The sequence below is a fragment of the Rhizobium sp. No.120 genome, from assembly GCF_054558365.1.
In genome coordinates, this window is the sequence record NZ_BAAJNQ010000011.1 from 1 (window position 1) to 57671 (window position 57671).

At 58.1% G+C, this 57671-nt stretch carries 29 protein-coding genes, 1 tRNA gene and 2 pseudogenes (1 of these 32 running past the window's edge); 10 read left to right on the forward strand and 22 right to left on the reverse strand.

All coding sequences use genetic code 11. The features are described from left to right. From ACYJRZ_RS24290 to ACYJRZ_RS24335, 10 genes and pseudogenes are all read right to left on the reverse strand, one after another. Positions 1 to 240, reverse strand: a pseudogene (locus tag ACYJRZ_RS24290) (hypothetical protein); the annotation flags it as partial. A gap of 22 nt (positions 241 to 262) precedes the next feature. Then, entirely contained in the window at positions 263 to 547 is a 285-nt protein-coding gene (locus ACYJRZ_RS24295; protein ID WP_459463360.1) for a terminase small subunit, read from the reverse strand. Between the two features lie 251 nt (positions 548 to 798). Continuing rightward, positions 799 to 1062 (reverse strand): hypothetical protein, encoded by a 264-nt coding sequence (locus tag ACYJRZ_RS24300; protein ID WP_459463362.1) that lies wholly within the window; start codon positions 1060 to 1062, stop codon positions 799 to 801. A gap of 61 nt (positions 1063 to 1123) precedes the next feature. Next, on the reverse strand, positions 1124 to 1609 hold the full coding sequence (locus tag ACYJRZ_RS24305; RefSeq protein WP_162759665.1) for a hypothetical protein: 486 nt from the start codon (positions 1607 to 1609) through the stop codon (positions 1124 to 1126). Positions 1610 to 2211: 602 nt separating this feature from the next. Beyond that, a pseudogene (locus tag ACYJRZ_RS24310) lies at positions 2212 to 4164 on the reverse strand (hemagglutinin repeat-containing protein); the annotation flags it as partial. Between the two features lie 65 nt (positions 4165 to 4229). Beyond that, positions 4230 to 4763 carry a hypothetical protein gene (locus tag ACYJRZ_RS24315; protein WP_459463364.1) on the reverse strand — a complete coding sequence of 178 codons (534 nt, stop codon included), beginning with the start codon at positions 4761 to 4763 and terminating at the stop codon, positions 4230 to 4232. Next, a complete protein-coding gene (locus ACYJRZ_RS24320; RefSeq protein ID WP_459463366.1) occupies positions 4763 to 17443 on the reverse strand; it encodes a hemagglutinin repeat-containing protein in 12681 nt (4226 codons plus the stop codon). The genes ACYJRZ_RS24315 and ACYJRZ_RS24320 overlap by 1 nt, the downstream gene beginning before the upstream one ends. 120 nt (positions 17444 to 17563) lie before the next feature. Further along, positions 17564 to 18166, reverse strand: coding sequence for a hypothetical protein (locus ACYJRZ_RS24325; RefSeq protein ID WP_459463368.1), 603 nt, complete (start codon positions 18164 to 18166; stop codon positions 17564 to 17566). A 1-nt stretch (position 18167) separates the two neighbouring features. Beyond that, positions 18168 to 19913: a ShlB/FhaC/HecB family hemolysin secretion/activation protein gene (locus ACYJRZ_RS24330; protein WP_459463370.1), complete on the reverse strand. Its 1746-nt coding sequence runs from the start codon at positions 19911 to 19913 to the stop codon at positions 18168 to 18170. A 13-nt stretch (positions 19914 to 19926) separates the two neighbouring features. After that, complete coding sequence (locus ACYJRZ_RS24335) at positions 19927 to 20607, reverse strand: invasion associated locus B family protein (protein WP_459463372.1); 681 nt, start codon at positions 20605 to 20607, stop codon at positions 19927 to 19929. Between the two features lie 844 nt (positions 20608 to 21451). Between ACYJRZ_RS24335 and ACYJRZ_RS24340 the strand changes: the two genes are divergently transcribed. After that, on the forward strand, positions 21452 to 23707 hold the full coding sequence (locus tag ACYJRZ_RS24340) for a bifunctional diguanylate cyclase/phosphodiesterase (protein WP_459463374.1): 2256 nt from the start codon (positions 21452 to 21454) through the stop codon (positions 23705 to 23707). Positions 23708 to 24052: 345 nt separating this feature from the next. On the opposite strand, the gene ACYJRZ_RS24345 is transcribed toward ACYJRZ_RS24340, so the two are convergent. Further along, a complete protein-coding gene (locus ACYJRZ_RS24345; protein WP_459463376.1) occupies positions 24053 to 39928 on the reverse strand; it encodes a T1SS-143 repeat domain-containing protein in 15876 nt (5291 codons plus the stop codon). A gap of 241 nt (positions 39929 to 40169) precedes the next feature. Between ACYJRZ_RS24345 and ACYJRZ_RS24350 the strand changes: the two genes are divergently transcribed. Both ACYJRZ_RS24350 and ACYJRZ_RS24355 read left to right on the forward strand, forming a co-directional pair. Next, entirely contained in the window at positions 40170 to 41381 is a 1212-nt protein-coding gene (locus ACYJRZ_RS24350) for a type 1 periplasmic-binding domain-containing protein (RefSeq protein ID WP_459463378.1), read from the forward strand. 260 nt (positions 41382 to 41641) lie between these two features. Next, the gene (locus ACYJRZ_RS24355) at positions 41642 to 42592 is read left to right on the forward strand and encodes a transglutaminase-like cysteine peptidase (protein WP_459463380.1); all 951 of its coding nucleotides are present in this window, start codon (positions 41642 to 41644) and stop codon (positions 42590 to 42592) included. Positions 42593 to 42649: 57 nt separating this feature from the next. Here the strand turns inward: ACYJRZ_RS24355 and ACYJRZ_RS24360 are convergent, their stop codons facing one another. Genes ACYJRZ_RS24360 through ACYJRZ_RS24375 form a run of 4 tightly spaced genes read right to left on the reverse strand, consistent with a single transcriptional unit; the run spans position 42650 to position 48203 of the window. Further along, positions 42650 to 43270 carry a ribbon-helix-helix domain-containing protein gene (locus ACYJRZ_RS24360; protein ID WP_269245621.1) on the reverse strand — a complete coding sequence of 207 codons (621 nt, stop codon included), beginning with the start codon at positions 43268 to 43270 and terminating at the stop codon, positions 42650 to 42652. A gap of 41 nt (positions 43271 to 43311) precedes the next feature. Beyond that, entirely contained in the window at positions 43312 to 44616 is a 1305-nt protein-coding gene (locus ACYJRZ_RS24365; RefSeq protein WP_113420543.1) for an HlyD family type I secretion periplasmic adaptor subunit, read from the reverse strand. Beyond that, complete coding sequence (locus ACYJRZ_RS24370) at positions 44613 to 46766, reverse strand: type I secretion system permease/ATPase (protein ID WP_459463382.1); 2154 nt, start codon at positions 46764 to 46766, stop codon at positions 44613 to 44615. The genes ACYJRZ_RS24365 and ACYJRZ_RS24370 overlap by 4 nt, the downstream gene beginning before the upstream one ends. A 21-nt stretch (positions 46767 to 46787) precedes the next feature. After that, entirely contained in the window at positions 46788 to 48203 is a 1416-nt protein-coding gene (locus ACYJRZ_RS24375) for a TolC family outer membrane protein (protein ID WP_459463541.1), read from the reverse strand. Positions 48204 to 49225: 1022 nt separating this feature from the next. Between ACYJRZ_RS24375 and ACYJRZ_RS24380 the strand changes: the two genes are divergently transcribed. Continuing rightward, positions 49226 to 49984, forward strand: a complete 759-nt coding sequence (locus ACYJRZ_RS24380; protein WP_459463384.1) for a GGDEF domain-containing protein — start codon at positions 49226 to 49228, stop codon at positions 49982 to 49984. 927 nt (positions 49985 to 50911) lie between these two features. Here the strand turns inward: ACYJRZ_RS24380 and ACYJRZ_RS24385 are convergent. Beyond that, on the reverse strand, positions 50912 to 51574 hold the full coding sequence (locus ACYJRZ_RS24385) for a flavin reductase family protein (protein WP_459463386.1): 663 nt from the start codon (positions 51572 to 51574) through the stop codon (positions 50912 to 50914). 93 nt (positions 51575 to 51667) lie between these two features. Further along, a complete protein-coding gene (locus tag ACYJRZ_RS24390) occupies positions 51668 to 52123 on the reverse strand; it encodes a winged helix-turn-helix transcriptional regulator (RefSeq protein WP_459463388.1) in 456 nt (151 codons plus the stop codon). Between the two features lie 148 nt (positions 52124 to 52271). On the opposite strand from ACYJRZ_RS24390, the gene ACYJRZ_RS24395 reads away from it, so the two are divergent. Both ACYJRZ_RS24395 and ACYJRZ_RS24400 read left to right on the forward strand, forming a co-directional pair. Next, positions 52272 to 53192 carry an alpha/beta fold hydrolase gene (locus ACYJRZ_RS24395; RefSeq protein ID WP_459463390.1) on the forward strand — a complete coding sequence of 307 codons (921 nt, stop codon included), beginning with the start codon at positions 52272 to 52274 and terminating at the stop codon, positions 53190 to 53192. Positions 53193 to 53426: 234 nt separating this feature from the next. Beyond that, positions 53427 to 53822, forward strand: a complete 396-nt coding sequence (locus ACYJRZ_RS24400; RefSeq protein ID WP_459463392.1) for a cupin domain-containing protein — start codon at positions 53427 to 53429, stop codon at positions 53820 to 53822. 102 nt (positions 53823 to 53924) lie between these two features. On the opposite strand, the gene ACYJRZ_RS24405 is transcribed toward ACYJRZ_RS24400, so the two are convergent. Next, positions 53925 to 54293 carry a Fic/DOC family N-terminal domain-containing protein gene (locus ACYJRZ_RS24405; RefSeq protein ID WP_459463394.1) on the reverse strand — a complete coding sequence of 123 codons (369 nt, stop codon included), beginning with the start codon at positions 54291 to 54293 and terminating at the stop codon, positions 53925 to 53927. An 81-nt stretch (positions 54294 to 54374) separates the two neighbouring features. On the opposite strand from ACYJRZ_RS24405, the gene ACYJRZ_RS24410 reads away from it, so the two are divergent. After that, on the forward strand, positions 54375 to 54647 hold the full coding sequence (locus ACYJRZ_RS24410) for a helix-turn-helix transcriptional regulator (protein ID WP_113213403.1): 273 nt from the start codon (positions 54375 to 54377) through the stop codon (positions 54645 to 54647). 325 nt (positions 54648 to 54972) lie between these two features. Here ACYJRZ_RS24410 and ACYJRZ_RS24415 read toward each other — a convergent pair whose 3' ends face one another. After that, on the reverse strand, positions 54973 to 55326 hold the full coding sequence (locus tag ACYJRZ_RS24415) for a hypothetical protein (protein ID WP_459463396.1): 354 nt from the start codon (positions 55324 to 55326) through the stop codon (positions 54973 to 54975). 286 nt (positions 55327 to 55612) lie between these two features. Between ACYJRZ_RS24415 and ACYJRZ_RS24420 the strand changes: the two genes are divergently transcribed. Continuing rightward, complete coding sequence (locus ACYJRZ_RS24420) at positions 55613 to 55903, forward strand: phospholipase D-like domain-containing protein (protein WP_459463542.1); 291 nt, start codon at positions 55613 to 55615, stop codon at positions 55901 to 55903. Positions 55904 to 55957: 54 nt separating this feature from the next. Here the strand turns inward: ACYJRZ_RS24420 and ACYJRZ_RS24425 are convergent, their stop codons facing one another. The 3 genes from ACYJRZ_RS24425 to ACYJRZ_RS24435 all read right to left on the reverse strand — a co-directional run bounded on the left by ACYJRZ_RS24425 (position 55958) and on the right by ACYJRZ_RS24435 (position 56835). After that, a complete protein-coding gene (locus ACYJRZ_RS24425) occupies positions 55958 to 56305 on the reverse strand; it encodes a hypothetical protein (RefSeq protein ID WP_459463398.1) in 348 nt (115 codons plus the stop codon). Further along, entirely contained in the window at positions 56226 to 56546 is a 321-nt protein-coding gene (locus tag ACYJRZ_RS24430; RefSeq protein WP_459463400.1) for a Fic/DOC family N-terminal domain-containing protein, read from the reverse strand. The genes ACYJRZ_RS24425 and ACYJRZ_RS24430 overlap by 80 nt, the downstream gene beginning before the upstream one ends. A 199-nt stretch (positions 56547 to 56745) precedes the next feature. Further along, positions 56746 to 56835, reverse strand: a tRNA-Ser gene (locus ACYJRZ_RS24435). 305 nt (positions 56836 to 57140) lie between these two features. Between ACYJRZ_RS24435 and rplU the strand changes: the two genes are divergently transcribed. Further along, complete coding sequence (rplU, locus tag ACYJRZ_RS24440; RefSeq protein WP_028753733.1) at positions 57141 to 57458, forward strand: 50S ribosomal protein L21; 318 nt, start codon at positions 57141 to 57143, stop codon at positions 57456 to 57458. 32 nt (positions 57459 to 57490) lie between these two features. Then, on the forward strand, positions 57491 to 57671 hold the 5' portion of the coding sequence (gene rpmA / locus ACYJRZ_RS24445; RefSeq protein WP_004127267.1) for a 50S ribosomal protein L27. It continues 89 nt past the right edge of the window; 181 of the gene's 270 nt are visible here — the first part of the coding sequence; it begins with the start codon at positions 57491 to 57493; its stop codon lies beyond the right edge, outside the window.

Below are 57671 nucleotides of genomic sequence, written 5' to 3' on the forward strand. Positions count from 1 at the left end.
GCTGGCAGCGCCGCCATACAACATTTCTGTTGCCACGCTCTGCAGCGCCACCATCTGCCTCGCATGGTGGCTGAAATCGAGCTTGGCGTCAGCTTGACCGCCATTGATCGTTATCTGGGGAACCAGCGTGATCTTGCCATTCAGATCGACGTTCTGCTTGTCACGGAGCCCAAGATCACGAGCGATAATGTTGCTGTTCAGGAGATTGGCAACGAAGCCCTCAAACTTCTGTGCTGACATGATTTCCTCGACACGCCGGCGATTACGAGAAACCTTTCTTCACTCGGTAGTCATCCCACGTGCTCCTGCGGGTATCGAGGAAGATCACGAGGCCGCTGACCGTCATCACACACATCTTCAGGAGCTGCTTGACGGTTGCTTTCCGCCTGTTGCGAAGGCTTTGCTTTCTTAGCGGCTTAGCTTCTGCCCATTGGAAGTATTCGTTGCACGCATTCCAAAGGCCTCGGGAGTCGTGAAGAGTGGGTTCCGGCCATGACTGCTGCAAGCCATGCAGAACTTTCGCCTTTAGGGGGCTGCCATTATTCACCTCGCGGGTCTGAGTGGCCGCTCGGAATTGCGTTGATTGTAATTCAAAGATCGGCCACTCTCATGGCGGGTGTTTTTCAGGATTGGCATTGCTAGCTTTGTGGGAACGACAGACATTCCCTTCGGTGCATCCGTCGAAAAGCTCCGGTGGCGATAGAGGAACTCTAAAAATTGCGAGAGCGGAGATGACGACCGGCAACACATTTAATCATGTTAAGGCGCTAGCGGACGATGGCATTACTGTCCGCATCCTTAGCGTTGGCGACGAGTTACGAGCATCAATCGATTTTCCAACGTTCCAGCATCCAGATGGAAAATTCTACAAAGCCAACCCGAATCATCATTCCCGCCATAGCTTTCGGCCTTCCAGGTCGAATGCGTGTCGATATCGGCAACCGTCAGCGTGCCAGTGGAGAAGGAGTTCTTGTCCGCCGTCGCCTGGCTGGTAATCAGCCCGCCGACAAGCGAGGTCTGGCCGCTGAGATCGATGTTGAGGCCGCCGGTGCTACGCAGCATGAGCGTTCAATGTGAACGACGCATTCAGATGAGACAGCGATGCAACCCCGTCAGAGCCCTTTTATTGAAGTTTCTTGAATGGAAATGCCGCGGGAATGACAATAAAGCTCTTCAGATCTACCGAAAATACACGATTCTGCAAATCCTCAAAGTAGAGAAGGTTCTGGCCTCCAAGCAATCCGGCCGTTATTATTTCATCGTGCTGGTATTGGTTTTTAATGCTTAAATCAGAAATGAGACGCTTGGTTAGGGATGTATCGCTTTCAACAAGGAATTCACTCTCAAACAACCAAACTCGATGAACCTCTTCTTCCTCTTCATACTTAATCATAGTCGCTAAATTAATAAGACATATCGAACTCCCAGCATAAATCGCTACACGACCATTTCTTGAAACCGAGAATTTTGGAAAGAGATGCGACGGTAAATCTATCTCTCCAATTGCAATCAATTCTCTGAAAATATGATAACGTGTATAGTTACGACGCGAATCTAACTCGATCATCGTATAGTTCACGTCATGGGCAATTAAAGAAAAAGCTTTCAAGGTATGTCCTACTGTTTTGGACCAGGAAGTGCGGTAATAAAACTCACAGATCCGTCCGGCTTAGCGATCCAAGCGGCCTTAACGTTGGCTGTGACACCATTTGGCCCAGTTATTGGAGCAGTTATTTCTATTTTGCTTCCCTTGATGACTGCGCTGCCGAAATTATCAATCAGCTGATTTCGCATTGCAACAGAAAGCTCTTCGTTAGAGCGAAACCCGAGAAGACCACTGAAATAGCCACCTTTGCCGATACTGTCCTGATTGCCTGGAACCTTCCCAAGCAGATAATCCATTTTGCCATATGGAGAATTTATCGGTCCAGGGATATTTATTGCATTTATGTCCAGAGTGCTTCCGTCACTGCGTGTTACAAATCTTGCTCCCTCGCCAGTGGTAGCTACGGAGAACCCTACACCTTTTCCACTAGCAGAAACTTCAGCTAATATAGCATCGGCGCGGGACGAACTTAAAACAGCACCCGCAATTGCATAAAGAAGCTGCTTGCTTTGAGTTGGATCTCCCTGCAGCGCCTGCAACTGATCATAGTAACTCGAGAGCATCTGCCCAACGGGATCCGTCGGATCTCCGATGAGTTGTCCGATAGAATGAATGGCCGCGCCAAGAGCTTGCCTTGCCGAAATACACGCATCGGAGCTGATATCTGCATGGCAGTTGTCCACCAGCAGCTGATTCGTATATTTATCGAGGGACTCCAAAGCGTTAGCGATAATACATGCACCGGAAGAGCCGTTCTCGCAACCAACCTTCATGGTGATAAGCGCTAGAAACTGTTTATCGTTCAAATAGTTGAACTGATAATTTGCGGCGCCGTAAGCTGCGCCTTCCCCACCTCCCACGGCGCCGGCTGCAACCGCGGACAAGCTTTGTCCAATCAACGTGGCGAGCATATTCCTGTCGGTGGCCGACAAAGTGCTGTCTTTCAGCATACCGGCCACAAGCTTATCGATCGCCGGAGCGAGCAATGTGGACGTTGCGCCACCAACAGCGCCCCGTAGTGCACCCTCCCAGCCGTTGGCGCCGCCTAATATACCCGAGCCGATTGCGTGCAAGAGCGCGCGGCCAGCGCCACCTTCGTTCCACAGAGCAAGCTCTTCAGGTGTCGTTGCCTGTTGCGCGAACTGGTTCGCGATCGTGGCCACCAACCCGGCCATAGTCTTTTGCGCTTCCTGCAGATCGGCCTGGGTCTTGTACTGCTGACGCAGGATGTTCTGCAGATCCGGCAAGCCGGGCAGCGAGGTATTGGTGTTCTCGGTATCGCGGCGGATCGTGCCGATGTCCTGCACCTGGTGCGCCGGATCGGTGATCGTGATGCCAATATTGCCGCCGATGGCCGAATAGGCCTTGCCGGTTTCCTTCTCGCCGGCCTCGACGGGCGGAGCAATGGTGAGCCCACCTGTGCCGATCCCGCCGCCATATGTTTCGGCCTTCCAGGTCGAATGCGTGTCGATATCCGCAACCGTCAGGGTGCCAGTGGAGAAGGAGCTCTTGTCCGCCGTCGCCTGGCTGGTAATCAGCCCGCCGACAAGCGAGGTCTGGCCGCTGACATCGATGTTGAGGCCAGCGGTACCCGCATGAATGCCTGACTGTTCGGAGACAACAACCGCATCGCCCTTGGCCTTCTGCACGGTGCCGGAGACGCCGGTGTTGCCAAAGCCGATCTGGCCGGAGACATTAAACTGATCGGCCTTGGCCTTCTGCGTATCCAGCTGGCTTTCGATCATCAGCGAGCGGGCGTCGATGCCGACCGAATTGCCGGTAATCGTCGCCCCCTTCAGTGCGAGATCGTTGGTGACGATGGTAACATCGCCGGTGCCGTTCACATGCGTGTTCGTGTGGCTGGCGCCGGAGGTTTCCGAACCGCCCTTGCCATAGGAAGCGTTGACCCCGACACCGGTCTGCGCGCAGCCATTTTTTGTAGTGCAGCCGAAGTTGGCGCCGACGCCGACACTCCAGGAGTTGTTTGAGCTGGTCGAATCCGACGTGCCCGTGGCGGCATTGAGATTAATGTCGCCATTTGCCGCCGACAGGAAGATATCGCCGGTCCGCGGGTCGTCCGATATCGTGGGGATCCCGTTCTTGTTATAGCCGGCGAGGATCTGCGCGCCATCGCTGGTGATGGAGCCCTTCTCGGCTGTCATAGTGATCGAGCGGCCCGCGCGAATATCCGTCACGACCGGGGTTGAGGACGACGAGGACCAGCTGCTTTCCTGATGGCTCACGCCGGCATTGAGGCCGATGCTGAAGGAAAGACCGGTTGCAAGCTTCGGATCCGTGCCGGTCAAGCCCTGATAGACATCCTTCAGGTCCTTATAGGCCTGATAGAAACCGAGGCCGGCGATCGCCGTATTGGTCACCGCATTGACGCCGCCGCTGTCCGACAGGCGCTCGGCCGAGTTCATGATGCTCTGGGCGGCCTTGCCAATCTGGCTCGTCACTGAGATGGTCACACCGGCGAAGGTCTTCTCATGCACCTCCTGGTAATTGGTGACGTCGTTGGCTGACAGCAGATTGATATCGTTCTTGGCTTTCAAGGAGCACTGAAGCCATGACCTATATCGCTGGCAGAGATCGCGGCTTTATGGGTACAATTAGCGTACTGTCACCGTAATTCGGGCTGCCAGAACGTCAAACATACCCCATATTCATCGAGTAGGTCGTCAGCCACCTCAAACTCAAATGCTCTATGAGGAAAGCACTCGAACAGGGCCATCTTCCAATATCGCGCAAGCTGCTGTGCGAAAATATGGCACAGCCTATAGTCTTTTTCTGTCAAGCTAACACTAGAGACCAAATTCTCAGCAGTGTCTTCCCATTTTGAAAAGAATTGGCTAACAGAAAAGTTGTTTTGATAACGTTCGACATCTATGCGCTGAGCGCTTGGTTGTGATTGCCCTGCTTCTGTTATCTTTAATCCTGCAAGACGAAGCCCACGGGAAATATCCGCCGAGGCATTCGCACGCCAAAATACATGGTCTTCATGTTCGATAAAATCAGGAGATAGTATTCCCAAAACCGCTAGCGCTTGCTCCACGGATACTAGATTCCCAACATAGCTAAAGAATTCACCTGAGCCGATGTCTGAAGTAAACAGGCTCAAGATTTCTTTAGGGACTTTCCCTTCACAAACATCCATTATTTCAACCCTAGATCTTCCAAGATGGATTGTGGAACATTTCCTTGAAAAACCTTGGTATCACTTCCTTTTTTTGGAAACCACGTTCCATTCGGCGCTTGGTTCCATTCAACAACCTTAATTCTCTCTCCAGAGACATCATACAAGGCCCTCCCATCGGGGCCATACACTACAGCGTGACCGTTGCCGAGATTAGCATATGAATTTGGCAATTGATCTTCAAGCGGATATCGAACTGAGCCTCTTGAACCTGTGACAGAGACGTTGGTTTGGGTGAGGCCTCTGGAGAGATTCAAGTCGATGGTATTACCCGCGGAGTCTGTCAGAAACCTAGGTGCGCTTTTCGGTGTATTGGCCCCCGTTGTTACGGTGCCGTCGGCGCCATTGTTACCACCCCTAGTAATACCTTCTAGCCCAAGTGATGCTCCGGCAATAACAAGTGCGGCGATGTTATCGTAGCCAATCTGCTTCCAGGCTTCCGCAACAGATGGTCGATATTGTTCAAGCAGCGCTATGATATCTTTTCGCTCATCGTAGATTGCCTGCTTCAGATCACGATTTGCTGTCTCGTCGAAATGCCCGCTGAGAATTTGGTTCTCGATATCGCGGTAGCCGCTGTCCGGCAGGTTCATGAATAGTGTCGAAAGATAGTCCGGAGAAACGTAGTATTCCGCCGCGATCAACGCTTGCGTGACAGCTGAAACACAAGCTGACCCCTTTGGCGCGGCATCGCAGGCTGTCTTAAGTTGGCGATCAGTCTCCTGATCCTCCTGATTGTACTGATCGACCATCGACTGATAGTTCGCGATCTGCGCGGCACTGCAGGTCCTGCTATCCCTGCATTCCTCGAGTTTGGCTTTCGCGACGACGCGCGATCTTGCCTTGTTTTGTGCAAGATAGTTGAACTGATAGTTCGCGGCTCCGTAGGCAGCACCTTCGCCACCACCAACAGCTCCTCCGACGGCGGCGCTGAGGCTGGCTCCCACCAGTGCGGCAAGGGCTTGCCTGTCTTGATCGGACAGGGTGCTATCCTTTAGCATTCCCTTGACGAGATTGCCGATCGCTGGTGCTAGCAATGTTGTCGTCGCACCACCAAGAGCACCCTTCAGAGCGCCCTCCCAACCGTTTACCCCACCAAGCAGGCCTGCGCCAATGGCGTGCAGCAACGCACGACCCGTACCGCCCTCTTCCCAATACGCCGCGTCCTCGGGGTGACCAGCAGCGAGGGCCTGTCCTTCGAACTGGTCTGCAATATCGCCCACCAACCCAGCCATGGTGGCTTGCGCCGCCTGCAGATCGGCCTGGGTCTTATACTGTTGGCGTAGGATATTCTGCAGGTCCGGCAGGCCGGGCAGCGAAGTATTGGTATTGTTGGTATCGCGGCGGATCGTGCCGATGTCCTGCGTCTGATGCGTAGGATCGGTGATCGTGATGCCGATATTGCCGCCGATGGCCGAATAGGCCTTACCGGTCTCGTTCTCGCCGGCCTTGACGGGCGGAGCGATGGTGAGCCCGCCAGTACCGATCCCGCCGCCATAGGTTTCGGCTTTCCAGGTCGAATGCGTGTCGATATCCGCAATCGTCAGGGTGCCGGTGGAGAAGGAGTTCTTGTCCGCCGTCGCCTGGCTGGTAATCAGCCCGCCGACAAGCGAGGTCTCGCCGCTGACATCGATGTTGAGGCCGCCGGTGCCCGCATGAATGCCCGATTGTTCGGACACGAGCACCGCATCGCCCTTGGCCTTCTGCACGGTGCCGGAGACGCCGGTGGTTCCAAAGCCGATCTGGCCGGAGACATTGAACTGATCGGCCTTGGCTTTCTGCGTATCCAGCTGGCTTTCGATCGTCAGCGAGCGCGCGTCGATATCAACCGAATTGCCGGCAACCGTCGCACCCTTCAGCGCGAGATCGTTGGTGACGATGGTGACATCGCCGGTGCCGTTCACATGTGTGTTCGTGTGGTTGGTGCCGGAGGTTTCGGAACCACCCTTGCCATAAGATGCGTTGACCCCGACGCCGGTCTCCTGGCAGCCGCCCTTGCTGGTGCAACCAAAGTTGACGCCGACGCCGGCGCTCCAGGATTTGTTCGAGCTGGTCGAATCCGACGTGCCGGTAGCGGCATTCAGGTTGATGTTGCCGTTCTTCGCCGACAGGAAGATGTCGCCGGTCAGTCGATCTCCTGGAATCGTGCGGATGCCGTTCTTGTCGTAGCCGGCGAGGATCTGCGCACCATCACTGGTGATCGAGCCCTTCTCGGCCTCAACGGTGATGGAGCGCCCCGCGCGAATATCCGTCACGACCGGGGTTGAGGACGACGAGGACCAGCTGTTTTCCTGATGGCTGACGCCGGCATTGATGCCGATGCTGAAGGAAAGACCGGTTGCAACCTTAGGGTCCGTGCTGGTCAGCGCCTCATAGGCGCCCTTCAGCCCCTTGTAACCCTCGTAGAAACCGAGGCCGGCAATGGCCGTATTGGTCACCGCATTGACGCCGCCGCTGTCCGAAAGGCGCTCGGCTGAGTTCATGATGCTTTGGGCCGCCTTGCCAATCTGGCTCGTCACTGAGATGGTCACACCGGCGAAGGTCTTTTCGTGCACCTCCTGGTAGTTGGAGACATCATTGGCCGACAGAAGATTGATGTCCTTGCCCGCGAAGAGAGTAACGTCGCGCTCGGCCGAGGCGCTGGTCGCCTGCAGGTTGACGTTATTGCCCGCCGAGATGTTGAGATCGCGGCCCGCCGCCAATGTCGATACCGCATTGGTGTCGGACTGTTGAGCCTTGCTGTCCTTGGTCGATTGCGCGCCGATGCCGATCGAGAAGCCGCCATTGCCGGCGGAAAGTGCAAGACCGAAGCCGGATTTCTTCTGCTGCTCGGATTGCGAGGAGCTTTCGGCGCCGGGCGTGACGTTGACGTCGCGAGCGGCCGAAAGGTTGATGTCGCGATTGGCGCTGACCGACGATCCCATGATGTTGAGATCGGTCGCCCTGGCGGTCAGATTGACATCCTCACCGGCCGACAATGTGGAGCCGATGTTATCCGTCGAGGACTGCTTGCCCTGCTTCTCGTTCTTGCCGTAGAGCGATATGAAGCCGCCACCAGAGCCGACGAAGAGGCCGGAATCCTTGCGCTTGCTGTCGGACTGGTGGTTTTCCTGGGCGCCGATGATGCTGACGCTCTCGCCGGAGACATTCAGCGAGCCGTCGGCATCGACCTTCGAGCCGACGATCACGGCGGCCTTGCCAGCATCGAGTTTGACATCGCCGGAGGCCGAGAGCTGTGAGCCGACGGTCGTCTCGTTGTAGCCGTCATAGCTCGAGCTGCCGCTGCGCAGGAACCCCTTGCGCTTGGCGCTGTCGTGCTCCGTTTCCGTGTCCTTGCCGGCGGAGACGATCAGGTTGCCGCCGGTCTGGACTTTGAGATCGGCGGTATGAGTATCATCACCGGCCGTCACCTTGGAGGCGGAGACCGTAGTGTCACCGCCGGAAATAATCGTCACGCCGTCCTTGCCTGACAGTGACGAGCCAGCCGCTGTCGTGGTCTCCAGATGACCGGAGGCATTCTCCTTCGTCGAACCGAAGAAGCCGCTCTTCTTGCTGGAGCTCTTGACGTCGAGGGTGGCGCTATCGGTCGCTTCAGCAATCGTGACGTTCTTACCGGCCTGCAAGCCCAGCTTGCCGTCGGCCGCCATCGTCGAGCCGATGACGTTGATGTCGCTGCTAGACTTGGCGACGAGATCACCACCGGCTGTAATGGTCGAGCCATTATGAGTCAGCTCGGACGAGGAATTTTTGCCGAAGGTCGAGTTCGACTGGTTCTGCGAGGTGGTGACATTGATGTCGCCGTTGGAGGTCAGGCCGACATTACCCTTGGCCGTCAGGTCGGAACCGGAGATCAGGACACCGGTATTGGCATTGACCTGAAGATTGCCGCCGGCCGAGAGCTGCGCGGCCTGCTGATCGGTACTGGTCATCTTGGTGTAGCCGTCGTCGGTGCGACGTGCGACATCGGTGGATACGATGTTGACCGCACCATCCGTAGCCTTGACCTTGAGATCGCCACCGGCCTTGGCGGAGGAGCCGATGATGTTGACGTCGTTGGTGCCAGCAATGGTGAGATTGCCACCGGCGTTGACATGGGCGCCTGTCGCATTCTGCTGACCGCTGTTGTCGACCTTGACAGTGGTCAGGTTGACATTGGTGCCGGAAAGCTGGGCATTGCCGCCTGCGGCGATCTTGGTGCCCTCTAAGCTCAACGTACCGCCCGCGGCGATCTGCAGGTTGCCGCCGGCCGACACGCCGGCATTGGTGTTGACGACATTCTGACCGCCGAGGGTCATCGTCTGTGCGGCAAGCGTGATGCCATTTGTGGCATTGAGATTCATGTTGCCGCCGGCGAGGAAAGTGCCGCCATTGGCCTTGATCTCGGTCGCATTGATGGTCATGCCATCCGCAGCAGCAATCGCACCGGAATTGTTGACGGAGCCGGCGTCGATGTTGACGCTGTTGCCGGCGATGACGGCACCGCCTGCGTTGACCTTCGCCTTATCAGCGGCAGAGAGATAGACGACGGGGACGAGCACCTGCGCGCCGTCGACGATCTGCGTCTGGTAGATCACGATCGACTGCGTGAGCGATGCGGCCTGCTCGGGCGTCAGTGCTTGCCCGAGAGAAAGCCCGTTCGCCTCGGCATAAGCGACGCCGTTGTCGAGCAGCGTCTTCATCTGGTCGGTGGCATTGTTGCCGGGAATGAAGGATCCCGCGCCAAGGCCATCGCCCACCAGCTGCCGCATCTGTTCGTCTACGAGCTGATTGTCGAAATAGGCGTCGCCGAGGAAGGGAACCTTGGTCTCCGGCGTATAGCCAACCCGGTCGATGAAATAGCTCGAGCCATAGAACTTCGAGACATCGAGGAAGGCTGCCCGCGTTTCGAAGAGGAAGACCTGACCTGGAACCGTGCCGCCCACCCCGCCGGACTGGGGCTTCGCAAGCGAGGCGAGTTTCGCGCCATTGACCTCCAGGACCTGAGCGAGGTTGCCGCTGTTGCCGAGAGCAGCGGTGAGCTTGCCCATCAGGCTGTTAGGATTGATCGCAGCACTACCAGCTATCAGGCTGCCGGAGTTGATCGAAGGGCCACTGGCGAGCGTCACACCGTTGCCGCTCACCGAAGTACCGACGGCTGCCGTCAGGTTGCCGCCATTGACGGTCGGCCCGCCGGCGATCGTTGTGCCGGTACCTGTCAATGATGGACCACTACCGACATTGGCGCCACCATTCGAGGCGAAACTGCCCAGCGCGGCATTGACATTGAACAGGGCGCCGCCGGCTGTCATGCCGTTTAGGGCCGACAGAGGATCGTTCGGTGTCGAAGGCGCGCTAACGGCCGCGCCGCCGCCCGTCGAACCGAGCGACGTATTGTTGACTGTACCGAAATTGAGGCTCAGCGCCCGGGCCGCTTTGAGCGTGCCAGCCGCGCCGCCGATCACCTGCGATCCCGACACGATTGACGTGCCGTTGGCGATATTGCGAGAAGGATCGGCCGTGCCATCGGCATTGTAGGCTGAGCAGGCACTTTGAGCGCTACAGGTCAGCATCGTGGTGCGATTGAGAACGACGCCTTCGTTGGTGAGCGTCGATCCCGTGAGCGACGCATTGCCACCGGCTTCGATCCGGCTGTAGGAATTTGTGAGGTTGGTCGCATCGACTGTGAGATTGCCGCCGGCGCGGATCACGGCCTCGGGGCTGAGCGCACTGGTGAAGCGGTCTTCATAAACCGACTGCGATATGTTGGATGTTGGATCCCATGTGTAGGTTGTGCTCGTATCCGAACCGTTGCGGACGACCTCATCGATAATGAAATAACGCGACGGATTGTTAGGATCGAGGATCGGATTGCCGTTGGCATCCTTGGGGACACGAGCCTTGATCCAGTCGAAGATCGGCCGAACTTCCGTCGGCCCACTGCCGCTGACCCAGGTCCAGGCGTGATAGGAGGTGCCGTCAGCAAGGGTTGCGACCGAATACAACAGCGGCTGGTAGTCAGAAAACTGCCCCGGATCGACCCCCGCATAAAGCTGGAACATATTCTGGTCGGTCGATTCCAGATAGGCGAAGGGTTGGCCTGCGACTGCTGGATTGAGCACGAAGGTACCGACAACGGCACCGGAGGAGACCAACTGACCCGTCACCCAGGTCGGCGTCGTCGATCGCCTGTTGGTGAGATTGCTGGTGAGTATCGACATGTCACCACCGGACTGAATGAGGCCGGACACATTGGTGACTGCCGCATTGCGCTGGCCGGTAGCCGTTCCCTGGATGGTCATCCCGCCATCTGCAAGGATAGCGCCTTGGTCATTGGTGAGCGTGCCGCCGACAAAGAGGTTGGCATTGTTGCCAGCAAACACGAGGCCGGACGGGCTATTGTAGAAATCGCCTGATACGTTGAAGGTCAGATTATTGCCGGCTGCCAATTGGCCGGTATTGCCGAGCGACGGCAGGTTCAGCGTCAGGTCATGCGCGGCGAGTAGCGAAGTACCCGCAGTGGTGGCAAGGCCTGCGGCGGAGATGGTGATGTCACCGGAACCGCCAGCATTGGTAACGGTACTGACTTGTGCGTTGGAAAGATCGGCACCGCCGGAAAGATTGAGGCTCAGGCCGCCAAAGACGAGATTGCTTCCCGAGAGATTGGCGGATGAAGCGTTGACGATCAGCGTACCGCCCGCGGCGATCCGGCTGCCCCTGCTGCCCGAGAGATCCAGTGCGCCCGTATTGAGCGTCAGATTGCCACCGACGCGGGTGGTGCTGGTATAGGCAATGGCGCCAGGGCTTGCGAGCGTAGCGTTCCCCAGGCTCTGCAGGCTGTTGTAGCCGATATTTTGCGCCGCCGTAGCGGCAAGATTGCCGCCCGAAAGCAGCGAATTGGCGCTGATACTACCGCTCGAGGCCGACAGCGTCATCGCGCCAGTACGCTGCAGCATCAGGCTGCCACCGGCCGCAGCATTGGTGGCTGCAAAGTCGACGCCTGAGACCAGTGTGTCGATCGTCATTGATCGGGCGGACAAATTGGCGTTGCGGCTTGCAAGCGATTGGCCGGTGAGCGTGATCGCATTACCCGCTGTGAGCGACAGATCGCCATGGGCAACGGCATTGGCGCTGATATTGTTGGCAGCGTTGGCCGTAATCGTCCCGGCAGCAAGGAGGCTGTTGAAAGAGATGTCGGCTGCCGTGGCTGCAAGCGTGACATTGCCGCCCTGGCCCAGAATGACATTACCGGCGCCCGATTGGTCCATCGCCGCGAAATCGACGCCGGCTGCGATGACGTTGCCGCTGACGGCAGATCCGGTCATCGAGACATTGTTGGCGCCCAGGAGTTGGCCGTTGATCCTGACCGCGCCAGGACTGGTGGAGGAACCGATCGTGACCGCGCCGTGGCCGGTAATGTTGCCGCCAGTAAACGCGCTCGCCGCGATATTGAGGTTGCCTGCGACGATCAGCGTGCTGGCCGACGCACTTCCGGCGTTAATTGTGAGATCGCCGCTTTGTCCGAGAGCGATGGCGCCGTTTGACGATCGCGCGGTAGCAGCGAAATCGACGCCGGTAACTGCCTGGCCGAGTTGGACGGTTGAGCCGGAGAGCAAGACGTCGCCAGCACCGAGGAGCTGGCCCGAGACATTGACGCTGTTGCTACCCGCGAGGGTAATGTCGCCATGTCCGGTCACAGCATTGGCTGCAATCGCAGACCCACTGGCATTGATAGCGCCAGCCGATAGCATGGTCTGCGTCGTGATGCTCGCGGACGCGGTCAAATTCATATTGCCGGCAGTTCCGAGCACTATACCGCCGCCGCTGGCGTTGGTGGCGGCGAAATCAACACCCGAAATCAAGACGGGCGCACTGATGCTGCCGCCGCTTATTATGAGATCGCCCGCGGAAATCACCTGATTGGTGGCTGCGAGATTGCCGAAAATATCGACTTTGCCATGACTGGTAATGCTGGCAGCCGTCAGATTTGTGGCTCTTGCCACAAGATCGCCGGCGGAAAGGATCGTGCCAGCCGAGATATTGCCGGAGGCCGTAAGATTGGTGCTGCCAGACGATGCCAGTACGATGTTGCCGCCGGCGACATTGGTAGCATCAAAGTCGATGCCGGAGATCAAGGTCGGTGCGCTGATGCTGCCGCCATTGATTGCAAGCTCGCCAGCGGCCATGATCTGGTTGCTGACAGCGACATTGCCGATAATGTCGACATTGTCGTGGCTTGTGACGCTACCCGCCTGAAGATTGGCCGTCTTTGCCGTGATATCGCCCGCCGACAGGATCGTGCCGGTCGTGGCGTTGCCTGAAACGGTGAGGTCCGTCTTACCGGCCCCTCCAAGCACGATGTTTCCGCCGTTGGCTGCGGTCGCCGCAAAATCCACGCCGGAGACCAGAAGCCCGGCGTTGAGGCTGGCGCCATCGATCGAGAGATTGCCGGCCGATAGGACCTGGCCACTGACGTCGACACGGCCGCTGGCCGCCAGATCGGTCGTGCCATGGCTTGTGATGCTACTCGCGCTCAGATCGCTCGCTTGCGCGGTCAAATTGCCTGCCGACAACAGCGTGCCGACCGTGAGATTACCGCTCGAAGCCAGGGACATATCGCCACTTGATGTCTGGACGATATTGCCGTTGGCGGCCGCGGTGCCAGTGAAGTCGACACCGGAGACGATTGCGCCTGCGGCGATGCTCGGGCCTGAGATGCTGATGTTTCCGCCACCAAGGACTTGGCTATGGACGGTCGTCGCACCAACAAGCGCGACATCTTGGTACCCGGTGATGGTGTCGGCCGTCACGCTGGCGGCATTGACGTCGATAGCGCCCGCGGCCTGCATCGTCGATGCCGAGAATCCGCCACTAAGCCGAGCGGTCAGGTATCCGGCTGGACCAAGAACGATATTGCCGCCAGACGCGTTGGTAGCAGCAAAATCGATGCCGGCGACGACAGATTGGGCCGAAAGGCTCTGGCCAGTGATCAGGATGTTGCCGGCGCCGAGAACCTGGCCGGCAATGCTGGTGGCACCATTGAGCGTGATATCGCCATGCGCTGTGACAGCATCCGCGGTCACGGCCGCACCGCTGGCCGAAAAACTACCGGCTGAGAGCAGTGTACCGGTATTGATCGCACCGGTCGAAGCGAGTGTCAGGTTACCGCTCGTCGTCTGGACGATGCTCCCATTGGCGGCTGCCGTCGCGGCGAAATCGACGCCCGAAACGATAGCCCCAGCCTTGATGCTCGAGCCAGAGATGCCGATGTTGCCGCCGCCCAGGATCTGGTGATTGACGGTCGTTGCCCCGGAAAGGGTAATGTCATGATGGCCGGTGATGGTATCGGCCGTCACTGTCGCGGCATTGACGTTGACGGCACCGGCGGCTTGCATCGTCGATGCCGAGAACCCGCCACTCAATTGAGCTGTCAGATCCCCAGCGCGATTGCCTGCAATCGTCGCGGTCTGGCCAACAACGATATTGCCACCAGACGCGTTTGTAGCAGCGAAGTCGATGCCGGCGACGACCGTTTGGGCCGACAGGCTCTGACCAGTAAGAAGCACGTTACCGGCGCCCAAGATCTGGCCGGTAACGCTAGTGGCACCCCTAAGCGTTACATCGCCGTGCGCCGTGACGGTGCTGGCGGTGATGGTAGACCCGGCCGCATTAAGGCTGCCTGCCGAGAGCAGTGTGCCAGTGTCAATGGTGCCGGCCGCGGCAAGCGTGAGATTGCCGCTTGTCGTCTGGACGATGTTCCCGTTTGCGGCGAAGTCGATACCCGAGACGATAGTCCCCGCCTTGATGCTTAGACCGGAGATGCCGATGTTGCCGCCGCCAAGCACCTGGTTGGCGATATCAACGCGACCGCTTGCGGTCGTCGTGGCGACACCTCCGACTGCCGTACCGGAAAGGCTGACATCCTTATGACCGGTGATCGAAGCTGCGGTGACGGATGCACCGCTGATGTCGATGGCACCCGCGGCCTGTATGGTCGATGCCGCAACGGCGCCATCGACGTTCACGTTCAAATCGCCGGTCTGATCAAGGACGATATTGCCGCCGGTTGCATTGGTGGCATTGAAGTCAATGCCGGCGACAAGCGTCTGTGCCGACAAACTTTGACCTGAGATCAGCACGTTGCCGGCGCCGAGAATCTGGCCACTGATGCTGATCACACCGCCAAGCGTCATGTCGTGATGCGCGGAGATATTGCCGGCGGATATCGATGAGCCGTTCGCGATGAGATCGCCCGCAGACAAGAGCGTTCCGGCGCTGATCGCGCCTGCGGTCGTCAGTGTCAGATTGCCAGCTCCCGTGGCCGTTGGGCCAAGGGTGATGCGCCCGCCCGCCGCATTGGTGGCGGCGATATCGACGCCTGAGACAATGGCATCCGCGGCAATGCTCGAGCCGGTGATGCCGACATTGCCGCCGCCAAGCACCTGACCAGTAATCTTGACGCTGCCACTTCCAGTCATGGCACCGGTGGCGCCGGTCAGCGTGATGTTCTTGCTGCCGGTGATCGCATCAGCGGTGATGGTCTGGCCGGTGGCATTGATCGCCCCGGCTGAAAGCACGGTTCCCGCCTGAACGGCGCCGGCGCTGTCGTTGATCGTCAGATCGCCGCCACCCGCCAGCACGATATTGCCGCCTGCGGCCTTGGTCGCGGCAAAATTGACGCCAGACGCAAGCAGACCCGCAGTGACACCATTGACGTTGCCATTGATGGTGATATCGCTGGCTCCGAGCAACTGATTGGTGACACGCATGCCGCCGTCGATACCGACGTTGCCGTGGCTGGTGAGGTTGTTAGACTGCAGCAAGGAAGCCTGGGCCGTCAGGTTGCCGGCCGATAGCAACGTGCCGACAGTGATGGTGCCGGCGACAGCTTTTAGATCGAGTGCGCCGGCCGAACCTAGGACGATGTTGCCACCAGCGGCGTTGGTCGAGGCAAAGTCGACGCCGGACGCGATAGCGGTCGCCTGAATGCCAGCCCCGGAGATCAGGATATCGCCCGCTCCGAGAATCTGACCACTTGCGTTTATCGCAGCGTTAACGGTGAGCCCGCCATGCGAGGTAACATTGGCGGCCGTGAGCGAAGTCGCGGTCGCGGTAAGATTGCCGGCTGATTGAATATTCCCCGCCGTGATATTACCGGTCGCACTGGTGTTGAGGCTTCCAGCCGACTGCAGATTGCCAGTGGCAATCGTGCCGCCGGTTGCCGTCAGGCTTAAGTTGCCTGCGGAGCCAAGAACGACATTCCCGCCAGGATCGGCACTGGTGGCAGCAATATTGATGCCGGAAACAACCATGCCGGTGGAGATTGACTGAGCAGTGGCGCTGACATTGCCCTGCGCCAGGACATTGCCGGAAACGGCAAGACTATTACCAGCGGTAAGAGCGAGATTGTTGTAGCTCAATAGCGAGGCGGCCGAGATCGAGCCGGCCGCGGCAGTCAGAGTAAGGTCGCCGGTGCTGTTGGCGGCGCCGGCAATGGCGATATCGCCGGAGCTGGCGAGAAGCGTCGCGGCGCCATTGCCGGCGGTCACGCTTCCAGCAGCAATGCCGCCGCCCGAACTCATCTGCACGCTTGTGCCGCTGTTTACGTCGCCGGAGACGCTCAAGAGACCTGCACCGTTCGCAAGCACGATATCGCTATCGGCTGCGACCGATTGCAGGGTGATGCCTTGATCGGCCTGAACCTTGACCTTCTGTCTCGACGTGACCTTGGCGGCTGTGACCCTCTGTTTTGAGGTAATGGTGGCGTCATCGCGTGCGGAAGCATTGCCGATCGAGATCTTGCCGTCGGCCGACAGCGAGAGTTCACCGGCATTGGCGGCCATGTCGCCGCTCATCTTGACGCCGGCGCCCTTTTCGGTGACGACGACCTTGATGCGGTCGGCCTGCATGGCGCCGAGTGCCGTGCCGTCGATCGCATATTCAGGGGTGCCCGAGGTGGCGGTCAGCGCCGTCGCCTCGCCTGTGGCATAATTGTATTGGCTGGCACCGCCAGTCAGGCGCACGGTCTTGCCGTAGATCGGCCCGTTGACATGGATCTGGCGGGAGACGACATCGAACAGATCGACTGCACCAGGAGCAGCCGCGAAATTGCCGCCTGCCCCTTCGAAGGTGACGTCACCGCCATTGACGGTGAATCCTGTCAGGCTGCCATCGGCGCCGATGTTGGGCACGCCGGTCGTCAACATCGCATGCGGCGTGTTGATGAAGCCGCAGCCCGCGCAGGTGATTCCGTTCGGGTTAGCTATGATGACATCCGCTCGACTGCCGTAGACTTCGGTCGGTCCATTCAGCGCCGAGCGATTGCCTGATGTAACTTCGTTGAGAATGACGGAAGCCGGGTTCGAGGCATTGAGGTTTGGATTGCCCGGTGTCACCCCGCCGAGGTTCGAGGTGCCCTGCTCGCCTTTGAAATTATTGAGGATCAGGCCCTGGGTGCCGACATTGAAGTTGTCATACTTGTTATGCGAGAGACCGCTAGCGTTCGGCGTGACGATATCGATCAGCGGTACGCCATTGGGCGCAGCACCGACGCCCGGCTGATTGGCAACGGGTGCCGATCCGGCGGCTGATATGGACTGCGCGTTCGCCAGGATCGGCTGGAAGATGAGCAGGCAGCTCAGAAGTGTCGCGGACAGTTGACGCAAGGCACCGCCCGGGGGCCTGACACTTACCTCGCCATTTTCGCCACTTGAAACTCGTGCTGACGTCCTGGTCATCGCCCTGCCCCGTTTAACGCTTGCTACCCGCTTCGGATTTTCGATCGACTACTTCCGTGGCGTCAGCCACGTCTTCACCTGCTTCATGAAGGTTTCGGCCAGTTGGGTCGCCACTGCGGTCTGATTGGGGGTGACGGCCGCGTTGATGACCATCGCGGGAATGAGTGCTAGCCCATCCCCGCGGACCGTCATGTCGTTGGCGCGGATCTCCTGGGCCTGCGCGATCAGTTTTCCTGTGCGCATGTCCTCGAGGCGGACGGTTCCATCGATAAAGCTGTTGTTGCCTGCGATAATTCTGCCGGGAGCCGAGGCCACATCCAGATCATGAAGGGTGACAATCAACCGCGCGGGAACATTACCCCCTGGATAGCCCTTCAGATCCTTTGCAAGTCTTTGCTGCAGGACACGCGACACAAGCGCGACCTGAGATTCCCGCGTGTCACCGTTCAATAGAGGTGATCCCATCCGCAGATCGGGCGCCGATTCTATGCGGACATCAGCGATACTGGCTGTGCTAAGTGCTGCGGTGAGGCGTGGATCTTGTGTCGTGCATCCGGCCACTACCGTCGAACCCACAAGCACAGCGGCAAACAGAACACTGGTCACGCCGCGATGCCATTTTTTGCTATTTTCCTTCATCTGCTCACCCATTTCACCACCTCACTGAAGTACTTACGAAAAGAAGCCCGGAGTCGCGGCGGTCGACCGTGCCGCCGAAGACATCCGAATAACCCATATCGAAATTGAGATTGCCGCCGGCGAGCTTGGCCCCGACCGTCCAACCGAGCATGTCGCCACCTGCGATCTGGTAGCGGGCCTGGCGTGCGATCCGCCCGTAATCGAGACCGACATAGGGCCTGAACTCTCCAAGCATCTTCGCCAGTGCGGCATTGTCGGCAAATGGCTGCGTCCGCCAGACGAGATCGTTGCGGATGAAGACGCCGTTATTGCCGTAAAGCATGGTCTCGCGCGTGCCGCGCACGGAGGAATAGCCACCGACCGAGATCTGCTCCGCCCCGAACAGATTGTCGGGGGAATATTGCCCGGTGACGATCGAATTGATCTCGAGATGCTGATCCGCCACCTCGAAGGGCTTCGTCATGGTGATCGTGCCCGTTAACTTCGAAAAGCGGGGATCGGCGTTGCCCGCACTGGCATCGCCTGGAGCCACAGCGTCGAAAAGGTTGAGCCCCTGGCTGTAGGAGAGGTCCAAGACCCAGAGGCCGCCGAGCATGCGGCGCGAATGCGAGATGCCGAGATCGCCGACGGTATATTTGCGGCTGCCGACCTCGATCCTGTTGCCGAGCAGAAAATTGTTGGTTTCCTTGTAGGTCAGGCCGCTATTGAAGGTGGTGATCGAATCCTTGTCGCGGAAGATCACCCGATCGGCGCCGACGCCGACCTGCTTGCTGTCTCCCGATGTATTGAGCGGCCCGAAATTGCCCGGCACAGAGCTGTTGTATTCATACCAGGAGCCGTTCGCCGAAAAGGTCCAATAGCCATAGGGCACGCTGACATTGCCGGAATAGCTGTTGCTCTTGCCGTGGCCATCATCGCGCCAGGGGTAATCGGGGCCGGTATGCTCGTAGCCAAAATTCCACTGATCGTTGATGCCGAACAGGTTGTCGTAGCCGATCGAGGCCGAGCTCTTGGAGTATCCCGTCTGCTCCTGGCCGAGATTGCTGTTGCCGAATGACAGATGCCAGGGATGGCTGGGCTTGTTCTCAATATTGAGGATGGAGGTGCCATCCGTCTTGCCGGGCAGCATCGCCGTCTTGGCATTGTTGGAGGTCAGACGATTGATCTGGTCGAGCCCCTGCTCGATATCGCGCAGATTGGTGATCTCGCCCTTCATACCGGGAAAGGCCGTGGCGATCACGCCGGAGCCCGCCGCACCGAAACCCGAAGCCGGCTTGCCGTTGATGTAGATGTCGGCAAGCGTGCCCTCGACGGCAACGAGGCGCAGCACCTTGGTCTTGGCGATATCCTGCGCCGGCACATAGACGCGAGAGCTGACAAACCCTTTGTCGAGGTAGAGATGTGTCAAATCGCGCAAGAGCGCATTGATCTCGCCAACGCCCACACAGCGGTTCGCGTAAGGAGCAGTGACCTTGTCGATCGCACCGGCAGAAAACTGTTTGGCGCCCTCGACCTCGATATGGGTGATGGCAAAGCACGGGCCGGACTTGCCGCCACCAGCCTTCTCCGGCTGCTGAACTTCGGCCGGAGACGGCCTTGGCGTCATCTGACCCAGGCTCTGCAGCCGCTGCTGCTCGGCCTCCTGCGCCTGACGGCGCGCGAAGTCGTCGTTCGGAGTTTGGGCGGCCGCGGTCGACACCACGAGGACCGCTGCCAAAAGTCCACCGATGGCGGTCGCCGCACGCGAGATTGAGGTCATAGGCTCGCTCGGATCAGTTGGAGGCGGCCTTCTGGAGCGCATCGAGCGCCGCCGACAATCCCTTCAGCGAGAATTTGATGTTGACCTTCTGACCATTCATCATCTGGACATGGCCGGTACCATCCGACGCCTTGGAAAGAGCCGACACCATCTTGGCGTCCAGCTTCTGTTGCGCCCAGCAACCCGCCTGATTGCAGTTGCGGTAGGCAAGCTGCACGACGGGCTTGTCGCTTGCATCGATGCCGATGCCCGCTGGCAGAAACATATTGAGCGGCACGAGCGTCGTCAGCACCAGTTCACTGGCCGGTTCCTTTGCCGCCTTCTTGTCCGTCGTGGCGGGCGCCGCAACCTTGGCGATCGCCAGCGTCAAAACGTTGACGTCCTGGTCACCCTGCTTCACCGTTGCAATCTGCGCGACTTCGCAGTTCGCCGTCACTGAACCATCAGCCGCCTTGCCGTCGATGCAACGGTAGTACCAGTCGTCAAATTTCTGCACCCGCGCCTGTGGGGCCGGCGGCTGCTGCTCACTTGCCGCGGCAGGGGAAGCCTGAGCAGAACCGGTGTTGGACGACGTATTAGCTGCAGCCGGAGCAGGCTGTTCCTGCGCGGCCGCCGAAAATGCAACCAGCGCCGAGGAAAGGAACGCGATAGCGGTGAAGCTCTTGAAGGAGAAAGACTTAATTGCGGGGGGCATACAAACTACCAGGTCAAAGCCATCCGCTTGCGCAAGGCGGACGTACCTTGCTCAATCGGCATGTCGGTCGAAAATCAGGAAGGTTCACCACAGGTTGGCGTAGCCGATCATGGGCCTAATCCGCTCAATAGCAGATTTCTAAAAAAGTACAGCAAAAAGTAGCAGGCACATGAGCGATTCACACGCTCGTTTTTAGATATGCGTGTAAAATCTGCAACACCGACGTTCAACAATTGAATAAAATTGTTGTTTGCTCTTGAAGGCACCTCTCCGGCCGATTGGCGGAGCGCACCCGAGGAATCCTATCGTTTGAAATGATGCCAATCATCCACCTGCTTTTGCTGTTTAAGAGCGCATCACGGATTATGAGCTGCCATTCAGCGCGGATTTTAACCCAACTCACCCAGCAGGCGGCTTAGTTTAGAGCGTTTCGATGGTCCAGCTCGAGGGGTTCATGAATGGACGGCCTTCCCTGGCAAGGGATTTTGGTGTGACAGCGACTTGGTCGGGCGCAGGCACTCCGAAACCGGCTCAGTTCCGCGTGGAACCAACAGCAAAACACTCGCAATGATGATACATTCCGACCATTAGAGCGCATGGTTTGAAACAAATGTAACCGTTCCCAAGTCGGGAGCGGGAAAAACCTGGGATAAGGATCTTTGGCAATCGGGTGCTTTTCTGAAAGTGGTATCCGTGACAGCTTGGATCCCTGTGATAACAATATTCAGGCTTCCAATTTAAGAAAAGCGGACAGCTTTCCTCGACAGAAGGTCAGTGGCGGACCTTAGCGTTGCTTTAAAGAAGCTGTGCAAGGATGCGGGCGGTCTCATATACCGGCAACCTAATGAAGTTTCGAAAAAATTCAAAGATATTGCGCGGCTTCGCGAGTTCTGCAGTAAACCATACTAGCGCATTTGCTCCGGCAATATTTGCAACGATCATCGCAGTAATCGTCGTCTATGTTGCAACCAACTGGCGGCTGGAACGATCACTCGCCGACGAGCGCTCGGTGGTTGCCGGTGAACTTGCTACCATATCATCTCGGCTTCAGACGAACCTCAACAGCAATGTGAAGCTGCTGCAAGGACTGGCGGCCGGTATAACGGTTAACCCGGCAATGGACCAAAGTGCCTTTTCGAAACTCGCCGCGGAGATTTTGCAGCCGGATTCACAGTTGCGAAGCTTCGCAGCAGCCCCCGGCATGGTGGTCAAGTGGGTTTATCCAGAAAAACCAAACCAAAAAGCGATCGGTCTCGACTATCGAACAAACGAAACGCAACGCGATAGCGCAATGCTGGCGCGAAATACTCATAATATTGTCCTGACAGGCCCTGTGGACCTCCTTCAAGGCGGAAGGGCTTTCGTTGTCAGATGCCCAGTTTATATCACGGACGGAACAAGCCAGATCTTCTGGGGTCTTGTTTCCGGAATCGTAGACATACCGAGGCTCTACCAAGATAGCGGTCTGGTATCTACCGATCTCGAGATTGCCATCAGCGACACACCGGAACCGACGGTACCCAAACAAAGTTTTCTCGGCGACCTCGATACTTTTTCGAAGAATCCGGTCGTAGCATCCGTTGATATGACTTATGGCCGATGGACACTTGCCGCAGTACCTCGGGACGGATGGGGTCAAAACAGGGGATTGGCCACTTTCGAGCTCTATGCTTGCTTATTGTCCGTGTGTGTCCTCGCACCGATTGTCTGGATAGGCTTTCTGACCAAATCACGCCAAAGGACCATCGAAAAGCTTCGCCTTCACAAGAAAAAGCTTGTTCGAGCACGGCAACGGCTCGAACACCTGTCTTTGCACGACGCGCTAACGGGCCTTCCCAATCGCCGATTTATTGACCAGATGATCTCACAGCCGCCGAGGCCGGGTCCGAAAGATTGTCTGATACTGATTCATATCGACCTGGATCGATTTAAGGAGATCAACGACACCAAGGGACATGCCGGAGGTGATACGGTCTTGCAGACGGCAGCTTCGCGCCTTGTCGACTTGGCCGGCCCAAACGACGTGGCGGCTCGGATCGGCGGAGATGAGTTCATCTTCGCTAGCTGGAGCGCCGATCCCGCGCCGAGGGCAACTAAATTGGCTCAACAGATCGTCGATACACTCAAGCTGCCCTTGTTCGTTGACGGTTTAGAGTGTGTGGTCGGAGCAAGCGTCGGCGTGGCCTGGGAGACTGAACGTGCACAGCGAGATCTCAGTCAGCTGCGTCTCAACGCCGATTTGGCTCTATACGAAGCCAAGAAGAGGGGTCGGGGCCGGGCGGCCATATTCACCGAGGAGCTTCGCAGTGCTGCCATCCATACGAAGGAATTGGCGGACGGATTCAATCATGCGCTCGATTGCGATGAACTGGTTGCGTTCTTCCAACCGCAGTTTCATGCAGACACATTGGATATTGCGGGCGTCGAAACACTTGCGCGTTGGGATCACCCGCAAAAAGGTCTGCTCACCCCGGATAAATTTCTCGCGGTCGCGGAAAATTTGGGACGCTCCGGCGACATGGATCGGCTGATCCTGCAAAAGGCGCTGTTCGAGCTTACAAGATGGGACAGCTTGGGAATGCGCATCCCCCGCGTCTCGGTCAATATTTCCGCGCGTCGACTGGCCCAGCCAAATCTGCTTGCTGAACTGGCTGAGCTTCCTTTAGTCAAGGGTCGCCTGTGTTTTGAGCTACTTGAAACAATCTCTTTTGACGATCTTCAACCAGCTCTCGACGAGATAATTCCGGCCGTCAAAGAGCTCGGTATCGAAATCGAGATCGATGATTTCGGCACCGGACATGCCAGTATCGTCAGTTTGCTTAGATTTGAGCCACGACGGCTTAAAATCGATCGGGAGATTGTCAAGCCGATCGTGACATCTCCATCTCAGCGCCGCCTGGTCTCTTCGATTATCGAAATCGGCCGATCGCAGAACATCGACATCGTCGCCGAAGGCGTGGAGACGATGGAGCATGCGAAGATCTTGAAAGAGCTTGGCTGCCATTTGTTGCAAGGCTACGCTCTGGCAAGACCAATGTCCTCAAAGCGGTTGATCGAATTTTGCCGCGCGAAGGATAAGGAGCTCAAGCTGGTGGGATAGTCCGACCATGAGGAAGACTTCAGCATATCGACATGGCGATGGACGGGCTTCCATTTCCAATCCGCTGGCCGGAAGACGTTCATCACGCGCAGCGACATCGGAACGGTATCACGGCCTGACTTCCTGACTTTGGTGTGCCGGCCTCCTGTCCAAAACCCGGTTTCCATCCGGCGAGTTTCGAAAAACTTCGAAACTGCGCGTGCCTCCCTCCTTAAACGAGATGGTCCTTTTCGAAACGTTGACTGCCGCCGCGCCTTCTATCCTGTCCGGGACGGAGGAAAGAATGCACGACAGCGCCATCGATGAAAAGCGTTGCTTCCAGATACAGGTTCCGACACAAGGCCGTCAGGCGCCGGCGGTCTGCGCATGGGTCGCAAGCTGCTCCTCGTGGTTGTTAAACAGCACGTGGACCGCGTCGTGACCCGTCGGTGCGTAGTTCTGCAGCGTGGCGACCACATGGGTCTCCGAACCAGTGTTGACGCTGATCTTTGTCGAATTCGCTGCAGTATCGACCTCGGCGGTCATCGACGCGACCGCACTCGCCTCGGTCATGCCCGGATGTTCGCCGACCAGCGCATTGAGCAGGTTCGAGACATCCAGTTTGTCGCCGTCTCCCTTCGGACTGAAGTCCGTGATGACATCCGCCATGTTGAGGTTGTGCAGGGCCTTGACATCGAGAACGAAGGTATCCGCACCAGCCCCGCCTGTCATGATGTCGCCACCGCCACCTGTCAGCAAATCGTTTCCGTCAGTGCCATAGAGGTGGTCGATCCCGCTGAAGTCGATCTCGGCCGATGCGCCGTCATGACCGAGTGAGAACTCACTGGCCGAATACTCGCCCGTGAGACCGATGGAGGCGGTGTGGGTGCCATCGGTGATGGTCAACACGCCGCCGGTCTTTGCTGCGTTCTCCGCATAGGAGAAGCTGGCGGTCGCGGCGGAGATGTCGCCGAACCGCAAGGCGTCGTTGCCGTCGAGGCCGGCGATCGTGCCGCTGAAGGCAGCCGCGTGGTCGATGGTGATCGTAGCCTGAGCGTCCTTGCCAAGCGTGATTGCCTCGTTGAACGAGCCGCCGATTTCGAGGTTGGCATGACCGGACAACAGCACGGTGCCGGTGCCGCTGACATTGCCGCCGAGATTGACGTCGCCGCCATTCGCCCATAGCAGGCCATTATTGACGACATCGCTGTGGATATGGAGGCCACCCGTTCCGGTCGCCTCCAGCGTCCCGGTGTTGCTCACCGCGTTGACACCGGTGTCGATGACGAGCGCGTGGCTGCCGTCGGCAATGATCGTGCCCTCGTTGACCAGCGTCAGGTGACCGTCGCCGATCTGGCCGGCGCCGGAGATGGTGTTGTCGACATTCGTCAGCGTGACATGGTCATCGCTTCCGAAAATGACATTGGATGCGCTATCTGACAGTGTCACCTTGCCGCCGCCGGTCAGCCTGAGACCTTGTTGAACGATTTCGAAGTCCGTCTCGCTGCCGGCCGAAGAGATATGGATGCTGCCGGTGTTGTCGAGCGTACCGCTGAAGGGCATCAACGCACCGTCGGCAATCACCATGTCTCCGCTATTGTGCATGACGACCGCTTCGTTGAAGAGGAAGTCGTCAGCAGTCAGCGCCGCGGCGCTGACACCTGCCAGGGTGATAGTCTCACCACTGCCGAGTGTAATGACGGCATTGCCGGAGGCATCGCTGGACAGATGGGCCAGAACATCGGCGAAGCTGTTGAAGCCCGCAAAGCCGATAAGGTCGATCTTGTCATGCGCCACATCGAACTTGTGCACGACGTCTGTGCCGATGGTGTTTGCAAAGACCAGCACGTCGCTGCCGCTCGATGCTGTCAGCGTGTCATCGCCCGACCAGGCAAAGATCGGCGAACCCTTGGCATAGGCTTCGACATTATCGGCCACGGTGGCCATTCCAGTCGAACCATCGGCATTGGTCCAAGTCTCAGTGACCTGGAGAACCACCGCACCGGTTACGCCATCGGGCGAAGTCACCGTCAGCGAGGACGGATTGTTCGTCACCACGGTCCAGGTGCCGTCGGCATTATGCGTGCCTTCGTTGAGCACCCAGCCGGCGGGAAGGCCGGCAACGCTCAACGTGACCGCGCCGACGTGATGCGACGGATCTGCAAGTGCAAGGTTGATGGACTCTCCGGACATGCCTGCAGGCTTGTTCGTATAGTTGACCGTTACTTGGGCTGCGGCTGAAATTCCGCCGTCACCATCATCGATAGAGAAACTAACTATCCTGTTACCAGCCGTGCTGGAGTCCGACTTATATTGAATACTCTCAAGCAATGCCGTTACTGCTGTCGGAGTAGCATTCGAATTAAATGCAACCGTAAGGGTCGACCCATTGTTCGAGTACGAGCCGATTGTTTTGCCGTTGTAAAATACGCTCCCATTACTGCCATTCACGGTGAAAGTTATCAGGCCTTGAGACTTGATGCTCAACTTGTCCGAAGAACCTGACGAACTGATCGTGAGACTTCCATTGGCGAAATTCGCTGAGTCAACATCCGTGACAAAGGCATTCGGCGCCAAGATAATAGCGTTTGCGCCCTTTGTGTAATTGACCGAGGCATTAACACCGCTCATGGAGCTACCGTTTAGGTCCACCACTGGCGCATCATTCGTCCCGTTGATCGTTACAACGATATCCTGAGAGGCTGTCCCGTCTACCGACGTCACGGTTAATTTGTCCGTGACAGTCTGACCTCCAGTCAACGCCTGCACATTTGCGGCCGAATTATTGAGCGTGTAGCTCCACACGCCGCTATTCGCATCGAAACTGAATGCGCCGTATGTTCCCGACAGCGAAGACGGGGTCTGGAAATGATTCTCGCCGTGGTCGACATCGGTAACCGTAAGCGTGCCCCCAGCCGTCAATTGTCCGTTTTCGGTGACCGTGCCGGTCGCCGCGCCGGAGATCGAGGCTGCGTCATTCGTACCGTTGACCGTTACGACCACATCCTTTGTAACCGTTCCACCGTGACCATCACTCAACGTTAGCGTGTATGTTTGATTAATATGATCATTGGCCCCTAGCGACTGGATGGCACTGTCATTGACACTGAATGTCCAATTAACTTTGTTATTCGCATTATCAACGCTTGCCGCAAATGTGCCGTAGTAATTACTTCCGGCGGGTACCGTGTAGCTTACGGTGTGGGTATAGGCCGTATGGACATCGTTAAACGTGATCGCCCCCGATGTCGTTTCAATACCCGGTGTTCCCGCTATCGCCTTTACCGAGACATCATCGATATTGAATGAGCCAAACGGCTGGTAAGGAGACCAGAATTTAATGACGGTGCTCGAGCCCGTTGCAACGAAGTTGACCGTATAGAGTAGGTAGGGGCTACTGCTGGAGTTAGAGTACGTATAGCTGATGGCCTGGGTTTGAGATCCTGTCGTAACATCGAAAATTGCCGCCGCCCCGCCGGGTAGGCTAGTGGCAAAATCCTGCATGTAGAAGCTGAGCTGATATGTCTGTCCAGCAACCGTCGATATTGTCTGCGAAAGCGAGTTGATGGAACTGGTATTTGAGACAAGCATTGCCGACGTGGAATCAAGCCGGCCGCCATTCACATCGTAGACTGACCCGGTGAGAGACCAATTGGTTGGATAGCTGTGAATTCCGGAGAAGTAATAACTCTGGAAACTGCCGTTCGTTATCAGCTCTGGACCTACGCTGTAAGACGCATCCTCCGTCACCGACCCCGTCGTCGTTCCCGTGCCGAACACCGGTGGGTTATCGACGCCCGTAATCGTGACGGTAACGTTGTGCGGCGTTCCGTCGGCCGAGGTGAGGGCCAGGGTATCGGTCAGCTTGGCGCCAGCCGTCAGCGCTTGAACCGCCGTGTCATTGTTGTTCAGCGCATAGGTCCAAGTTCCAGTCGCGGAACCATCATTGGTGAAGGTGAATGTCCCGTGTGCGCCCGCGATCGAGTTTGAAGACGCGGTCGTGAAGGAGCTTTGGTTTGCATCGACGTCAGAAACGACGATCGCGCCGCTGATCGGAGCAGTGCTCCCCTCCAGAATGCTTCCGGTATCACCGGTAAATGTCGGTGCATCGTTGGTGCCGTTGACCGTCACATCGACCGTCTGCGTCGTGACGCCGCCATGGCCATCGCTGACCTGCACCGTGAAGACATCGTGCTTCTGATCCGACGCCGTCAGAGGATCGGCCTTCGACTGATCCAGAACATAGGTCCACTTGCCAGTCTGATCGACGCTCAACGTGCCATAGGCTCCCACCTCGGAACCGGCGCTGTTAGCACTGTTCTTCGGATCGACAACCGACCAGGTGAAGGACGTGTCGTCGACGTCGCTCGCCGTCAGAGAGCCCGAGACCGTGCCCGCGCTGACTGCGACGTTGACGCCGGCTTCCGCGACCGAACCGGTTGCCGCGCCGCTGATTACGGGTGCATCATTAGAGCCGTTGACGGTGATGTTGACCTGCTGCGTCGCGATGCCGCCATGGCCGTCCGCGACTTCGACCGTGAAGCTGTCGACCTTCTGATCGCCGAGCTGCAGCGAGTCGGCCGCCTTTTCGTCGATCGTGTAGGTCCATTTGCCGGAGCTCGCATCCATCTGCAGCGTGCCGTAGGTGCCATGCACCGACGACGCAGTCGTCTGGCCCGAGACGATCGACCAGATGGCGGTATCGCCATGATCAACGTCACTACTTGCCATAATGCCCGAAACCGTCGAGATCCCAACCGGATGACCGCTCGCATCGAAGCCCTGTTCTACGACCGAACCGCTTGTCTGGCTCGATGCGAGGATAACAGGCGCGTCATCGGTGCCGGTGACGGTCAACTCGTAGACACCGGAGGTGACGCTGCCGTTGCGATCCGTCACTTCGAAGGGAATGCTGATCTTGGCAATCTCGCCGGCGCCAAGCGTGTCGAAGGCCGTGCCCGGTATCACTGTGATAGTCGAACCATCGAAGCTCAACTGCGGCATACCGAGAGTGATACCCTGGGGAGCGGAGACCACCGCATGCGTAGTGTCGAAGGTGAGCGCGCCCGTGGTGCCCTGACCATCGGCGCCGTAGTTGAACTGAGCCGAGCCGAAAGTGAAACTATGGGTGTCGTTCTCGTTCATCGCATCGGCGATGACTGGCAGCGAATTTGCCGATGCGGCGGTCAACGAAACGTTCGCGAGATAGGTGCCGGTGTTGTCGCTGGCAGTGCCGACCTCGACGAAGGAGATCGTATTGTTGCTGCCATGTGCCGTCAGCGGTAGAGTAATGATCGACATAGGCCCTGCGCCGGGCGTGGGGGTCAGCGTATCGACCAGCTCTCCATTCCACCAGACCTGTACGGCTGCGGTGCCATTGGCCGGCGTGCCATATTCGAAGCTGAGAACGTAGCTGGCACCATCAGTCAGTCCGTGAACGGTCTGCGAGATCGCGATATTGCCCGGAGAAGCACCGAGATCAACCATCGGCGCGCCGTTGGAGGAGGTAACACCGTTATAGTTGCTCGCAATTTCTTCGAGGCGCACGCCGGTCTGACCCGGTTCGGTCCCGGATATCGTCCAGCCGGTGCCTTCGGTTGCCCAGATGAAGCCACCACCATTCGTCCAGGCGGATGCCGTTGCATGGGCGAAATCGCCGTCGACCAGCAGGTTCGGGGCAGCGGCATGGCCACCAGCATCCTGTACACCGATGATGACCGGGAAATCGTCAGAACCGTTGATCGTCACCATCAGCGTCTGGGTACTGGTGGCGCCGTGATTGTCGGTGATCGTGAAGGTGAACGTGTCGGTCAGCGTCTCGTTCGGGATGAGATGCTGCACGGCCGGATCTGCATTGTTTAGGACATAGGTGTATTCACCGCTCGTGCTATCCCAGGTCAGCGTGCCATAGGTGCCCGCAACGCCTGCATGACCGTCGGTAACGTCACCGACCTTGGCGACCGAAAGGACGTCCAGATGGTCGGCGTCGCTGGCTCCCGCAAGAAGGTTACCGGTCGCCATGACAGCCGTGTCCTCGGTCACCGAAGCCGCCTCGGCAACGGCGATCGGCGCATCGTTCGTGCCTATAACGTTAATCGTGATCGTCGCGGAGCTTTGGACCCCGTGGGCGTCCTGAACGGTATAGTCGAAGATCTCCTTGACCTGTTCTCCCTGGCTGAGGGAGTTGGTCGCATCCTTCGTGTCGTCGAGTGTATAGCTGTAAGTGCCGTCGGCGTAGATGGTCAGTTTGCCGTAGGTGCCGTCAACAACGGTCGGGTTGGAGCCCGTCACATTGGCGACCGCGGACGGCATCGCTCCAGCATTGATGCCGACAACCGTCAGTGTATCGAACTTATTGGTGTTCGCATCCGTAGCATGATTGCCGTGCAGAATGAAACCTTCGACTGTCTCGCTCGAGCTGTCCTCAATCACCGCGCTCAAGGCGGTGAAGCTGTTGGCGACAGGCGCGACGTTCATCAGCTGGCTGAGCGACAGCGTACCGCCGGCACCGCCGTTTTCACCCATGAAGGTGAACTGCTCGACATTGGTGACGGTGATCGTCTCCGCACCGTTCGTCAGCGTGTAGCTGCCGGTGCCGTCGTCGACACCGGTGTGCGTAACCGTCCAGTCGGCCCATTTGCCAGCAAGCTTCAGCGTGTCGGTGTCGCTGCCTGCGGTTGCAACAGGATCGCTGTCGTTGATGACGATGTGTACATTGCCGGTGAGGCCGGTCATGTCGAACGTATCGTTGCCGTTGCCGCTGTTGACGACGATCGTATCGGGCGCCAGCGCCGTATCGCTGACATTGCCGAAGACGACCGTGTTGTCAGCGCTACCGCCAAGATCGAGGTATAGGTCCTCGATACCGTCGGCACGGATACTGCCGCCGCCGCTGATGCCGATGGTCAGATCGGCATGATCGTCAGCCGACACGATGTTGCCGGTATCGCTCAAGGCGATCTCGCCAATCGCGTAGGTGTGGCCGTTGCCATCGCCAACGATATGCAGTTCGTCGGTGTCGGTTTCCTTTCCGCCAACCGGGGTCGCACCGCCGTCGATACGGTCGTTGCCGGAGCCCACGGTGTAGTAGATCTTGTCGCTACCCGTACCGCCGAGAATGGTGTCGTTGCCCGTGCCGGCGACGATGATGTCGTTGCCAGCGCCGCCGATCAGTGTGTCGTTGCCAGCGCCGCCGAAGATGACGTCGTCACCCGCACCGCCGTCGATGGTCACGCCACCGCCGGCTGCATCGCTCATATAGGTCTTGGAGACCGCAATCAGGTCGTTGCTGTCGGTGCCAACGATGTGTTCGACGCCCTGAAGCTGCAGGCCGGAGGTCGAGCGGTAGTCGAGGACGTAGCCGTTCGAGCCGGAACCCTGCAGATAGAGCGTATCGTCGCCGACGCCGCCGTTGACGCTGTCGCCGGTGCCGGACATGTGGTCGAGCGAGACATCGATCTTAATGCCAGAACCGAGGTCGAAACTGCGCGGACCATAGGCCGCCGCATCGGCAATATCGGCAGACAGATAGATCTTGTCGTTGCCGGCGCCAGCGTCGATGGTGTCAGAGCCGGTGCCGGCCCTGATGATATCGTCGCCAGAGCCGCCGATGATCGTGTCGCCGTGGTTCGAACCAACCAGGGTTACGCCGGTCGCATTGCCGGCATTGGTCAGCGTCCAGCCATTGCCGCCGGCGGACGATAGATCGATGTCATGGCCGTTGGCATTGATCGTCGCCGTGCCGTTGTTGACTGTGTAGCTCGTTGCGGTCCAATCGCCGGTGGCGGTGATCGCAGCGGTCGCGCCGTTCAGAACCTTGACGATGTCCTTGTCGTGAAGATCGGTGACGGTGACCGTGCCGCCGGCAGCCACGAAAGTATCGTTACCCGCGCCGCCGGTCAGCGTGTCGCCAGCGCCGCCGATCAGCGTGTCGTCGCCGCTGGTGCCGATGACATGCGTCATGCCGGCCACATTGTCCCTGCCGACGACATGGGTAGCGCCGGCATCGATTGCCATGTTGGCGGCGATCGTCTGCGCGCCCACCGTCTGGCTGATCTCGGACAGGTTGACAGTAACGCCGGACGAGATGGCGGAATAGTCGATCGTCTGACCGGTTACCGTGCCGGCCGCGTTCACTTCGACCGTGAAGCTGCCGCTTGCCGTATCATTGTCGCCGTCCGTCGCCGTGTAGCCAAAAGTCAGGTCGATCGCATGGCTGCCATTGGCAGCGATAACGCCGGAATGATCGAGCGGCTGGAGGAGCGTGAACGTATACGAGCCAGAGCCTGCGACCGCAAGTGCCACGGTGAAGACGACGTTGGCCGCGTCGGCCGCTATCGGCAGCGATCCGGTATAGGCCACCAGCAGGCTGCCGATGAAGGCATAGGCCAGCGGCTTGCCGTTCGACGACAGGCCGGTCGGGCCTGTCACGTTGCTTGCCGCGGATGCGTTGCTGAAGGCGACGCTCTTGGCGCCGTCGGCGCCGAAGCTGATCGCCAGCGATCCCGTGGCAGTCGGATGCGTCGTCGCCAGTCCGTTTTCACCGACGCTGCCGAGGGTCACGCTGCCGACGCTCGGAACATCATCCTTGAAGGTGATGACGCCGGACAGGTCGGCAGACTTGCTCGCCGTATCGCCGTCGCCATCGGTCACCGTCACCACTGCGCTCAGGGAGCCGGTGGCAAGGTTCAGGTGGTCGACCGCGTTGTTGTTGACGATGTCCTTCAATGCCACGTTTTCCGTGACGCTGAGTGCGCCGCTGCCGGCGTCGATGGAGATCGTAAAGGCAATGTGCGCCTTGCCGTCGGAGCCGGTGTAGACGCCGTTGACCGTCCCTGCCGACTGTTGCTGCAGCGTGATCGCATGATTGTCGATAGTCGAGAGGCCAGAATTCCCATTGTTGCCGACCTGCAGGGAATAGACCTGCGAGGAAAGGCCATCGGCGCCGGCATTGACGACCGCCGTGACGATTGAATGCGTTCCGGTCGTGGCGCTGACCGGGGAGGACGCCGTCAGGCCGTGTTCGTCCACGGTGATCGCCTGGCTCTTGTCGACCACGAAGGCCGAGATGGACGGGCTGTCGTCGGTGACATCGACCGAAAAGCTCTGCGTGCCAGTCGTGGTGTCGCCGTCGCCGTCATGGCCGGCAACCTGGAAGGTCAGCTTGATATCCGAAAGGTTGGCTTGGCCGTTGACGTCGTCGAGCGCCTTGTAGAGCGTAAAGTTGTAGGCGCCGCTAGCGTGAGCACTGTCCTGAGACAGGTCGACCTTGAAGACCCAATTCGACTGATCGGCGGCATTGCCGCCCGTGTAGGCGATCAGCGTCATGCCGTCGCTGCTGACCGCATAGGACAGCGCATGGCCGCCGGAGCTGAGCTTGGTCGCATCGAGGCTCTGATTGTTGCCGTAGCTCGCGGTGAAATAGCTGCCATTCGAACGGGCAACAAAGGTAATGGCATGAGCAGCCGGGCCATCGGCGCCGAAGGCGAAATTGAGCGCAACCGCGCCGGTGCTCACGCCGGAAGGCGAGATCGTGCCCGAATTCGTGACAAGACTGTGCTCGGCAAGTGCCTTCGTTGAGACGGCGTTGCCGATCGACGGGCCGTCATCATCGAAGCGAATGCTGCTGCCGATGGAAACGGACTTGCTGACAGTGTCGCCGTCGCTATCGGTCGCGCTCAGCACTGCCGAAAGCTTGCCTGTGAGATCGACCGTATCGCCGTCCGACTTCGACGTATTCGGGTTGGCAAGCGCCATGTACTGGGCGATGCTGACCTTGCCGCTGTCATCGATGCGGATCGCAAACGCGATCTCGCCGTCCGCGATCTTGCCGACAACCGTGCCGTTGGCGAGCTGCGAGAGCGTGATCGTCTGACCTGCCGTCGTCGTTAGGCCGGAGTCGGCGTTGTCGATATGGAGTGTCAGGCTGCTTGTCGCACCCGTCGCATCGTCAGCGCCCATGGAGATCGACGGCGAAACGACGCCATGCTGCGCATAGACCGTCGACATATGAGAATCGTTGCCGCCCGTGATGCCGGCAAACAAACCTCTGATCGAATTGCTGGCGCTGACGTCGTCATCGCCTTTGCCGCTCTCATCGATCGTGATCGAGCCCGTCAGGCCAAGACTTACCTTCGGTACGTCGTCAACGATCGTGACGTTCAGGGCACCCTTTAGCGTCACGCTATCGCCATCGCCGTCGGTCGCCTGGATGACGGAGCCGAAATCGATGGCCGAGATCGAACCATTACCGGAGCGCAGGTCGTTGCCGGGGCCGGCGACATTGTCGAGCTGGTCGTACTGCTGGAAGGTGAAGCTGCCGTCGCCTGACAACGTCAGCGACAGGACTGGCCGGTCGAAAAGCGGATTGACGCCGCTATGGTGATCGTTATCGACATAGCCGATGATCACATTGTTCACGACGGCATAGGAGAGCGCTTCGCCACCCGAAGTCAGATGCAGCGCGGCGAGCGTCGATGTCGCGTTGGAGGTGAAGCTGAAGCCGCCGCCGACAGCTGCGCCGTCGGCACCGAAGGAGACGGTGGACGCAAGGGAGCCAGATACGGTGGCGGCAAAGCCGAGACCAATCAGAGCGGGCTGCGAGGACGATCCGTCATGCGTGCCGTCGAGCGGGCTGTTGCCCTGCGACAGGGCGTTGTAGATATCGCCTTCGTCTGCCCTCACCGAGATGGTCGTGCCGGAAGCAACCGGGACATCGTCCGTAATGGCAATCGCCAGCGAACCCTTCGCTGCATCGCCGTCACCATCCGTGACCGTGAAGCCGAAATTCAGCGTCAAGCTGTCTTCGGTGGTCGACGATGTCGAATGAACGAGCGGCGCATCCGTGGTAAAGCTGTAGGAACCGTCCGAGCCAATCGTCAGAACTGCAACGGTGGCATGACTGGAGGCGCCGGTTGCCGTCCAGGTCGTCACGCCGTTCGTCGAAGACGACGCCCACGTCACGGATTCCTGGTGGCCGATGCCATGGCTGTCGAGATAGATCGCCTTCATTGTCGGGAGGCTGTCCATCGACACGCTCTTGACGCCATCGGCGCCAGCGGAGAACAGGGCTCCTGCATTGCCGTTGATCGTGTTGACGTCCGCGCTGCCGCCGTCGAGGTTGCCATGTGCCTGTGCGTCGTCGTTAAGTGGCGTCGAGGTGACATCAACCTTATAGGCGATCGGTGCGTCGTCCTTGACGGTAACCGTGAGCGCGCCGCTGGCCGTATCGCTGTCGCCATCGGTAACAGTGAAGTTGAAAGTCAGATCCTGCGTATTTTCCGCAGTCTGGCTCGCGCCATGAGCAATCGGTGCACTCAGCGTGAAACTGTAGGAACCATCCGTGCCGATCGTCAGCGTCGCGACCGTCTGGCCGCTGTCCTTGCCCGTCGCGACCCAGATCGTCTCGCCGCCCGCCGCCATCGTCGGGCTGCCCCAGACGACCGACTCGACATGGGCAAAACCGTCCTTGCCGGTATAGATGGCGCTGAAATCCGTGGTCGCTCCGAGCGTTACCTGATGAACTCCGTCCGCGCCGCCCGTAAAGAGCGTGCCGCTCGTGCCACTGACGCTATCGGTGTCGGCGACACCGACCGTGTCCGGGTTACCGCCCTTCAGGGCATCGTCGTTCAACGTCACGTTGGTGACGGTGACGGCGTTTGCCAGCGGCACATCGTCCGTAACATGCAGGGTCAGCGAGCCGGTCGACGTGTCGTTGTCGCCGTCCGTCACCGTGAAGGTGAAGGTCAGCGGCAAGCTTTCTTCCGTCGTGCCGGAGGTCGGATGCACGAGCGGCGTACTGGCGCTGAAGCTATAAGAGCCGTCTGCATTGATGGTCAGCGTGGCGACAGTCTCGTGATTGGCGCTGTAGGCAACCCAAGTCGTCGCACCGCCGGAAACCGTCGGCTTGCCCCAGGTCACGTCTTCCTGCTGCGCGAACCCATTGGCATCGAGATAGATCGTCTTCAATGCCGGCAGGCTGGCCTGGTCGATTGAGACGCTGGAAAAACCGTCGGCGCCAGCGCTGAACAGGGCACCGGCAGCGCCCGAGACGCTGTTCGTGTCGGCGCCGTTGCGGTCCAGGTTGCCGCCGGTCTGCGCATCGTCGTTGACCGATGAGGCCGTATTGTCAACCGTGTGAGCGATCGGCACGTCATCCTTGACGCCAACCGTCAGCGAGCCCGTTGCCTTGTCGCCGTCGCCATCGGTGACGGTGAAATTGAAGGTCAGGGACAAGGTCTCTTCATCGGCTTGCGCGGTCGGATGCGCAAGCGGCGCACCGGTCGAGAACGTGTAAGAACCATCGGCATTGATGATCAAGGTGGCGACGGTCTCATGATGTGCGCTGCTCGCAACCCAGGTGGTGCTGCCATCAGTGACCTGCGCCTTGCTCCAGCTCACGGCTTCCTGATGCGCAACGCCATCCGCATCGGTGTAGATCGTGGTCAGCGTCGGCAGATCCGAGTGAGCAATCGCGACCTTCTTAAAGCCATCCGCGCCCGTGTTGAACAGACTGCCCGATGCGCCGCTGACGCTGTTATATTCATCGGTCTTGTCGGGGTTGCCGCCCGTGAACATATCGTCGTTGAGGAGATGCTCGGCTGTGACGGTGCTTGCGGTCGGAAGGCTATCGGCGACGTTGAGCGTCAGCGAGCCCGTCGACTTGTCGCCGTCACCGTCGGTGACTTCAAAGCCGATCTTGAAGTTCTCATTGTCAGAGCCCTTGGCGTCGGCAAAGGCGCCGGACTGAACATAGGTATAGCTGCCATCGGCATGGACGGTCAGTGTGAAGATGACGTGGCCGGAATCCCTGCCGATCGCGGTGTAGATCGTGTCGCCGGAGTCGTCCCTTGAGGTGCTGTAGGATAGACCTTCCTTGTGAGCGACACCGTTTTCATCGATGTTGATGGCCTTGAGACCGGTTGGATTGGTGAAGGTCAGTCGCGCGAAGCCATCGGCGCCGGTCGTAAACAGGCTGCCCGCTGCGCCGCTGACGGAGTCGCTCTTGGCGCCATCCGACGGTGGCGAGCCTTCGCTCGGCTGCTCGACAAGCAGCTGGACGGGAGATGGATTCGTCTCCGAGGACGTCGACGTGGTGTCATGGAGACTGCCCGATTCGACCGTCACGTTGTTAGCGACCGGAAGGCTGTCGGCGACGTTAAGCGTCAGCGAGCCTATCGCCTTGTCGCCGTCGCCGTCGGTGACTTCAAAAGAGATCTTGAAATTCTCGTTGTCGGAGCCCTTAGCATCGGCGAACGCGCCAGATTGCACGTAGGTATAGCTGCCGTCCGCACCGACGCTCAGGGTGAAGAGAACCTGGCCCGTTTCCTTGCCGGTTGCGGTGTAGACGGTATTGCCCAGATTGTCCGTCGTTGTGCTATAGGACAGGCCCTCCTTGTGAGCGACACCGTTGGCATCAATATAGATGCCCTTGAGGCCGGTCGGATCCGTGAAGCTGATTTGTTGGAAGCCGTCAGCACCGGCAGTGAACAGGCTGCCCGATCCGCCGCTGACGCTGTCGGTAGCACTTTCCGACGGGGTTGACCCCTCGCTCGACTCGACGAGCGGGCGGAGCGGCATCTGCTCAGTCGGTGTTGTGTCGTAAAGACTACCTGTTCCGACCGTGACGTCGCTGGCGACAGGCTTGTCGTCGGCGACGGTGATGGTGAAGCTGTTCGTGGCAGTATCGCCATCGGAATCGGTGGCCGTGTAACCGAAGGTCAGTGTGATGGCGTCCGAGCCCTTGGCGTCGTCGAGCGACTGAACCAGCGTGAAGTTATAATGACCGTTGTCGGTGTCGGAAACCGTTGCATAGAAGACGATATTCGAACCGACCACACTCTTTGCATCTGTGACAGCGGTCGGAGCAACATCACCGGTGTAGCCGACCAGCGTACCGTCAGCGAGCAGGGCCGTGTGCACTGCAAGACCGTGTGAGCTGAGCGTGCCGTTGTTCTCACCCGTCGCCACAACCGTGGCATTGGTGAAGGCGACCGAGCGGTCGCCGGCTCCGCCTTTGTCGGTATTGGCGTTATCAGCACCCCAGGAGATGTTGAGCGAGCCGGTGGTCATCGCGGCGCCGGTATCATGGGTCAGGGCTGCGTTGCCGGCAGCCAGCACCGCCTCGGTGACGGAGCCAGCATCGCCGGTCGAGGCGACGGGCTTGTCGTCGGCGACCGTGATGGTGAAGCTGTTCGTGGCCGTGTCCCCATCCGAATCGGTGGCCGTGTAGCCAAAGGTCAGCGTGATGGCGTCCGAGCCCTTTGCGTCGTCGAGCGACTGGAGCAACGTGAAATTATAGTGGCCATTGTCGGTATCGGAGACCGTGGCGTAGAAGACGACGTTGGATGCGGAGGTTGCTGTCGGAGCAACATCACCGGTGTAACCAACCAGCGTACCATTGGCCAAAATTGCCGTGTGGACGGCCAGGCCATGCGAGGTCAGCGCACCATCGTCCTCACCCGTCACCGCAACCGTGGCATTGGCGAAGGCGACCGAGCGGTCGCCGGCTCCGCCTTTGTCGGTATTGGCGTTGTCAGCACCCCAGGAGATGTTGAGCGAGCCGGTGGCCGTCGCGGCGCCGGTATCATGGGTCAGGGCTGCGTTGCCGGCAGCCAGCACCGCCTCGGTGACGGAGCCCACGTCGCCGGTCGAGGCGACGGGCTTGTCGTCGGCGACCGTGACGGTGAAGCTGTTCGTGGCCGTATCGCCATCGGAATCGGTGGCCGTATAGCCGAAGGTCAGCGTGATTGCGTCAGAACCCTTGGCATCATCGAGCGACTGCACCAACGTGAAACTATAGTGGCCGTTGTCGGTGTCGGAGACCGTCGCATAGAAGACGACGTTGGATGCGGAGGTTGCCGTCGGAGCCACCTCACCAGTGTAACCCACCAGCGTACCATTGGCCAAAATCGCCGTGTGCACGGCGAGGCCATGTGAGGTTAGCACGCCGTTGTCCTCACCCGTCGCCGCAACCGTGGCATTGGTGAAGGCGACCGAGCGATCGCCGAGACCGCCCTTGTCGGTGTTTGCGCTATCAGCGCCCCAGGAGATGTTGAGCAAGCCGGTGGCCGTCGCGGCGCCGGTATCATGGGTCAGGACTGCGTTGCCGGAAGCCAGCGCCGCCTCGGTGACCGAACCCGCCGTACCGACGGCCGCAACCGGCACGCTATCGGTGATGTCGACGCTCGCGACAGCCGAAACCGTGTGGCCGCTCGTGTCGGAGACCGTGTAGCGAAATTGCAGTTCAAGCACATCGCTGGCCGAATTGGCACCGCGTGGATGGTCGAGGGCAGCCAGCTGGGTGAAGGTGTACTCGCCGGTCGAGGCGTTGAATACCAGCGTGAAGACTGTGACGCCATTGGCGACGCCGGTGACGGTCTGGCCGTTCTGGGTGACAACAACCGCGACACCGCCGGAGGTCAGGCCCGACAGCTGCTGTGTACCGCTGCTGGTGATTTCTGCCTCGCCAATCAGCGTGACAGTGGTGATCGAGGCATTGTTGCCGCCGAAGCCGAAGCGGCCGGTGCTGCTTGAGGTAAGGAAGGCGCCGGTGCTGCTGCCGTGCTCGACCAACGAGGCCGTTTCAGTCGCCTGCGGATCGATGAAGGGAACACGGGTTTGGGTGCCGGAGAGATTGCCGCCGTTGCCGCCTCCGATTAAGTCACCAGGGCCGAGAAGGCCGATCAGATTCAGCGGAGTGCGCGGGTTCCCGGCCTGGCTGTCCGTGAACTGGTGACCGGAGTCCGCGCCATTGCCGGCGTGAACCGAACCATCGGGACCTTCGGCGACATTGATGCCCTGCTGCTGTAATGCCGCGACGACGGCCTGCTGCGGCAGCGTCACTTCCCCGATCAGGAAGGTCGGAACGTGCAGAGCACCGTTGATGATGACAATGCGCGTTCCGTCGGCCTGGATGAGAACAAGGTTGCGTCCCTCGACATGGATGTCGTCGATAGAAGTGTTCGGCGGCAGATGAACGACGTTGCCCTGATCCGGCACGATCTGGATCGGCGCCGTGACGGGAGCATTTTGCGGCTCGCTCGCGCCTAGCCGCCCAGTTTTGCCATTCGCCTGTTGTTCCTCGGCTTGTGCCACCTCGAATGCAGCGACATCAGCATTCTGCGACAACGTCGGCGCATAACCGGGGCCAGCATCGGCTGCAATGCCCTCGTCCCGACCGCTTGATGCGAAATCATGCGAAGCAGCTTCGTGGTCTACGGTCGAAATGCGCAAGTCGTCCATGGGTCTGGCTCCCGGTGTCTATCAATTTGCCGCAATCAATTACGGGAGCACGACGATTGCAATACTTCCTTAACCTCATCGATATAGCCGGTTATGCAGCACTGCAGAATTATTTTACCGATGGTTAACTTAACCAAAGAACAAGTCGTTAAGTATACCGCTTGACTTTACGTCAGCCGCGATGTGCAAATGCGGCCCGATAGGCTGTTTCGGCCTGCCATGGAGAATCGGGGGAGTAGTTGTGCCGTTTGCGATCAGCCTTTCGTTGGACCTTTTGACCGAGCGGCTAGCGCGCAGACTGCATCGGCGACCAGCACGCGGTGCGGCCCTCATCCTCTGTGCCGGCATCGCCGGCTGTCAGATGGACGGTGTCGGACTTGAGAACAACAGCAAGAAGGACGACATAAAAATGCCGTCCACCGCCATTGAAGAGACCTATGGTGGCGACAGCGGCACGGAAATCACATTGCTGCTGCGCAAGGGCGCGGCCGGTCTCTACGAAGGTCCAGCCCGCGACATACGCGATGGGGCGGTGCTTGGCGTCGGCGAACTCGGCAACAATCAGGTTCGGCTGCGCGTCAAGGATGTTGGTCCGGGTCTTGCTGGCGTTGCCGCACAGGTCGCGGCGGCCAAAGGCCGAAATGCCGCTTTGATCGTCAGCTATTTGCCGCCGGCCGAGACTGCGGCCATTGCCGCCATTCCTCCCGCACAACGCCCGCCATTGCTTAACCTTGCGAGTGCGACGGCGACAACGGGCGGCGACGTCTTCAATCTCGCCTCGGGCGAAATCGACAGCGCGACCGAGGGCGTCAAGGCGGCAGGTCCCGGGGGTCATAAGAAGGTATCGGCGCTGGTGCCCGCAGATTTTTCTCAATCCGAAACAACGAGATTGGGCAGCGCCATCTGGAACAGCGGCAACACGTTCATGGGGCTAGGTCGTTACGGCGCAAACGATCAGGCCGCCGATATCCTGGGCAAGAACCGGCCGTTGATCCAGTCAGCCGAAATCGTAGTCATTCTCGGAAACACGTCAGAAGTCGGCGTGGCAGCAAGTGCCGTGCGCAGCGCCACCATTCCCGGCCAGACGTTAGTCGGCACCAACAACTGGCCGCAAGCAGCATATGCAGCTCCGGCTGTTGCAGGCGCATTCGTCGCGACCGACGATACGCAGAGCGGCGGGCTCATTGCCGAGCGTTACCAGCGCCATTTCAATCACCCGCTGACGACCTCCGGCTCCTATGGCTACGACGCCATGGCGATCGCCTCCGGCCTCGTCCGTTCCCAGGGGCCGCAAGCCATCACTAGCGCCAATCTGACAAACAAGGTTGGCTTTCGCGGCACCACCGGACTTTTCCGCTTCAATGCCTCCGGCATGGTGGAGCGCAAGATGGTGATCAATACGATCGAGGGCGGCAAATTGAAGGTTTCCACACAGCCCTCGCAATCGTTCTGAAGCCGGACCATCCCATAGAGCACATTGCACGTCGTTGCGGCGGCGGTCACCATCACGATGGCGCCACTTCACCGATGCGGTCTTAGGATTGAACTTACTTGGCAGCCTTGGCTGTATCAACCTTAATACTTTCTAACTGGATCTTGTAGAAATTTATACTTATTTGATCGCTTAATTTATATTTAATTTACCTACGTTTCCGAACGCCATATTCAGAAGTATCGCGCACTATTCTCTCAAACAGGGGAAATAGTGCACCAATGGAACGCAAGAACAAAAAAAATATACTTGCAGCGCTTGCTGCAGTCTCCTTCGCTCTCGGTCTATCATCACCGACCGCTAGCATGGCGGCGACAGGCGATACCGTGCGCCCAGTCGTCAAGCTGCTTCAGGGCCCTCTGGTGGATATGGCCATCGATCTCTTTGCGCCCACCATAGGAAACGCCGCAAAGGCGATTAGCGGCGTCGACCTCGCTACGTTGAACCAGAGTCTTGTCGCTGCGCCAGGTGGTCTTCCGCATAATGACCTGACCGCATCCGAGCCGGTACGTCCCGCAAAGCCAAGCAACGTTCCTTTAGGCGACTCGGTATTCGGAACCGTCGCCATTCCCTTCAAACATCTTGCCGCGCTTAACAATTTCGCCGGCCCGCTCGCCGAAATCCGGTCAGGTAAATCGCTCGATTGCGGTGCGGGTGGATGCAACGCAGCCGAAACCGCCATAGCCGCGGCTGAAACAAAGATTGCTAGCGCCTCGATCCGCGACAAGATCAATAACATCAATTACACGGTCAACCATGCCATCCGCTACGCCAGCGACATGAAAACCTATCACGTGGCGGATTACTGGGCGAAACCGAGCGAGGCCCTGTCGCACCAGCAGGGCGACTGCGAGGACTATGCGATATTGAAGATGGCAGCACTCTACAATGCAGGCGTCGATCTCGACCAAATGGCGCTGGTCGTTCTCTTCGATCAGCAGCGGCATTTCTATCACGCCGTCCTGTCGGTCTCCGTCAACGGAAACAACCTCATCCTCGACAACATGCGCGATGAGGTTTTGTCCGACAAGCGCATTGCAGAATATCTGCCGCTCTATTCGATCGTCGCTGGCCGCGGCTATCTGCATGGCTCGCGCGATCCGCATGCGCAAGCGGTTGCCGCCGCGATGCCGCTCGCTAAGGTGGTTCCCGGCGAAGGCGAGGTCAACTAACCGAATCCACCCAGTTTAGCAGGGCCGAGCGTCACGCATAGCGAAAGGGATGGCGCCTCAGTAGACGGAAAGATAACCGATCAGCATCAACGCCTCGTGCGTCGGTGCCAACGCCAGATTGATCTGGCCCGTCAGCGATTGCGAGCCGAACCCGATCTTGAAGCCAGTGTTCAGCGTCTTGCCGCGATTGATCGATAAAACGGAGAGTACCTCTTGAACCTGAGTGTCAATTGACAGGCGCAACGTGCGCGCCGTCTGCTGAACATCGTCGATCAGCGTTAGCCGATGGCGTAACATCTTCAGGAAGGCATCGTTAAAGAGCTTGATCCCGCGCTCTTGCGTCAACACCACTGCCGGTGTCGGCGACGCCTGAAGGACGGCGTTGAGATTGGTCAACGACGCCACATGCTCGACGGCGTCAAGCCGGTTCAGCGCCCATTTGAAGCTCAGTACGCGCAGCAAGGATGTGAGATTGCCGGTTTCCGGCATTTCAGCCGCCGTATTGGAAACCAGTTCGCCGATGCTGATGCCACCGGCTTCCGACATCCGCCCGAGACCATCCCAATAGATACGCTCCAGACGAATGCCGCGACGCTCGCCGCCGCCGGTTACGGCGCGGAAACGCGGCTCCAGTTCATCACCATCGACCGATGGCAACGCCTCCTCTCGTGCTATCATAGCGGCTTCGTCTTTCCCGCCTCCTTTGCGCATGACCACCCTCACCGCTCCGTCAGCGCTTCGGAGCGCGCTTTGTTGATCGGCTTCATCAGATAGGCCAGGATGGTCTTGCGGCCGGTCATGATCTCGGCGGAAGCCACCATGCCGGGAATAATCGGATAGTGCTTTCCGTCACGCTCCAGCGCCGATTTGTCGGTCTTGATGCGTACGAGGTAGTAAGTCTCGTTCTTGTCCTTTTCGACAAGGCTGTCGGCGGAGACATTGACGACCTTACCGTCCAGGGCCCCGAAGATTGAGAAATCATAAGCCGAGATCTTGATGACCGCCGGCTGGTCGATCCGTACGAAAGCAACGTCGCGCGGCGAAATCTTTGCCTCGATCAGAAGAGTGTCCGCTGTCGGGACGACACCGGCGATGACCTTTCCGGCATCAACGTAGGCGCCGATCGTGTTGACCTCCAGCGTATTGACGATGCCATCGACCGGAGACCGGATATCGGTATGCTTGACCCGATCGGACGCACCGCGGATCGTCTCATCGACGACGGAAAGTTCCGACAGTGCCTGTCCCTTATCGGTCAACGCCTGCTGGCGCAGTTGCAGCCCAAGGTCGGTAGCCTGTAATGTCGCCTCCTTGACGGCCGCCTGCAGCCGATCGAGACTTTCGACATAGACTTTGAGCTGTCCTTGCAGGTCGACAAGGTCTCGCTGGACCTTGAGAACCTCCGTTTGCGCAACGAGCTTTTTTTCACCGAGCGGTCTCAGCAGATCATACTGCTTCTGGGCACCGGCGATATTCTGCGTTAGACGATCTATGTTAGCGTGGGCTTCGTCCAGTTCGTTTTGATGTTGCTTCAGGCGCTGATCGAGAACATCGAGCTTGTTCTTGTAGGAAGCCCGATCCGCCTCGAAGAGCTTTTCCTCGTTGTCGCAAACGTTTTTTGCGGTAGCAAGAATATCAGCCGGACAGACGAACTGCGCGTCGAAAGCGCCCGCCTCCTCCAAGGCCAGACGCTCGACTTTGGCACCGAGCGCTCGAGCTTTGGCAACCGATTCGCCGAGCGTCGATGCCGTCGTCGTATTGTCTAGCTGGATCAGAATATCGCCTTTGTGGACGACCTGTCCGAGATTGACATTGATCTGCTGGACAATACCAGGCTCGGACGATTGCACGATCTGCGTCTTCGATACCGGGATCACCTTTCCTTCGCCGCGCGCGATCTCGTCAATGTCAGCGAAGGCCGCCCAGGCAACGAACGCAACGATCATCGAGGCACAGAGGCCAAGAATCAGCCGGGCGAATAACGGAGGATTGTCGGGAGTATTGCGGTGAGAGGCACGCATCATTGCACCGCCTTGCGCTGCATCGCCTCGATCACGGCGTTTTTCGGCCCGTCGGCGATAATGCGTCCCTTGTCGATGACGATCAGCCGGTCAACGAGCTCCAGCATGCTATGGCGATGGGTTGCTACTAGCAGTGTCGTTTGCGGGCCGAATGCATTGGTCAGCTTGTTGATCAGATGACGCTCGCTTGCCAAATCCATCGCGCCCGACGGCTCGTCGAGGAAGACGATCTTCGGCTGGGTCAGGAGCAGGCGGGCTATGGTCAATGCCTGCTTCTGGCCGTTCGACAGGTTCGCGCCGCGCTCGCCAACTGGCATATCGAAACCACGGGGATGCGTGGAGACGAATTCATCTACGCCGGTCATTCGGGATACGGCCAGAAGCTCATCATCGGTGGCATCGGCTCGGCCAAGCAGCAGATTTTCCTTCACGGTACCGGAAAACAGCTCCGACGATTGGCCGGCGACAGCAACGGCGGAGCGCACCTCCGCCACGTGATACTGGCGGATGTCGACGCCATCGATCAGTACACGGCCGCTGGCCGGCTGGAACAGCCCGTCGAGAAGCCGGCCGAGAGTCGTTTTGCCCGAACCAATGCGGCCGATGATCCCGATCTTTTCGCCGGGCGCAACGGTGAAGGAGAGCTGATTGATGACAGCCTGATCGGAGCCCGGATATTGGAAGGAAACGTTCTGGAAGCTGAATGCGCCGCTGCGAATCTCCCGGTTGACGAAACCGACGGTGGACGGTCGATCATCAGGCTGCTCCATGATCTTGTCGAGAATCCGCAGCGACATGGTGGCCTGGCGGAAGCGCGCCAGGGTCATCGCAATCTGTCCGAAGGGCGCTCCCGCGCGACTCGCCAGCATGACGGTTGCGACGATCGCGCCCATGGCGATTTTTCCGTCGGCGAATTCGTATGTGCCTGCCACCACGATGAGTACACTGACCATCTGTTGCAAAAACATCGTCATGTTCATGGCATTCGACGAGATGTGCTTAATGTCCTCGCTGGTCCGGCTCGAATATTTCGTTAGCTCCTGCCAGCGGCGCAGCATTGTTGCCTCTGCGCGCAAGCTTTTTAGCGTCTCGATCGTCGAAATGGTCTCGACAAGCAGAGACTGGCGGCGAGAGGCTTCGTTCGTCGCCGTCGCCATGCGCTTGCCAATTTGTGCCTGGGCGACAAGACCGATCGTCACCGAAAGGACGAAAGCAACAGCCGGAATGATCACGAGCCAGCCAGCGATCAAATATATGACGATCAGGAAGATCACGACGAAGAGGCTGTCGATTAGCACGCCGATCGTGTTCGAGGTAAAGAATTCACGTACGAATTCATACTGCGTCACGCGATTGGCGTATTCTCCGGTCGACATCGGGCGGGATGCCAGCGTCGAATTCAGGATCTTGTCGAAGATCAGATGCGACAGCCGCAGGTCCGCCTTTCGACCGGCATAGTCGATCAGAGATGCACGGGCTGTCTTCAACAGAAAATCGAAGAGATAGGCCAATGAGATGCCGGCGGTCAGCACCCAGAGCGTTGGGAACGCCTTGTTCGGCAGGACCCTATCATAGACGTTCATCGTAAAAAGCGGTGAGGCCAACGCGATGACGTTGATGAACAGCGCCGCGAGCATGACGCGGGCGTAGGTGCGCCAATACGGTACCAACGCCGTTGCCAACCAGTGCCGCTTCTCGATCTCCATGGCATGGCCGACGCGCGCTTCTTCTGACGAATTCTGATAGTAGAGGGTGAAGGCAAATGCCGCTTGCGGATTAAGCGCGGTAAGCTCCTCCCGCGTTAAACGGGTTGCCGTGCCGGCGACCGGTACAATATCGGTGACGTAAGAACCGCCGTCGGTCATTTCGAGCAATGGCAGAACGCCACCATCAGCAAAGGTGACGATGGCGGGGCAGTCGAAATTGCCGAGCCGGCAATCTCGTTCCGTATGCTTCAGGACTTGCAGACCGATCAGTTCCGATAACCGTTCGACATCGTCCAGCTCCATCGCTTCCAGGATTTCGTCCGGAACGCCTGAAAACAGTACAGTATCCGAGTTCGGGCGACCGTAAAACGCAGCGACCGATTTGAATGCCGACTTGAAAGTCTGCAGCGAGACGCTCGCAGACACGTCAGGTGCTACGTTCAACATGGACTATCCAATTCGTAACGATTAACGAATCGGCTCGAGCAGATCCATCGGCAAGCCGGGCTTCTGATGCGAGTCGTATTTGGTGTATCCGGGATCAGCCGTATTCGACGAAACAGCGAACTGATCACGGGCATAAGGCGTCGCCTGATCGACCGGCTTCAGCTTCATCGTCGACAACAGGCTGCCCGACGCTGCAAGGATCTTGTATTCGGCAAAGAGCGACGCAACTTCCGCCGTCTTGGCCAACACCTCCGTGTTGAAGCGAGTGTTCTGGGCATCCAGCAGATCCAGCAACGAGCGCTGACCGACCTTGAATTGCTCGCGATAGGACGTTACGAGCTGAGCATTGGTCTTTTCCTGGCCGTCCAGGATATGAGCCAGCTGTCCCTGGTTGGCGCGCTCGCTCCACGCTGAGCGGACAGATTCATCGACCTCGCGGTAAGTCTGGCTCAGAGCGAAGCGCTGTTCGGCGGCGCGACGAACTAGCTCCTGTTGATGGGCGGTATCGATGCCGCCATGGTAGAGGTTCCACTTGGCGACGACACCGACCTGGACGTCGCTTGTGTTACCCTTGTTGCCGTCGACATCGTCACCGATGCGGGCGCTTCCCACGAGGTCGAGCCGCGGCAGAAACGCAGATTTGGAGCCGCGGACGTCGGCATCGGCAGCATTGACATCAGCTTTGGCCGACGAGATCTGCGGATTGTTCTTCTGGGCGATGAAGACTGCGTCGTCCAACGTCTTAGGCAGGTAACGCGCAACCGAAGCGGGACGATTCGCATTGCTAATCGGCTCACCGACGACCTGAAGGAAACGGATCTTCGTCGCGTCGAGTTCCTTCTTCGCCTCCTGAAGGCGGGCGTTGGCCGCTTGCAGGCGCTCGCGACCTTGAAGACGATCGGCATCCGTGAGCGCGCCACCCTTGATACTGTCCTCGATATTGCCAACCATCTGCTTGTGGAAGGCGACATTCTTTTCCGCAGCCGCAACGATCTCCATTTGCAGCTGATACTCAAGATAGTCCTGGGTCACTTCCAGCGCCAAGGCTTCCGAGCGCTGCTGGACCCGAAAGGATGCACCGTCGACACGAGCTGCCTGCTTGTCCTTCTGTGCCTTGCGATCACCGCCGTCAAACAAAGTCTGAGTAATAGTCAAGCTTACATCAGCAGGATTCAGGTAATCGTGAGTACGCGACAAGGCTCCGGATGTGACATCCGACAGTCTACGGCGACCATAACCGGACTCGAGGTCGACCGAGGGCAGGTAAAGCCCTCTCGCCTGACGCAGTTGGAACTCGGTTGCCTCCCGATCCTGCGCGGCCTGCATGATCTGGGGGTTGGTTTTCATTGTCTTGTCGATCGCCTGCTGCAATGTCATAGCGCCAGCAGAGCCACTCGATAAAGAATTCATGGCCACCGAAATGCCGATTGCCGCCATCAATCGCGTCTTATAAGCCACGCCTAATATCCCTTCCCCAAACTATACTTCGTAGATACCATTTATAAATCTTGTTCATCTACATGACGTAGACGAAATCACGTTTATTTGTAAAACTGATTCATACTTATTCTCCCGAAACGGTTAATATCGGAGAGCGCAAGCCTTTGCACTGCAAACTCATTGACTATTTTTGGGATATTAACCATCACAGTTTATGTGTTGCATGCTCGCAACAAACATATTAGTCAACAAACATAGAATTTACATAATTTTTTGCAGCCATGCGCCGCCACGATTACGCGTAAACACTAGTAATATCAGAAAGAACTTACTGGCGTGCAGTCCCCTCCGGAAGCACGGATGACGTTAAAGCGAGACTGACAAATCTTCGAAGACTGAGGAGGCCCATCTTGTCCGCAGGAGCGGCGGTGCCGAAGCACAATCCATGATAATTGCTGTCGGGGTTTACTGCGGTTAGACTCGTCTGCAAATGTGAAGCGCCGTCACGGGCTGTCATTGTTTCTTCGAACCTGTCTTATAGCGCGCTGGGTCGCGCTGTTCCGTGAACAACTTGCAGCGACATGCCATCTACTGAGGACCAGATCAGGTGGATCAACAGGGGGAATGGCAACCATGGTACAGATTCCTTTGACACTGAAAGAACTGGATAGACCGAGTTGTCCTACCGCCTTTCATCGTCGCGATCCTTCGATTGCCCTAGGCTAAGGCCATTGACGTTGACTGTCGCCGTCCATTTTTGATCGGACTACGATTTTTGGATCTATCGTGTTCCGGCATTCGGAAGTGTGAATAATATTTCCTGGAAATTGTTGCTACAACTCTCGGTCAACCCGCTCTTAGGGCCGGCGTTTTTATTTGCGCAGAGAGCTCACCTCGATCAGCTCTAAGCGCAAATCAACATACCGTGCAAAGCAACAAATTTTACAGAATTTCTTAAGCCGGTTTTTTCGAGCCTCTGCTTAGCTGACCTAGCATTAGAGGAGGGGGATAACTCCGACATGATTCTACAACAGCGACATCCCTCTGCCACCATCTTCAAAGCCCTGCGGAAGGCCACACTCGGTGCGCTATGCACCGTGGTCGGCTCCGTTGGTCTTTTACTTCTATTATACCTACTGATCCCAGATCGGCCATTTTTGGTCGGATTTGTCGGTGCAGCGCTTATTGCCGCTTTTGTGGCCTTTCCGCTGCTTTTTTCCCTGCAGCTCAACAACAGCGCTCTCCGCCAGATGCAGGAAAGGGTCACCCAGGCGGCTCGCTACGACAGCGTGACGAAGACGCTGAACGGAAGTGCCTTTGCCGCGGCCGTCGAGCATTTTATCGACCGGCGCAAGCATGCTGCCACCGATGCCGGCGGCATTGTCATCGCCGTCATCGTCGACACGCTCGACGACATTGGCCGCCGCTACGGGCCACAATGGGCTGACACCGTAATGCAATCACTTGCCGTGATCGTCCAGTCCTCAGTTCGCCGTGACGATCTCGTGGCGCGGCTTGCGACCAACGAACTCGGCATTTTTCTGCCTGGCGCCACGATCGAGGACGCCCGCGACATCGGTACCCGCGTCCGCACGCGCCTCTCCGAAGCTACCTTCAGCGCCGACGGCGCGCCGCTTTCTGTCGCCATCCGCCTCGGTGGTATCTCCTTCGACGGCCCGGCCGACTTCAACCAACTCCGCCAGCTCGCCGACCAAATGGCCTTCGAGCGCGGCGACGAGGACGACGACATCCCGATCAGCGTGCTGGCGGCCGCATGAGGCTGGCACCCCGCAGCCGCGGCAGCGGCGGCAACTCCAAATGCTGCCAGGAGCATCGTAGTTCTGTTTGAGGCCGGGGGTCATTGAGTATTTGCACCCCTGCCGGAAATGCTCTCTTTAACTACTCTCGGCCGGGCTCTTAGGACCAAAAACCAAGCGCCTGGTTGTCTCGCTGGCCAAAGTTGGGGCGCAACCTGCGGCGGCTCAATTCGGGGTCCGCTGATATCCGCGCGGATTTCCAACGCTCCTTAAGCGTCTCAAGCTTGGTAGTTATTGATTTTCGCACGTAGGAGCATCGACTTTTTATGAAATGCGAGCCTGCGCACCCCCGACATCATCCCGAGCGATGCACCTATAGGCAAGGAGTGTCTTTAGTGCTATTTTTCGCACATTAAGCGACGCCGTTATACCAATTGCGGCGTGGTAGTTCCTTTGCAGTTATTTTTTTGAAGCGAGAAGAGCGTGACGGAAACAGAAAAGCGTAAGCTTGCCCAACTCATCATGATGAAGCTCCTGCTGATTTTCGGTGGATTAACTGCGTTCGCGGCAGTCGCTCTTTCAACAATAAACTGAGAGTCAAAAAGCATTTTTTTTGGGCGAGAACTGGATCGCTCGATACCTTTGCAAGACGTCAATCTTCATTGATTGCCGGTCATTCGCCGAAGATCGAGGGCGTCGCCGGTCGGCGTCTTCGGCGCTTCAAACAAAATTACGCGCGATTGTGGTGGACCGTTCAGAAGGGTGGTTAACCACAGGCAAAGCCTGGCTGAATTATGGACATCACACGCATGAGATTGACGGAGTTCCATTGAGTTCGCGCTACTCTGGGACGAGCTGACCGAACGGCCGTGAGTTAACTCGCGTGATGGGCCATAACTTCATGTGCGGCCCCAATTTCTCAGTTGGGCGTCGTTGCGATTGGATGCATCATCTCTCGGCCTTGAACGTGCGGCCGAGATCCGGCCCGATGCCGAAATAATGTCGAAACACGTAAATCAGCGGGCTCCATCTGCTGGTATCGATATGATGGGTGCCGGCGACGACGATATCCTTGTGCGCGTGGACACGAAGAACCTTCGCCTCGATGATGGAGAAGCCTTCGGCACGCTCCGAGGGCCAATCCCCGCCGGGAGGATACGCCGCCACCACCTCCGCCTCGAATTGGATCGGACATTCAACGATGCGCAGAGGCCGCACGAGATCGGCTGTCTGCGGCGTAAAGCCGCCCACGTCGAATTTATCGGCCTCGAAACGATAGCCGATCTTTTCCTTATGCGGGGGAACGGGATCGCGGCCGGTCGTCGGTGCGATCGCCTCGACCTTAGTCCACAGCTCCGGTGACGGGAAATTCAGCACCAGTTGGCGCTCGCGCAGGAGATTTTCTCGCCCCTTGCTGGTCGATGTCAGGCCAAGGACGATACGATCATATAAAGCCCAAACCGAGGACATTGGCGAGATATTCGTCGTGCCATCAGGGTTGAGGCTCGTAATCAGCACGACGGGAGTGCCGACATAAAGCACGCTGGGCTTGATTTCGATATGCTCGCGATCGCTCTCGGCTGCGTTGAATTTGGCTGTGTTCGTCAACATTGCAACTCCTTTAAGAGTTTCAGTGTAACAAACATGGAGCCTGAAATAGTTCGGCCGTGACCGAACTGTTGCCTGACGACGGGCGCGCCAGCCTCATTCCTCAGGCAACGGCGCTACGATCACAGTATCTTCAGCCATAAGCATCCGCCCATCCTGCGCCCGCAGTTCCAGCCGCCGCACCGGTAGCTTTGTCGCTCTGTCGACCAGCGTAACATGCGGCTCATTGGGCTCGAAAAAGAAATCCTCGCCCCATTGGCGAAGCGCGACCAGCAGAGGAAACAGGCCTTGCCCCTTCCGCGTGAGCACATATTCCTGATAGGGGCTCCCATCTGAGGCCGGCACGGTATCCATGATGCCGTGGGCGACGAGATTGCGCAGGCGGGTCGAGAGGATGTTCTTGGCAAGCCCCAGGCTCTTCTGAAATTCGCCGAACCGACGCAGCCCATCGAAGGCATCCCGGATAATCAGCAGCGACCACCAGTCGCCGATCGCATCCAGCGGCCGTGCCACCCCGCACATCGAATCCTTGTGACTCACTCTTTTGGCCATGCCGCCGTGCCCTCGCCCGTTTTCACGTCTGCCGTCAGGACCGCGATCAAGCGGCCGTATCATCAGTCCGATATATAGGTTGCAAACTAAAACTACAAGAGATATTGAAAGCGTGGTTTCAAATTAAAACCACGTTAGGAGAGCAACTGTGAATCCAGCCAATGAAACATTCGCCGGCACATTCCCCTTCGCACCAAATTTCACCGAGGCACCCGGCTTCCGCATGCATTATGCCGATGAAGGACCTCGTGATGGCGAGGTTATCCTATGCCTGCATGGGGAACCGACCTGGGGTTATCTGTTTCGCCACCTCATCTCGACGCTGAGCCGAACGCATCGCGTCGTCGTTCCCGACCACATGGGTTTTGGCAAAAGCGAAACGCCTGAAGGACGCAGCTATTGGCTGCAGGATCACATTGCCAATCTGGAGGCTTTCGTGCTCGCGCTCGGCCTCATGGATATCACGCTCGTGATGCATGATTTCGGCGGCCCCGTGGGCATGGGACTTGCCGCCCGTCATCCTGAGCGTATCCGCCGCATCATCTCGGCAAATGGGCCAATGCCCTTCGGCCAGCCCGACAGTATGGAGCGGGGTGCGGCGAATGCCGCCGTGTCACCATGGTTTCAATGGATCCTCAAGGCCGAGGCCGACGAAACGCTGGAGCCGGTCCTCAACAATCTCCGCTACAATATTCTCAGTACTCTCAAGCTCAACGGCTTCGAAAATAACGCAATCATCGACGACGTATGGCTCGATGCATATGGCGCTCCTTTTGCCACCGCGGCCGAATGCCTCGGCGCGCTCGGCTGGGCCAAAGGCTTTGCGACCGGCGCCCATCAATTCGAGGTACCCGATCCGGCAGCCGAGCGCATCGTCCGCAGCAAACCGGCGCTCGCCATTTGGGGCGAGGCGGACAGGACGCTGCATGCGGAGCATTTCCTGCCGCTTTTCTCCGCCCTATTCCCACCAGCCCCGGTTCAGCGGCTTCCGGGTGTCGGCCATTATTGCTTCGAAGACGCGCCGGAAACCATCTCGGGCCTGATCGCGGATTTTCTGCGACGAACCTGAGCATCACGGTTCGAGACCAAATCCGAAGCAAAATGCGGAAGCGAGAAAATCTTCCCGCTTCTGTCAACCACGGCGTAGCTTACAGTCCACCTACCGCCACATGGCGCCTTGGAAATGCCATTGAAGACCGGCGAACGGCGGCCGATGTCAGCTGATTGAATGCTGCTCCGATTGACATTCTCCACGGTTGTGACACCGTTCCGCATGGTTGCCGACCCACCGTCCCGAGGCAAAATGACAAAGCGATCACAAGCCGTTATCACCACTGCGGAACAACGCCCACGCGACGGATGGAACGATCCTGTCCATGGCTCCATCTCCTGGCACACGCTACTTAGCAGCGACGTCACCCCCACCGACAGCATGAGCGCCGGCATCGCGGACCTCGCCTTGGGCGGCGAACTCAAGCCGCATCGCCACGACCCATCGGAAATTTACTTCGTCTTCGAGGGAACTGGCATCGTCCAGATCGACGGCCAGGAGACAACGGTGAAGCCAGGCACGACCGTCTTCATCCCCGGCAACGCCGAACATGGCATCCGCAACGAAGCGTCCGCCAGCCTGAAATTCTTCTACGTGTTTCCGACGGGATCTTTCACAGACGTGATCTATCGGTTTCCGGAGGATTAGCGTGTTGACTGATCGTTTCTGAGCGCTGTGCCTGGCGTCTAGCGAAACCATCCGTCTGCCGTTTGAGAAACTGAAACGTACAGAGGATAGTCGCGTTGGTAATCAGGCCATCGGTCTGCCGAAGCTTGTCAAAGCCAAATTTGAGAGCATCACGATATAACGCAATTTCCTTTGCTGCTTGAGACGCCAACCCTCTTGAAACAGGTCCGCCTGAAACAACCCATCCTGTGTGGTGGTGACTATGTTTTCGATCTCCAAGCTCGCTTTTGCCTCCTGCAATGCAAATGTGTCGATTAGAATTCCTGGAGTGGGTATTGCGACCACTCGTCCCTTCAACTTAGCAAGCGATCTGTTCGCTGGAGCGAGTGCCTTGAAAACCTCGATGGGTTCCTCAGCCATAAGCGATGTCAGATCGGGATTGACGAACTGAGAAGATGAAACTTCCCGATCGGGGTGATTTGACGTCCTCATCAACAAACTTCCCGATCGGTAAGAATTGCATCGCTTTTGCGAGAAACCTCCTGTACGGTAAGCCGATTCAGGAGATCTTCGATGTACAGGTCTGCACGGGATTTCGGCGCCGCCGTTCGAGAGAAACGCAAAGCCCTGGGCTGGACCCAGACCGAGCTTGCGGCTCGTTCCGGCACGGGCGAGCGGTTCATCGTCGAACTCGAATCCGGCAAGCCAAGCTGCCAGCTCGAAAAATCCCTGGTCGTGGCACGCACCGTGGGGATCGAGATAGGTGACCTCAAGACGGTCCGATCTGTTCCGGCATCATCGGATGATGACCTCGACTTCCTACCAACCTTCGGGGATAGTCGATGACGACGATCTTCTACGAGAACCCGCCTGTCGAGGCATAGTTCAAGATTACGCCGAGGCCATGTTTTGGTACCGCAGGTCTGCCGAGCAACGCGACGCTGCCGCAGAAAACAATATTGGTCATATGTTTGAAGCTGACCTAGGTGTAGCGACACATGCAGCAAGCCATTATCTGGCACCGAAAGGCGGATGAGCACGGGGATCACTCTGCGAAGTTTAATTTGCAGAGGCTATTCCCTGTTAAAATGGCATGACTCACAAACTGCGGTTGTTGGGTTAGAAAACGTTCCCGCATCAATCCGGCCGAATCGTCAGGGCAAATGCACGACTATTGAACACGATGCTTCTTCACAGGCAGGAATGACACCGCCTTGTCAGCCAACTTTCCGAGCTTTTCCCAGTCTGGCAGATCTTCCTCGGTCAAACGCTCCTGGATTGCCGCCAACATCCATCCCGTCGCGGCAAAATCTTCCATAGCCTTAAGGACTTGGAATTTCTTGAGACATGCCTCGACGGCCGGTCGAGCTCTGGCCTCATCCTTGTAGTCCGTGGCTATTAGTTGCTTCGCATCCAGAAAACCTGCGGCGATCCGCCGCCGGTGTTCCTCATTGTCGAGGATCACGTTTAAGGTGAAAAGCAACGTCTCCAGCAGATGTCGGGCTTCATCGTCAGGACCATACATGCGTGTTCCCCCGTCAGTTTGCTCGCGATAAGTGTATCTACTTGTAGGCTAATCAGGAATCCTTGAAATTGAGGGAACGAGTGAAAAACCCCGATATGCTATGGAGACGAGATGAGAATCATCATCGCCACGATTACCACCTTGATGGTCGCGAGTCCGCTCTCTGCCGGCCAGCCGATCGAGGCGAAAGTCTCGGTCTGCTTTACGCCTAGCGAATAGCGCGAGGACAAGACCATCGATGCGCTGAAGCGCCCGGCTGCAGGCAGGGGCGTTGAAGTCCTAGCTCATCCTCGACAAGACGAATGAGCGCAAATATTCGGGCGGGACACTCCTCGAAGCCGCCAGTGTTCCGGTCTGGATCGACTTCGAGCCGGCGATAGCGCACAACAAGGTCATCATGATCGACGACCACCTAACCATCGGCTCATACAATTACACGCAGCAGCGCAGAAGCGGAATGCGGAAAGCGGAAAGCGTAACCTTTGTTGAAAGCCGAGAGCTGGCCCGCGAGTATCTGGCAAATTGGGATGGCCGGCTGAAGGTCTTAAGGTCGTTTGAAGCCTCGGCAAGCCACTAAGCGAACGCATATCTTGTCGACGTGTATGCGTTTGGAGCAGAATCGGATGTTCAACTAGAAGGTAATCCCGCGCTCGCGGCACAGTCTCTCAGTAAGTTCAGTATCTTCTGGGGTAATTCCGACATTGAAGAGGACAAACTTAGATGCCGCATCGCCTTTTCCCAAAAGCGCACCATAAAAGATCCTATCACCGGCATACTGGCCGCTGACATCTTTGGGATTGGCGATTCCGCAAACCAACGTGTTCTTATTGTCGTATTCAACAGCCTTAAGAACAGTAATGCGAGCTTGGTGTCCGATCCCAATGAAAATGATCTGCTTTTCATGGTCGGTGAGCGTATAGGCCGATACGGGAAACGCCGATCCAATCACTATAGCGATTGCTGCAATCAATTTCTTCAACGTTCTCGATCTCCGAACTCGCTTTTGCCTCTTGCAATGCAAGCGTGTCGATCAGAATTCCCTGATTGCGCATTGCCGCTGCGCCACCCTTCATCTCAGCGAGCGATCTGTTGGCTGCCGCAAGCGTCTTGAAAACTTCGATCGTTTCCAAGCCATCAAGCGACGTCAGATCAGGAAGCTGGTAGGACGGATTTAAACATATGCGACTCGATAAGTTAAAAAAACTCGATTTCTTTAACATATCCGTCGCGACATGTTAAATCTGCATCCATGGTTGCCTATGCAAAGCAATCCAAAATGTGAGTTGAATTCCGAGAAGCAGGCGTGCCGGGGAGCGCCTTCAGCGTGGCCTTGTGATCAATTCTGATCGCAAAGAGTAAAAAAAACCGCGACGGTTTCCGCAAAACCGCATCATAAGCGTATGATAATACATAGTTTTATGGCGGAGAGGGTGGGATTTGAACCCACGATACCCTTGCAGGTATGCCGCATTTCGAGTGCGGTGCATTCGACCACTCTGCCACCTCTCCGGTTATGCTGGTCGGCGCATTTCTCAGCGCGGGGGCTACATAGCGACAGTCGGAGAGGATGGCAAGGGCGAATGTGAAAGCTTTATGATCCTTTTGCCTTGACAGATCAGGGGCGCTTATATATCCCGTGCGACGCAATAGGTGTGGATAAGTCCGCGCCTTGCCTCCCTGCTTCGCGCAGGGTTTCACCGGCAGAACTTTTTGAAGGCTCAAACCTTTGGAATCCCTGCTAAGTTTCGACTGATAAAAAGACGGCCGCTCGTCCCTGAGACGAGAGAGCCGGAACGAACATGAAAGGATAAAAAATGTTCGCAGTCATCAAGACCGGCGGTAAGCAGTACCGTGTGGCAGCCAACGACGTGCTGACCATCGAGAAGCTCGAAGTCACCGCCGGCGACACCGTAGAATTCACCGAAGTCCTCGTTATCGGCGAAGGCGCCGACGCTGCGATTGGTGCTCCCTTCGTCAAGGGCGCTTCCGTCAAGGCCGAAGTGGTTGAGCACAACCGCGGCAAGAAGGTCATCGCCTTCAAGAAGCGCCGTCGTCAGAACTCGAAGCGTTCGCGCGGCCATCGCCAGCATCACACGGTCGTCCGTATCACGGACATCGTGGCTGCCAAGTAAGTAACGGGATCAAGGTTTAAAGGAGAACTCCAATGGCACACAAAAAAGCTGGCGGTTCCTCGCGCAACGGTCGCGATTCCGAATCCAAGCGCCTTGGCGTGAAGAAGTTCGGCGGCGAAGCCGTCATCGCAGGCAACATTATCGTGCGTCAGCGCGGCACGCAGTGGCACCCGGGTTCCAACGTTGGCCTCGGCAAGGATCACACGATTTTTG

Coding starts and splice junctions, on each gene's coding strand:
- ACYJRZ_RS24300 (WP_459463362.1), bottom strand. CDS start 1,062: ATGCTGCGTAGCACCGGCGGCCTCAACATCGATCTCAGCGGCCAGACC.
- ACYJRZ_RS24315 (WP_459463364.1), bottom strand. CDS start 4,763: ATGGATGTTTGTGAAGGGAAAGTCCCTAAAGAAATCTTGAGCCTGTTT.
- ACYJRZ_RS24325 (WP_459463368.1), bottom strand. CDS start 18,166: ATGGGTGAGCAGATGAAGGAAAATAGCAAAAAATGGCATCGCGGCGTG.
- ACYJRZ_RS24330 (WP_459463370.1), bottom strand. CDS start 19,913: ATGACCTCAATCTCGCGTGCGGCGACCGCCATCGGTGGACTTTTGGCA.
- ACYJRZ_RS24335 (WP_459463372.1), bottom strand. CDS start 20,607: ATGCCCCCCGCAATTAAGTCTTTCTCCTTCAAGAGCTTCACCGCTATC.
- ACYJRZ_RS24340 (WP_459463374.1), top strand. CDS start 21,452: ATGAAGTTTCGAAAAAATTCAAAGATATTGCGCGGCTTCGCGAGTTCT.
- ACYJRZ_RS24345 (WP_459463376.1), bottom strand. CDS start 39,928: ATGGACGACTTGCGCATTTCGACCGTAGACCACGAAGCTGCTTCGCAT.
- ACYJRZ_RS24355 (WP_459463380.1), top strand. CDS start 41,642: ATGGAACGCAAGAACAAAAAAAATATACTTGCAGCGCTTGCTGCAGTC.
- ACYJRZ_RS24360 (WP_269245621.1), bottom strand. CDS start 43,270: ATGATAGCACGAGAGGAGGCGTTGCCATCGGTCGATGGTGATGAACTG.
- ACYJRZ_RS24365 (WP_113420543.1), bottom strand. CDS start 44,616: ATGATGCGTGCCTCTCACCGCAATACTCCCGACAATCCTCCGTTATTC.
- ACYJRZ_RS24370 (WP_459463382.1), bottom strand. CDS start 46,766: ATGTTGAACGTAGCACCTGACGTGTCTGCGAGCGTCTCGCTGCAGACT.
- ACYJRZ_RS24375 (WP_459463541.1), bottom strand. CDS start 48,203: ATGGCGGCAATCGGCATTTCGGTGGCCATGAATTCTTTATCGAGTGGC.
- ACYJRZ_RS24380 (WP_459463384.1), top strand. CDS start 49,226: ATGATTCTACAACAGCGACATCCCTCTGCCACCATCTTCAAAGCCCTG.
- ACYJRZ_RS24385 (WP_459463386.1), bottom strand. CDS start 51,574: ATGTTGACGAACACAGCCAAATTCAACGCAGCCGAGAGCGATCGCGAG.
- ACYJRZ_RS24390 (WP_459463388.1), bottom strand. CDS start 52,123: ATGGCCAAAAGAGTGAGTCACAAGGATTCGATGTGCGGGGTGGCACGG.
- ACYJRZ_RS24400 (WP_459463392.1), top strand. CDS start 53,427: ATGACAAAGCGATCACAAGCCGTTATCACCACTGCGGAACAACGCCCA.
- ACYJRZ_RS24405 (WP_459463394.1), bottom strand. CDS start 54,293: ATGAGGACGTCAAATCACCCCGATCGGGAAGTTTCATCTTCTCAGTTC.
- ACYJRZ_RS24410 (WP_113213403.1), top strand. CDS start 54,375: ATGTACAGGTCTGCACGGGATTTCGGCGCCGCCGTTCGAGAGAAACGC.
- ACYJRZ_RS24415 (WP_459463396.1), bottom strand. CDS start 55,326: ATGTATGGTCCTGACGATGAAGCCCGACATCTGCTGGAGACGTTGCTT.
- ACYJRZ_RS24430 (WP_459463400.1), bottom strand. CDS start 56,546: ATGTTAAAGAAATCGAGTTTTTTTAACTTATCGAGTCGCATATGTTTA.
- rplU (WP_028753733.1), top strand. CDS start 57,141: ATGTTCGCAGTCATCAAGACCGGCGGTAAGCAGTACCGTGTGGCAGCC.